The sequence below is a fragment of the Actinomycetota bacterium genome, from assembly GCA_014360645.1.
Lineage (GTDB): Bacteria > Actinomycetota > Geothermincolia > Geothermincolales > RBG-13-55-18 > Solincola_B.
Genome location: JACIXD010000005.1, coordinates 229757 through 275357, shown reverse-complemented (window position 1 = coordinate 275357; position 45601 = coordinate 229757). Strand labels below are relative to the sequence as shown.

The window sequence follows — 45601 nt, the reverse complement described above, 5'->3', positions numbered from 1 at the left end:
GAGCACGCGATCCGCAGCCTGGATCGTCTACAGGTGATCCCCTTGACCTGTGGGGACTACTCCTTCGAGCTTGCGGCGCGCCCCGATCCAGAGCAGAAGGAGATCCTGGATGCCTTGAAGCTATCCCCTCCCATCTCCATAGATGCAATCGGGGTTGCTAAGAAGGCGGGCTGAGTAAACGATCATGTCTCCGGCTCTTGCTGGAGTTTTACTGAACTCAGTTTAAAATCAGCTCGGAAGTTCCGATTCAACCTCGGGACCACCCCTCCGTGGGTCGCGGCCTAGAGCATGGATCCTCATAAAAAGAGGTGTTTGGATGGATCGTTTATAACCATTCGGGGGTCGCGGCTTGGAGCCTTAAATCCTCGCAACAATTTGATGATCTGTAGGTCATTCGTGGACCCGGGCGGCGAACCCCCGAGATGATGTCCCGGCATCTGACGCGACGATCGAATGTCGAAGACGCGACCCTACCTCCAAGACGTAAACCCGCATCGAAGATCGAAGATGTGACCCCACCTCGGGGTTGTGGGAATCTGTTATAATATCGCTACCTCTTGGTAACCATAGGAGGGCGGAAGTTGACCGGGGCTTGCGGAAAGCCCGGCAGTAAAGCGGAAAGCGAGGTAGATCAGACATGGCAGAGATCAAAGAAGCCGTCCTGGTCGATGGGGTAAGGACCCCCAACTTCAGGGCCCACGCGGAGAAGGGTTGGGCCAGGCACCTGCGTCCGGATGAGCTGCTCACCTACGTTTACAAGGCGCTCTTCGAGCGCAACCCCCAGGTGAAGCCCGAGGACGTGGAGGCGGTCTTCTGCGGCACCGCCAACCAGACCGGCATGCAGAACGACATAGCCCGCCTGGGGTGGCTAGCCTCAGGCCTGCCGGACAGCGTGCCCACCAACGGCGTGAACCAGCAGTGCCCTTCGGGGATGTCCTGCATCGAGCACGCCTGCCGCGCCATCATGGCCGGCGAGGGGGACATCTTCATCGCCTCCGGGGTGGAGGACATGATGAACGTGCCCATGGCCATGGGCATGGACTTCCCCCCGCGCATCGCCGAGTACTACAACCCGGCCGAGCTCCCCATGGGCCCCACGGCGGAGAAGATCGCCCAGGTCTATAACATCTCCCGTGAGGACGCCGAGCTCATGGCGTACCACAGCCACCTCAAGGCGGCGGCGGCCCGCGACGCCGGCAAGTTCAAGAACGAGATCGTGCCGGTGAAGGCGCTTGACGAGAGCGGCAACGAGTTCATGTGCGACCGCGACCAGTGGATAAGGGACAACCCCAGCCTGGAGCAGATGGCGCAGATGGCACCGGCCTTCCGCCCCGACGGCGTGGTCACCGCGGCCATCAGCTCCCCCCTCACCACCGGCGCCTGCGCCGCCCTTTTCATGAGCCGTGAGAAGGCCGACGAGCTGGGCCTCTCCTACACCATCAAGTACGCGGGCGGCGTGATGGCGGGCTGCGATCCCACCATCATGGGAATCGGGCCCGTGCCTGCGGTGCGGAAGCTGCTGGCGCGCAAGGGCCTCACGGTCAATGACATCGGGGTCTGGGAGCTCAACGAGGCCTTCGGAACCCAGTCCCTGGCGGTCATCCGAGAGCTGGGTATCGGCCACAACGCCCCCTTCGACAACATCAACGTGTGGGGCGGCGCGCTGGCGCTGGGTCATCCCCTGGGGGAGTCCGGATGCCGCATCGTCATCACCCTGAACAACATCATGAAGACGGATTTCGCCGACGCCAAGTACGGGGTAGCCACCCTCTGCGGCGGCTTCGGCAACGGTAACGCCACCCTGTGGGAGAGGGTGTAGTCACCGTCAAGACCGGGAAGTGAGTCGGGGGCGGGCATCGGCCCGCCCCCTTCGCTTTACTTTATCAACCGTCGCCAGGAGCGTGCGGTGAACCTCGGGGGGCACGCATCTGAGCCGTCATCTTCTCGATACAGGCATCTGTTCGTATACCGGGTTTCCCTATATTCGCCAGGATCCGAACCTGCACTCGGATGGGTCGCGCGTGCATCCGTGGGTTCCGAATACCATTTATTACCACAGCATATTCACTGAAAGCGGTTGGAATGATCAAGTAGTCATTCGCGGGATTCAAACACCGCGACCAGCAACAAGATTTTCTTCAAAGAACGGTTGGAGTGGTCACTTGTCGTCCGCGGGCTTCAGCTCCTCAAGGTCCCGGGCGTTCAACCCGAACCTCATTTTTCAGCCCTCGCGTCCTCACGCCCCGCCGGCGTCCGGCCATATGCGTCTGCGATGCCGGGGAGGCGATACCTCGCCACCGGAGGGTCGGGTATGTCGGCTAATAGAGCAAGATGTCCCATGTCCGGGGCTGACCCCATTACTGGAGGAGGCCTTTGCGGGCCATCCACATGAATAGCTTCTTGCCCCGCGGGTAGCGGTTGCCGAAGGCCACGGCTCCCTGGAAAACGCTCGGATTGAGGCGCTTCAAAAGCCAGTACAACCTGCCCGAGAGCTGGGGGATGCAGTACAGCTTTCCTCTCTCCACCGCCCTGATGGCCGCCTCCGCCACCTCGTCCGCGGTCATGCGCGCGTGCTCGAAGGTGGTGCGGGCGAACTCCGGCTCGAACTCGTCGGTGTAGCGCATGGTGCTGAGGAGGTTGGTGTTGAAGAACATGGGGCAGAGCACGGTCACCCCGATGCCCTCCGGAGACAGCTCTCCCTTGAGGGTCTCGGTGAGGGAGATGACCGCCGCCTTGGTGGCGTTGTAGGGCGACATCTCCAGGAGGTTGAAGATACCCGCCGCGGAGGCCACGTTGAGGATGTGGCCGTGGCCCTGCCTCTTCATGCGCGGCAGGAAGAAATGGCAGCCGTAGAGCATCCCCCAGAAGTTGACGGAGAAGATCCACTCCCAGTCCTCCAGGGGTATGTCGCCAACGTAACCCGTGCAGGCCACGCCCGCGTTGTTCACCAACAGGTCCACGCCTCCCCATGATGAGAAGAAGTGCTCGGCCATGGCCCCCCAGTCCACGGCCACCCGCACGTCCAGCTCGTAGACCTCGCCGCTGCCCCCGGCTTCGTTGACCTTCCTCAGGGTCTCCTCGGCCCCCTCCAGGTCGATGTCCACCACTCCCACGCGGCAGCCCCTCCGCCCCAGCGCCACCGCCATGGCGCGGCCCAGCCCCGATGCCGCCCCGGTGATCACCACCCTCTTGCCGTCCAGCCTTTTCATCCCTTCCTCCTATCTTCCCTCGAACCCCGCCGTGAAGCGTTCCTCGTACATGAGCTCCAGGAGCTCCCTCTCGTCCATGCGTCGCTCCGCCGGCACGTCCACCCTCTCCGAGAGCAGGCGCGCGTAATCCCCCATGGCCCTCTCCGCGTCGCGGGTGTCGAAGACACGCAGGCTCTGCAGCATCTCTATGATGATGCCGCGGGAGAGGAAGGTGTCCGCGCCGTCGTGTACGGCCCTCTTCACCGCGTGCACCGCCACGGGAGGCCGCCTGGCCATGAGGTCGCAGAACTCCTGCACCCGGGCCTCGAACTCCGCTTTGGGGAAGACGCCGGTGAGGACGCCCATCTCCCTGGCCTCCTCCGGCTCGAGCTGGCTGCCCTTGAGCATCCACTCCAGTGCCCTCGCCTTACCGATGAGGCGTGGCCACCTCTGGGAGCCGCCGCCGCCGGGGATGATGCCTATAAGCACCTCGGGCTGGCCGATGGTGAAGCCCTGGTCGCCGACCATGAAGCGGAAATCGAAGCAGGCGGCGAACTCCGTGCCCCCGCCGTTGCAGTAGCCGTTGATGGCCGCCACCGTCACCTTGTTCAGGCGCTCGACGGCGCGGTAGAGGCGCGTCATCTGCAGCCAGAGGATGAGGGTGAACATGCGCCCCTTGAGCGCCCTGGCGAACCGGAGGTTGGCCTCCTCCAGGAAGGGGAAGCGGTCCATAAGGACATTGTTGAGGGTGAGGAAGGCGTCCAGCGCCGCCCTACCCGGGGAAAAGCGGGCCATCCCGGCTATGGGTGATCTCTTGTTCTCCTCGCAGATGCGGGCCAGCTCGGGGATGGAGAAATGCATGACGAAGGTGTCTTCGATGCCGCCGGTGAGCACCAGCACCCGCACCGAGTCGTCCTTCTCCACCGCCTTCACCACGTCCCACAGCTCCTCCAGGATGTCCACGGTGAGGAAGTTGACGTGTGGGTTGACCATCTCCACCCACAGGGTGTACCCGACATGTCTCGTCTTCAGATATCTAAACGCCATGCTCACGCTCCTTTGCAACAGGTCACCCGGATCGAAGATCGAAGATGAGGCCCCATTCATTCACTTGAAGCGTGGGCGGTGAGAGACGCGACCGCGCGGCGCATGAGCCCGGGTAAGAGGCGGCGCAGGTAATAGAGGAGGTAAGCCTCGCGACCGAGGATGAGCAGGAAGCGGTCGGCGGCCACCGCCTCGACCACCTTTCTCCCCGCCTCTCCCGGATCCATGCCCTTCTCCGCGAGCATGCGCTCGAACCTCTCAGTCAACTCCCGCTGGCGCTCACAGCCCGGGTGGGCCCGCGTCCCCGCCGCGATGTTGGTGCTCACCGCCCCGGGGCATACCAGGGTCACCCCGATGCCGTGGCGACGGCACTCCGCCCACAATGCCTCGGAAAAGCCCGCCAGTCCGAACTTGGTGGTGGTATATGCGATATGGAAGGGGAGCACCACCAGGCTGGAGAGCGAGCCCACGTTGACCACGTGACCCTCCCCGCGCGCGATCATCCCGGGCAGGAAGAGGCGGGTGCCGTAGATACCGCCCATTAGGTTGATGCCGGTGATCCACTCGATATCGTCCAGAGGTATGTTCGCAAGCTCCCCTCCCACTCCCACCCCGGCGTTGTTCACCAGCACGTCAACGCGGCCGCACTCCGCGATGACCTCCTCTGCCAGCCTCTCCATCTGCGTGCGGGAGGAGACGTCCGCCTTTTTTATGAGGCAACTCCTCCCAACGCCCTCGATCAACGAGGCCGTCTCGCGCATACCTTCCTCGTTGATGTCCACCAGCACCAGGTCGCAGCCGGCGCGAGCCAGGGCCAGGGCGATGCCGCGTCCCAAGCCGGAGGCGCCCCCGGTCACCAGGGCGACCTTGCCGGCGAACCATTCCTCGCCCCTCGCTTTCGATACCGGACTCCTCTTCATCCCGCGACCTCCTTCTTTAACGGACGGCTCTTCATCGCGGGCGCCCCCGGGGGGTGCACACCGCGGCATCCCGCGGTGTCCGCATTTGGCCGTCAAGGGATTATAATAATATGGCTTGCTTGAAACGCTGGCCCGAACGCGATGGGTGACCGCCTGGTCCACGGATTCCGAAGGAGCGTGTGCAGCATGGGTGGGAGGAAGATATTCTTCACCGGCTATCCCGGATTCATCGGTCGCTGGCAGGTGCGCAGCATCCTCGCCGACGACCCCTCGGCCGAGTTCACCTTCCTGGTGCAGGAGAAGTTCCTCGCCCGGGCGAGGGAGGACATCGCCGCCCTGGAGGCGGAGGGCAAGGCGGCGCCCGGCAGCTTGACCACCGTGGTCGGCGACGTCACCGATCCGCGCCTCGGGTTGGCTGACGATACCTACGAAGCACTGGCCGCGCGCACCACCGAGGTGTGGCACCTGGCGGGGGCCTTCGACCTCTTCGTCCCCGAGGGGCTGGCCCGCAGGGTCAACTACTGGGGAGTGCGCCATATCGTGAGGTTCTGCAAGGCCTGTCCCAACCTCTCCCACCTCGTGCACTTCAGCTCGGTGGTGGTGCATGCCGAGCGCGAGGGCATCATCTACGAGGACGAGCTGGAGGCGGGACAGGAGCTCATCAACAACTATTTCGCCACCAAGTTCTGGGGCGAGGTGGAGGTGCGCCGCGCCATGGAGGAAGGGCTCCCGGCCATCATCATACGCCCCGCCGGGGTGTTGGGGGACTCCAAGACGGGGGAGACGGACAAGTTCGACAACATCTACCTCACCTTCGGGGTGCTGCGCATGCTCGGCAAGCTCAGGATCCCCCCAGTGTATCTTGGCGAGGGCAAGGTGCGCCCCAACTTCGTGCCCGTGGACTACATCGCCGACGCGGTGACCGCCATCACGCGCAATCCCGCCTCCATTGGCAGGTGTTTCCATGTCGTGGATCCGGACCCTCCCACCACGCGCGAGATGTTCGAGGCAATCTACGAGCTCACCGTGGGGAGAAAGCCGAAGGTGACCATCCCCACCCGCGTGGTGGATTTTCTGGCCACTCGGCTCGGCTTCATCTTCGCGCTGGTGAAGATCCCTCCCGACTCCATGACCTACGTGAACCACGTGGGGCTCTTCGACGCCAGCAACACCCTGGAGATGCTCGAGGGCACGGGCATCTCCTGCCCGCGCATCCGGGATTATTACCCGGTCCTCTACCGCTGGTGGCTGGCCAACCGGCACCGCCCCGACATGCAGCCCAAGATCTGAACAGAATGGGGTCACATCTTCGATCTTCGACCCACGGCTGCCTGGGATATCTGCCCCGGCTTGTGGGGAGCCCGCGAAGAAGAAAGGCCGAGGAAGCGGACGCCTCCGTCGTTCAGATGCCATGCCCCGCAATCCCAAGACATATGGTTGTTTTTTCACCGGCAATGTCTGACCCCCGATTTACGCCCCTCCGCCGCCCATGTACCGTGCTCCGCATCCCGTCAGCGCCTTGTCGAGAAACCGCTGTCGGGAACCTTGCTCCTCTTCCTGGCCCCCTCTCTGCGCCAAATCATTGCCGGAGATCCGGCATTCGTAGACCCGGGCTCCCTACCTAGAAGTTGCGCGGCGGGCACAGCTCTCCCCGGTGCAGCACCTTGTAGAACCCCCCGAAGTCATAGGTCACGCTGACCTTGATGGCGCCGCGCTTGCAGATGGCCATGCAGTCGTTGCAGGACAGGCAGTCGGGCACCGGCTTTTCGATCATGTAGGCCTTGCGGTCCTTTCCTACCCCCGCGACATAAAGGCTCGCTCCCGGGCATATCAGGGCGCAGTTGCCGCAGCCGTTGCACTTCTCGTGGTCGATGATCACCCTCCCCGAGGTGCACCGCGCGGGATCGTCGTAGGTCGGTATGGTCATCCTTTCCTTCAAGCTGAGAAAAGCCATTCTCCACCCCTCGCTTTCCTTAGAAGACGATTCGCTTGCGGCCGTCCTCCCACCAGTCGATCTCCTGCAGCTCTCGCTCGATCATGCCGTCGGGCTTTCCCACCGGGTATCCCAGGGCGATGCCCTCCACGAGCGCATATGGCCACTCGATACCCAGCTTCTTCTTCCACCTGGTTCCGAACTTGAACACCTCTACGAAGCCCACCCAGCAGGTACCCAGCCCTAGGCTGTGGGCGGCGAGCACCATGTTCTGCCCGCAGATGCCCACGTCCACCTGGGGCTTGGCCGCTCCCCTCTTGTCCATGAGGATGAGGATCACCGTGGGAGCGCCGTGGAAGAGCATGAGCTTGCCGTCGGCGATGAGGCTGATGGCACCGAAAGGTATGGGGTGCATGAGATTGGGGAGCAGGCGCGCCCCTATCTGGGAATTGAGCCACGCCAGCCTTCCCAGAGGGCTTTCCTGCCAGTTGAGGAGGAACTTGAGCACGCGGCAGCGCAAGCGTACGTACTTCTCCATCTCCTCGATCATCTCGCGGTCGCGGACCACCACGAAGCGCCACGGTTGCGAGTTCCCGGCGGTGGGGGCGAAGCGGCCCGCCTCCAGGATACGCCGCACCAACTTCTCCGGGACCTGTTTGTCCTTGTACTTGCGCACGCTGCGCCGCTCCAGGATGACCCGCTCCACGGGGTTCCAGGGCATTCCCTCGTGCCAGGTGTACATCTCCCCCAGCTTTCGCGGTTCAGCCGCCGCTTCGCTCTCCTTTCCGGTCTCCATCTGCATGTCCAGGGTATCCACCATCCTGCCCCCTTTCCTTTCATCGTCTTCATCCGGCTGTGCCTTCCATATCAAGCGACTTGCTTTTCATCATGAGGGTCTCCGTTGTCCTTTCCTCCTTCCGTCCACCGTCCGTCCGGTTGCCGGCTACAGGAAAACCCTCTCCTTCTCATCGGAAACCGGCCGTTCCGTGCGCATGCCGCTCTCCGCCGCCGCACCGCGCCGAGCCCTCGATATCGAAGCCCAGCCCTCTCCAGCCCCTTCAATCCTCGAACGCCCGCGCCTCGGGCACGGAGGGGGCGATGAGGCACTTGAAGAGGTTGAGGCGGTTGAGCTGGTTGGTCCCCTCGTAGATCTGCAGCAGCTTGGAGTCGCGCAGGAACTTCTCCGCCCAACCGTCGTGCCTTATCCCCGCCCGCCCCATGAACTCCACCGCCAGCTGGCAGTTCTTGATCCCCAGATCGGTGGCGGCGAATTTGGAGAGGGAGGCCCACCCCGAGGCTCGGCGCGCCTCCTCGTCCGTCTGTCCGTCCATGACTATTTTGCGGAAGATCCTGGTAGTTGCGTCGAGGCCGTTCAACGCGGGCATCACGCGGTCCAACACCGCCGTGGGCACGGCCCGCATGTAGTAATACAGAGGCTTGATGTTGAGGAGAGAGGCCATACCGTAGAGCCCGTTTATGTGGTTGCACTCCATGTAGGAGAGGCGCGCCAGGGCGGCGTTGGCGTACATCTCCGCCAGCAGGCACTGCGCCCACTCGTGATTGACCAGGGGCCTGCCGTCCACCACCGTCTCGCGGGCGAAACGCAACGCCGTCTCGTAGGCGCCGCGGGCAACTCCCGCCCCCATGGCCCCCACCCCGGGGCGGGTCAGGGAGACCACGAAATCGATGAGCTGCATGCCCGTGCCCCTGGGGCTGCGCTTCATGTCCTTCATCTGGGCGGCGCTTATGCACACGTCCTCGTCGGGTATAAAACAGTCCTCGAAGATCATCTCGCTGGCGGGGCACCCCTTCTGGCCCATCTTCTTCTCCATCCTGCCGAAGGAGAAGCCCCTGGTGCCGTTCCTCACCGCGAAAAGGATCATGGTCTCGTCCGGCCGCTCCAGGTCCTCGTAGGCGATGAGCATGTGCCAGGTGGACACGTGGCCGTTGGAGATGAAGACCTTGGTGCCGTTGACAACGTAACCACCCTCCACCCTGCGGGCATGACACCTGACTTTGGCCCTGGAAAGGAGTTCCACCTCCTCAGCGTCGGTGCCCGCACCCGGCTCAGTGACCAGTCCCGCCACCAGGCAGGGCTCTCCGGTGCGCTCCCCCTCCACCACCTCGCGGCATACCCTGTCGATGATGCGCATGTTCCAACCCGCGAAAAGGATGGAGATGCCGAAGTATTGCACCCCGATGAGGTTCCCGATGCCAGCGCATACCGAGCACAGCTCCTCCACCACCGGGGTGATGGAACCCAGGTTCCATCCCTTGCCGCCGAAGATCTTGGGGATCCATGCGGTGTAGAAACCCCAGCGGTTGATCTCCTTCACCAGGTCCCAGGGGATGTAGGCGGGGTCCTCCGTCATCTTCCGGTCCAGCTCCAAGGCATACGGCCTAGCCACGGTATCATTGAAACGGCGGGCCAAGGCCACCGCCTCCCTTATCTCCCCGGATATACCGGCGGGCATCCTGCCCACGCTGTCCAGGCTGCACATCACGTCCTCGAGGCGGGGATCCCGCTCCAACAGCGTCGAAGCCCTGCTTCCCTCGAACATCGCTCTACCCCCTTCTCCTTACCAGGCCGCTTCCCCGTCGATGACGCGCCGGATGTATTCCAGCCGCCGCAGGGGAGTGATGCCCAGCAACGACTGCGCCTGTTTGGCGTCCCGGAAGCGCTTCTCCTGCCCGTAATCCTTCATGTAGCCGTATCCTCCCAGGAGCTGGATGCCGTTGGAGGTCACCTCCGGGGCCAGGGACTGCACCTGCAGGGCGGCTGCGCGCGAGGCCAGCTCCCATCCGGGCTCGCCGCGGTCAACGGCGCGGGCGGCGCACTCCACCAGCATGTCCGCCGTCCTGCACGCCACCGCCATGGAAGAGAGGATCATCCTCACCTCGGACCAGCCCACGATGGTCCTGCCCCCCTGCTCGCGCTGCCGGCAGTATTCCAGTGCGTCGGCGAAGGAGCCCTTCATGATCCCCGCGCACACCGCCGCCGCGGCCACGCTCAGGCGGTCGGCCGCCGCCTCGAAATACTCCCCTCCCTTCCCCTCCTCCCCGACCAGCCGCGCGGAAGCGCCGGTGAGGGACAGGTCCACGGCGGGGCAGGCGTGCATGCCCAGGCTGAGCACGGGCTCGGAGGCGGAGACGCCCTCGCCGCCGGTGTCCACGATGAAATAGGAATATCCTTCCATGCCCTCCATGCGGGCCGGCAGAAGGGCGCGCGCGGCGAGGCCTCCCAGGGACACGTATTCAACCTTCCCTGACAGCTCGTATCCCTCTCCCGCGCGGGATGCCCGGGCGCTATTCCCCACCTCCGAGGGGTTGTCGTAGGAGGGGAAGGCGATGAGGGCGTGCGAGAGGTCCCCGTCCCCCTCCGCGTCCCGCGCCAAAAGGTCCGATGCCCCGGCCTGCCGCAGGACTTCCTGTGACAGGGCCTGGGTGAAGACCGCGCCTCCGAGACTGGCGTCGACGCGGCAGATCTCGTCCAGCACCAGGCATAGGGCGGTCACCGGCTCCGCCAGACCCCCCGCCTCCTCCGGCAGCATGATGGAAAAGAATCCCACCTCCAGGGACTTGGCCAGCACGTCCTCGTAGAGGGGCGCGTAGGGATAGCGGTCGTGTTCCTCTCTCTCCTCCGCCAGCTCCCTGGCCGCGAAGTCCCTGGCCATGCCGTCGAGCATCCTGAGCTCTTCGCTCACCTCAGCCTTCATGCCATCTACCCCCTTCTCCCGCGTACCTACACTATCTCGCCGTCAGCGTGCCGAGCACAAAACTCGCTGCGCTCACCACGGGCTCGCTCCATCTCCGCCCGGGCGCCGGGACATTGCTGCCCCTACGGCAAGGTCGCTTCCGCGATGCAGACTTCCGTCACGTTTGTCTAGATGCGTTCCAGGATGTGCACGCACATGGCGGCCTCGCCCATGCCGATGAAGCCGCCGCCGTTCTCGGCCAGGGCGATGCGCGCCCCCTCCACCTGGCGTGGCCCCGCCGCCCCCCTCAGCTGCAAGACCAGCTCGTATATCTGCGCCAGCCCGGATGCGCCGATGGGGTGCCCCCGGCACTCCAGGCCGCCGCTGGTGTTGACGGGCAGCTTCCCTCCCAGGGAGGTGGCCCCGGACTCCGCGAAGGGGCCGCCCTCGCCCTCGGGGCAGAACCCCATCTCCTCGTACTGCAGCAGCTCGCCGAAGGCGGTGGCGTCGTGCACCTCGGCCACGTCGATGTCCTCGGGTCCCAGGCCCGCCGCCTCGTAAGCCCGCCGGCTCGCGCGTTTTCCGATGCCCTCCAGCCCGCTGTCCGGCAGGGACCCCGAGACCAGCACCGAGGCGCGGATGCGCACCGGCTTCGTGTCGGGGTAGCGCTTGAGGGCGCGCTCGGAGCAGATGAGGGCCGCCGCCGCCCCGTCGCCGATGGGCGCGCACATGGCGCGCGTCAGGGGGTAGGCGACAAGGTAGTCCTCGAGCACCTCCTCCACGGTCATGTCCATCTGGTACTGGGCCATGGGGTTAAGGGAGCCGTTGTGGTGGTTCTTGGCGGCGATCACTGCCAGCTGGCGCTGTGTGGTGCCGTAGGCCTTCATGTGCATGCGCGCCCCCATGGCGTAGATGTCCATGAAGGCGGAATGCCCCTTGTCCTTCTTCTTGTCCGTGCCCTCCGCCCCCGCCTCCGCGGCCTTCCTGGCGGCGTCGGCCTGGAAGGCGGCGATGATCCCCTGCACGAACTCCACGTCCGCGCCCGAGGCGAAACCCTCGATCATCTTCTTGCGGTCCTCGGGGAAATAGACCTTCTCCGCCCCCACCGCCAGCACCAGGTCGTAGAGCCCCGCCCTCACCGCCGTCCAGGCGGCGTGCAGGGCGGTGGAAGCCCCGGCACAGGCGTTCTCCACGTTGGTGATGGGGATGCCCTGGATGCCCAAGGGCGAGAGCGCCACCTGGCCACGGATGCAGTGCTGCCCCTGGGACATGCCCCAGCCGGAGTTCGAGAACCACGCCGCCTCGATGTCCTTCGCATCCACCGCCACGTCCTCGAACAGCGCCCGCACCGCCTCCGCGGTCATCATCTTGATGGTCTTCTCCGGATAGCGGTTGAACCGGATCATGCCCGACCCGAGGATGTAGACATTGTCACCCATTATCTACCACCTTAACCTCTCCGCCTCTGCGTTCCGCCCGCCGGGCTCAGGCGCCGGCCCGCCCCTTTTCCCGGTCGTAAGTGTCCTCGGTGACCCCGAGTTCCTCCAGCTTCTTCTTGATCACGCGGTGCGTCTCCGTCTTGGGGAGCTCGGGCACTACGCGGTAATACCTGGGGATGGCGAACTTCGCCAGGTGCTCCGACAGGAATGCCGGCAGGGCGGCGGGGTCCACCGTCTTCCCCTCCACCGGCACCAAGGTGACCATGATCTCGTCCTCGGCCAGCTCGGAGGGGACGGCGTACACGGCGCACTCCAGGATGTCCGGGTGCTTGAGCACCGCCTGCTCCACCTCGTAGGCGGAGACGTTCTCGCCTTTGACGCGCATGGACTCGGTGTTGCGCCCCACGAAGTAGATGTAGCCCTTCTCGTCTTTGTAGACCAGGTCCCCGGTATAGAGCCAGCCGTCGCGCATCTTGTCGCTGGTGGCCACGGGGTTCTTGTAGTACTCCACGGAGCCCGGGCGTTGCCCCACGTAGGCGATGAGCTCGCCCGGGGTGTGCGGAGGCACGTCGTTCCCCTCGGGGTCGATGACCCGGCACTTCGCCCCCAGGGGCTTCCCCATAGACCCCACGGGAGCGGTGCCGAAGTTCACCAGCACCACGCCCCCTCCGTCCACCGCCCCGTAGCCCTCGAAGATGCGCACCCCGAAGCGGCGTTCGAAGTCGCGCCACATGTCCGCGGGGCAGCCCGCGGAGAGCACGAAGCGCACCCTGTTGTCGGAGTCATCCGGGCGCTCGGGCTGCTTCATGAGGATGGGCATCACCGCCCCCAGGCCGTTGAAGGTGGTGGCGCCATAGCGCCGCACCTCGTCCCAGAAGCGGCTGGCGCTGAACCGCTCGCCCAGGGCCACCGCGCCCTCGCAGTGCAGGGCGGGGGTGACGGTGAGGAAGAGGGCGTTGGCGTGGAAGAGGGGGTAGCAGGTATAGGCCACGTCCCTCCTGCCGGTGAGCATGTGCCCCATGAAGGAGATGGCCTTGACGTTGGTGGAATTGTAGCGGTAGACCACCCCCTTGGGGAGCCCGGTGGTGCCCGAGGTGTACATGATCACGCAGAGGTCATCGGGGTTGTAGCGCTCGGGCGGGGTTGAGGGGTCCGACCCCGGCCCGTATGACCTGGAAAGGTCTTCCATGTCGGCGGGGAGTTCGAAATCGGGCGGGGCTCCCTCGGCGTTCACCACCACCTTCTCGATCTTGGGCGTCCTCTCCGCCACCGCCAGGTACCAGGGCAGGAGGTCGTGGTCGATGACCAGGTAGGAGGCATCGGAGTTGTCCAGCACGTGCGCGAGCTGGTCGGCGCGCAGGGCCACGTTCACCGGCACCGCGTACATACCCAGTTTCTCCAGCCCGAAGAAGACGTCCAGCCAGCGCGGGGAATTCTTCATCATGATGGCCAGCCCCTTGCCCGGCCTCCCGCCCAGTCCGCGCAGGAAATTGGCCACGCGGTTGGCGTTGAGGTCCATGTCTCGGTAGCTAAACACCTGGTCCTTGAAGTAGAGAAAGGGGCGGTCGCGCAGCTTCGCCGCCTTCTCCTCCAGGAGCTCGGCGTGAGACATGTCCCGCGCCAGGGAGAGCGACCGAGCCTTTATGATGCTGCTGAGGTTCTCCTTGAGCGTCCCCCGCCTGCGCTCGTCGGCGATGAACATGGCCACGGAGCGCAGCATTCGCCAGCCCACCCACAGCCAGCGCAGGTACATGTTCCTCTCCTCGGCGTTCATGGCGTAACCCTTACCTCCTCGTTCCTTCTTCTCCCTCGGGCATCTCTTGCTCCTCCCGTCCTCGTTTCTCCCTCTTCCCGCCTCGCCACCCCGTCTTCCCGGCGTCCCTTCCCGGCTGCTCTCTCACGCTCACCGGGACGCCCGTCCACGTCCTCCCCCATGCAGGCGGTCATCCGGACAGGCGCTGCCCGCTTCCTCAGCGGTCATCTCTTTGCCCCGTCTCGCCGCCGTCCTTGAGCGACGCGAACAGCCCGCCCTCGCGGTCCCCGGACGCCTCGGTTTCCCGCCTCCCCTCCCTGGAAGCACCTCCCAGGTCTAGGATGTCCAGATACCTGTCCGCAAGGTCGGGGTCCTTGAATACCTCGGCCTCCATCTCCACCATGAGGATGATGGTGAAGTAGGCCCCCACGTAGAACCAGGCCACCACGTGAGGGTCCAGGTCGCCCCTGATCTCGCCCCTCTCCTGGCCCCTGCGCAGCATGAGCTCCGTAGCCCGGATGTTGAGGTCCATGAAATCGGTCAGCTCGCGCCGGAAGTCCTCGTCGAAGGAGTTGTTGAGCACGAAGGCGAGGAACTTGCGCATGCTGGGGTTGTCGCGCACGAACTCCACGTAGCTCTTCGATACCCGTTTCAGGTACTTGAGTGGGCTGTCGCCGCACTCGCGGTAGATGGCCTCGTAGCGCGCTATGAGCAGGTCCTCTACATAGCGGCAGCAGGCGAGGAAGAGCTCTTTCTTGCTTGGGAAATACTTGTAGAGGGTTCCCTCCGCCACCCCCGCTTCCCTGGCCAGCAGTGCCGTGGTGGCCTTCTCGTAGTTGGTGCGCGAGAAGGTCTCTATGGCGGAGAGGATGATCTCGTTGACGCGGTTGCCCCTGGAGGGCCTACCGGCATCCATCGCCGCTCCTTTGCCCATGACATCACCGCCGGGTATGCTCCAGCCCACGAACCGCACTACGCAACCATGAGAGTGAGTGCTCACTCGCCAAACAGCCTGAGAGATTTATAACTCAATCCGTGAACCGTGTCAATACACTAATGCTCTGATATGTACACCGAAACGCGCCGCCCGACCAGACCGGCTCAGGCAGGAAGACATCGAGGGCCGCCCTACACGGCGGATATGAGTTCTTCTCCGCCGCCTTCCGCGGCATGTTATTTCCTGGCTAACGCAGGCTTCGGCGATGAAGCCCGGCGCAACCCATGCTGTCTGGATGCACCGTCGTGCTTGACGGAACCTATCCAGGACATCGGCGACGGTCAAATGGTCTCGAAGACCGCCACCCAGCGGCCGTTCTCCTTGTGGGCCGAGATGGGGACGGTGACTGTGTTTCCGGCGTTCTCGGGATCGGTATGAGCCGTCTTCATGCCCACCATGGTGCCTCCCGCCTGCGTGCACGCATCATTCATCCAAAATCCATCGATACGCACCGGTTCCGCGTAAAACGGGGTGGTCACCATCTGGCGCCATGCGTAGTCGAACATGGCGTCCTTACAGGCGGCCATCTCGGCATCGCGGTTCGGCTGTTGCCCGCCACCGTCGGCCTGTTTCTGCTCCTTTTCCTTGCGAGCTTGCTCCTCTTCCCAGGCTGCCTTTCGGTTGGAGCACTCGGCGATTATCCCTTCGGCTTCCCTGTAAACCGCGTCTATCTCCCCCAGCGAAACGGCTTCTTTCAAGGCTGCGTTCGCGTCGATGAGCCTCTGGAGCAGGTCCTCCACGTCTATATCCGTGGAGGTGCCCAGCTCTATCACCGCGTCCTCCGCCTCGCTCAGCTTTCCCTCCGCCTTCTTGAGGGCCGCTTCCGCGTCCTCGTCCGAGATCTCGCCCTCCGCCACGTAGAACTCGAGTTCGTAGTCGTCGCTTTCTTTCTTATCTTCCTCTCTGACTTCGAGTTCCGCCAGCAACGTGAATCTCTCCCCCTCCGACCAGACGAAATAGAACTCGTCCTTGAACTCCTGCGCTTTCTCGCTGGAGCTGACTTTGAAGCGCGATCTCCTCTGTTCTTCGCCTGTTTCATCCCGGACCGTGATCAACAGTTGCGCGTCGCCCCTCTCGCCATATACGGCCTTCACCTTGACGGTAAGCGTGAGGTCCTCTCCGATGGGAACGTCCTCGAGGTTCACCTTCTTGCCTTTACCGGTGACCAATCCCACCTCTATGATCTCCGCCACCATACCGCCGCCTGCGGTAAGCCTCCAGGTCAGGACCCCGGCGACCGCGCCCGCGATGAGGAGGAAGCCGATCGCCAGTACGGCGACCAGCATCTTTCTCCGCCCGGGCTCTTTACCGCGGGAAGCGACTTCTCCTGAAGGCGGGAGCGTGCTAATGCCTGCGGCCGGGGGTGGAGGGGGACTGACGGGAAGATCGCGTGCGGGAGCACTTTCGCCGGATGGCATGCCTTTCTCCTCGGTGATCCCCGCCCCTGTTTCTCCTGCAACGTCGGTGGTTGCTTCCCCTGCGGCTATGGCTCCGCCTTCCTCCACCGGGCTGCCGCAGTAAACACAATACCTGCTGCCCTCCTTGAGTTCCTCTCCGCATGCACTGCACCTCACGGCCGTCACCCCCCTTATAACCCGACCGTTCCGAATGGCGATCCGACATGACGCCTTGCAGTCATATTATATCGAAATCATTACCGCGGCCCTCGACAAAACGGGCGGGACGCGGAAGAGCCCTTCCCGAAGGGAGGGGTACGACTTCTCACATGCCTGAGGGCAGCGATTCGTTTATGGACATGTGGACTCGAGCAGCACTCGGGCGATCAAGACACATTCTCCCAGAACCTTCCCGTGCCGGCGCTCTTACCGTCTTCTCAAAAAGACGGAAACGGGGATCAAAGCGTGGGCCTTCCATCCAGGGAGCGCTTTATCGGGTATCGACGGGGTCCGTCTCAAGTATCCACGCATGATTACCGAATATCCCAGCGGACCGAGGAGGGGGTTATAACGGAGGCTTCCATCTTGACGGGAGGAGTGTTGCCGATGCGCGAGAAGGGCCTTACGGAGCGTTTCAAGAAGAAGAAGTCCGGCATCCTCTACATGATCACCGCGCTGATCATCGTGGTGTTCATCGCCTACGGCCTGGTTACCATGTTCATCTTCCGCGATTCCCAGAACCAGCTCATCGACAAGAGCATCGACAGGATTTTGCAGACGGAGATGCAGAACCTGCTCTCGGCGAGCTCCTATATCGCGGAACTCCTCCTCCCCGTCTTCGAGGAGAAGATCGGGGAGGCCACCCCGCAGGAACTCATCGACGCCCTGCTCAACAAGAAACTCACCGAGGGGCAGCACTTCATCATCCAGGAGATGAAGAAGATGGTGCAGTCAGGCCTCTTCGAGCTGGAGTCCGTGTCCATAGTCATGCTGCCCTCCCCCTTCAATCCCCAACCCCTGGTCATCGCGGCCAGCGACGAAAGCCTCATCTACGGATGGGAGGTGCCGGAGGAGATCCTGGAGGTGATAGAGGGCGGGGGCGGCTTCGTCTATCGCGCGGAGGGTTTTCCCGACCTGGGCCTCTCGGGACCCTACGCGGTCATCGCCAACAAGACCATAAGCCCCACCTCGGGCACCGAGGTCGGCTATCTGTTCGTGAAGCCCATGGGCGACAAGGTGGCCGAGATAGAGTCCTTCTACTACCAGGAGAGGAACCGCACCAACGCGCTGCTTTGGCTGACGTTGGTGATCGCCGTACTGGTGGTGGTGGCCATCACCTTTTTCGTCCTCTCCCACCTCATCCGCAGGCGCATCACCGAGCCCATCGACGAGCTGGCCGCGGCGGCCGAGGAGGTCATGGAGGGCAACCTGGACGTGGAGATCGCCGTGCACGAGAGTGGCGAGTTCGCGGGCCTGGAGAGGGCCTTCAAGGAGATGGTGGAGAGCTTCCGCAAGTATATCGCCAGGTCGGTGGGCGAGGAGTAAGCGCCCGCGATAAGGGGTCGGGTCTCGCATCCCGGATCTCTTGCCATAATATGTTTGGAGAGTCGGGGTCGGATCCCGGCCCCTGTTATTTGCGCGATTCGAACACGTGATGGGAACGAAGGCTGATCCGGTTTTCGGTTTCGTTTTCGCATGCCTCCCTCCTGCGCCGCCCTGGACGCCCGGTCTCCCGTCCTCGCCGTACCGCCGAGGCGGCGCTGCTCCCGACCATGAGCACGCAAAGCGCTCCTGGGCATGAGCCCCGCGGCCCGGCGCGGAGGAGGGGCGGCCTTTGGCCATCAAGAACGCCGCGAGCACCGCACCCTGGCGCGAGCCCGGCAGCGGTCGGCGATCGGAGGCGTCGATCGTCGGAGATCCGGACTGTAGATCTTGGGCGGTCCGAGGCGTTGTAAGATCAGAGAAGGGCGGCGCGAAGCGGATGCGTTTCGTTCCCGGGGAGGCACGGCGCCCGGACGGCAGGCGCTCATGCGACCCGGCGGCAGGCGGCCAAAGCGCCCTGATGAAAGGTGCGCTTGCCTGCCGGGTTGCCGGAAAGGCCTGGTGGTATCATGGCCCTTTCTACATCGCAGGGGAAAAGACGGGGCTCGAGGCGGGCCCGCCTCGCGGCGATCTGCGCGCTGCCCGCGGCGGCGGTGCTGCTCTTCTCCCTGGTGCTGGCCTCGCGGGGACCGGGGGAGAGCCGGGTGGAGGTCCTGGGAGACACGGCCCGCGGCGGCGGGTCGGTGGGAACTGCTTCCAGCGAAGGTTTCGAGACCTGGGTGCTGGTGCAGAACCCGGGGCAGGAGCCGGTGCACGTCGACCTGGTGCTCAACACCGAGCAGGGGAGGACGGAGCTGCCGGAGCTCACCGACCTGGAGATACCCGCCGGGAGCAGGAGGACCTTCCCCCTGCACGCCTACGTCCACACCTACGAGGTCTCCACCCTGGTGCGGGCCAGGGACGGGGAGGTGGTGTGCGAGCGGGCCATGTACTGGAACGGGCGCCAGGGGGGACACGACTCGGTGGGGGTTACCTCCCCCGCCTCCACCTGGTACCTGGCGGAGGGGGCCACGGCGGGGGAGTTCGAGACCTGGGTGCTGGTGCAGAACCCGGGGCAGGAGCCGGTGCACGTCGACCTGGTGCTCAACACCGAGCAGGGGAGGACGGAGCTGCCGGAGCTCACCGACCTGGAGATACCCGCCGGGAGCAGGAGGACCTTCCCCCTGCACGCCTACGTCCACACCTACGAGGTCTCCACCCTGGTGCGGGCCAGGGACGGGGAGGTGGTGTGCGAGCGGGCCATGTACTGGAACGGGCGCCAGGGGGGACACGACTCGGTGGGGGTTACCTCCCCCGCCTCCACCTGGTACCTGGCGGAGGGGGCCACCTGTCCCGGCGGGGGTGCGGACGGGGTGGAATTGAGGGTCCGGGAGCGCGCGGGGGTGGCGCGGGAGGGGGAGATCGTCACCTCGGGGGTGCCACTGCCCTGCGACTTCGGCGTCTATTCTCCCCAAGAGCTGGCCCTTTTCGACGCTCAGGGATCGCCCGTCCCCTGCCAAAAAAAGGTAACCATGCGCTGGGGAGGCAGTCCGGACGACGTTTCCAGACCCGTGAAATGGGTGCTGCTGGATTTCCCCGCCTCCGTGAGCGCCGGCGGCGAGGCCGTGTTCTATCTGCGCCGCGCCCCCGACGGGTCATCGCCCCGAGCCGTGGTGCGCGTCCAGGACGACGGCACCGTCATCACCGTGGATACGGGGGCCGCCGTCTTCCGACTCCGCCGCGACGCCTTCGACCTCTTCCACGGCGTGGACCTGCCGGGGGTCGGACAGGTGCTGTACGCCTCGTCCCAGAACGGCTTCGCGATCTCCGCGGGAGGGAAGGAGTACCGTTCCAGCCTATCGCCCCCCGCGTCCATCCGGGTGGATGAGCCCGGCCCCCTGCGCCTGTCGCTCACCGTGCGGGGGAGCCACGCCGCCGGGGACGCGAGGCTCCTGGACTACACCGCGCGCATCCACTTCTTCGCCGGCTCCTCCGCCGCCCGGGTCTTCTATACCCTCGAGAACCACAACCCCACCCGGCCCGACGCCATGGGGCAGCCGCAGTGCTGGGACATCGGGTGCCCGGGGAGCGTGACCTTCTCCGGGCTCCATCTGGACCTGCGTCCCTCCGTGGGTTCCTCTCCCACCGCCATCCTAGACCCGGGGGAGGCCGGGAGCGGGGCCTTCACCTCCCGTGGGGGAGACCTCTCCCTCTACCAGGATTCCTCGGGCTCTTCCTGGTGGGACGTCCACCGCGGCCATCACCCGCGCCCCCAGTCCTACGTATCCTTCCGGGGCTGGAGGGCCTACGGGGGAGGCTCGCATATAGGCAGCGGGGAACGGGCCCGGGCCTGGCTGGACCTCTCCGGGGAAGGCCGGGGAGTGGCGGTGGGGCTGCGGGATTTCTGGCAGAACCATCCAAAGAAGGTCTCCTGCGTCGGGGGCGAGCTTCGCCTTTCCCTCTTTCCGGAGGAGTACGTGGGGGACTTCAACTTCCGCCCCGGTGAGCACAAGACCCACGAGATACTCCTCTACTTCCACCCCGGGAGCGCGGAAGAGGCCGGGGCGGCGCGGACCCTGGCGTCCCTAGGCTCCCCCCTCTTCGCCCTGGCCCCGCCCCGGTGGTACGCGGACAGCGGCGCCCTGGGGAGGATGGCCCCCTTCGGCGGGGACGGGCGCTTCTCGGCCTACGAGGACCAGAACCGCGCGGCCTTCGACCCCTCCATAGGGCCCACCGGCGATTCCCTGCTCGCGAGCATCGAGAGGAACGACTTCTACGGCTGGTGCGACTACGGCGACCTCCCCCTGGATTACGAGACGCCCTCCGGCCAGATGAACCTCAAGTACGACTTCGACTACGGCATGCTGCTGCAGTTCCTGCGCGGGGGAGACTACCGCTGGTGGGACCTGGCCGTCCCCGCCTGCCGCCATGTCGCCGACGAGGACATCCTGCATTACGAGGGCGCCATCGACCACTGGGCGGACGGGGGTTATTTCGGCCATTCCTACCACGACGAGCCGGGGGACTCCAACCCCCACCGCAACTACGGCGCGCCGCACCCGGACCTCTGCTTCGCGGTCTCCGGCGGGCTCCTCCACTACTACCTGACCGGGTATGAGGAGAGCCGGGAGTCCGCCTTCGAGGTCATAGAGAACATGCGCTACCGCTTCGAGAACAGCTACGGCAGGGGGAACGGCGAGGGGTGGGCGGAATGCTATAACGACTATGGCAGCGACTCCTTCCGGCCCTTCGCCAACGGCCTGCGCATCATGACCGAGGCCTACGAGGCCACCGGGGACGCCGGGTACCTGTCCACGGCGGAATGGATAATACGGTGCTCCCGCCGGGCGGGCGACCCCTTCCTGGCCGCGCCGCGGCCGGGGGCGGAGGGCGGTACCTCCATCTTCTCTCTCGACCTCTTCACCTTCTCCCTGGGGCGCTACCTGGACATGCTCGCCGCCGCGGGCTTGCCGGACAGACTGAACGCCGCAGGATACCTGGTTGACCTGGTGAGGCACGAAGCCGACAACTGCTGGCGGACCGGCTCCGAGGGATACCAGGGCTTTCCATACGGCTGGAGCTACTCCGGGGTCGCCGACGAGAGCTTCGGGAGGGTGAACCTCTGCAACTGGCACCTGCTGTCCGCCGACTGCCTGGCCTACGGTTGCCTCTACGGGGGCGGGGACCGCCTGCTGGAGCTTGCCGCCCAGGCCTTCCGCACGGGCTCCGAGCGGCCCAACGGCGAGGGGACGGCGCCGGGCTACTGGTCCACCAAGGAATCGGTCAACTCCGCCGTCTTCGGCCAGGTGTACATGCAGACGGCCAGATGATGCCCTTTCGCCCTCATCCCATCATGCATCTCAGGATGCGGGGCATCATGTAGGGCATGATCCTCTCCATGACCCGCGGCAGGATGTCCGGCATGAGCTCGCGCATGGATTCGGTCATGGTGGGCATCTTCGCCTCCATGAGGGGCATCATGCGCGGCAACATCCAGGGCATCATCACCGGGAGCATCCTCGGCATCAGCGGGGGCATGGCGCGGTCGGCCGCCGCGAACATCGCCCTCTTCAGCGGACCCGGCAGCTTCCGACCCAGGCGCATGGCCCTGACCAGTAGGGGAGAGATGGAATCCAGGAATTCCCACATGAAGTCGGCCATGCCCTGGGGGGTCATGAGCTGGATCATGACGTCGAAGACCGCCCAGGAGTCCTGCACCCGGGGGTCGGGGTCCTCCAGCTCCTCGCCCAGGGCCTCGGCGACCACCGCCGCGAAGTCCAGGACCTTCATGCCGTTACCCTCGGCGGCGTTCCACACCCTGAGCTGGAACTCGCAGCAGGGGCAGGTAGTGACGACGGCCTCGGCACCGCTGGCGCGCGCCTCCTCCAGGCGCGCGTGGGCGATGCGCCCCGAGGTGGGGCGGGTCTCCCCGATCAGGGTGAGCACGCTCCCGCAGCACAGGCCGTCCTCGCGGTTGTGCTCCATCTCCGTGAGCTCCAGGCCGGGGATGGCCTCGAGCACCTCGCGAGGCTCCTCGTAGATGCCGCCGTGGCGCCCGATGTGGCAGGGGTCGTGCCAGGTGACCTTCATGGGGATCTCCCGCTTGAAGTTGAGCTTGCCGTCCCTCACCAGCTCCGCCGCGACCTCGGTGATGTGCTTCACCTCCACGTCCCACTCCAGACCCAGCTTCTCCGCCCACTCCCGGTAGTGGTGGGCCAGGGTGACCCAGCACCCCGGGCATGAGGTGTAGATGGTCTTCACGCCCCGCTCCCTGATGTTGCGGATGTTCTTGCGCACCGCTTTCTCGAAGACGTCCCACTTGCCGCTCATGAGGAAGGGGACGCCGCAGCAAGTCTCGTCCTTGCCCAGGTAGGCGAAGTCTATACCCCCCTCCTTCAGGATGCGCGCCGCGCCGCGGGCGATGTCCTGCTCCACGTAGGAGGCGGTGCACCCCGCCCAGTAGAGGACGGGCCCGCTCGCGGCAGGCTTGATGTCCTCGGGCAGCCAGGCGTCGCGATCCTGCGCGAAGCCGGCCCAGATGTTGTTCTCCAGGTCGTAGGAGGCGCCCATCATCTCGAAGGGCGGAAAGGTGTTGAACTTGCCCTCGGCGATGAGCTCGCCCCGCATCTCCTCCCACACCGACTCGATGGGCAGGTCGGTCTGGCAGGCGAGATCGCACTTCTTGCAGGTGGTGCAGAGGAGGAAGGTGTCCGCCATCTCCTCGGTCAGCGGCACCTCGCCGCGCGCGTAGCCGCGCAGGTACTGCATCTTGCCCCGCGGGGAGGCGCTCTCCCATCCCCGCCCCGCGTAGAGGGTGCAGCCCTCCTTGCAGTAGCCGCACTGGGCGCAGGTGAAGGCGGCCTCCTCCACCTTCTCGGGCAGGCGGCGGCGCATGAGGCGCACGTGGGGGACCAGCCCGCGGGCGGGGGCGGCCAGGGGAAGGGTGAGCTCCGCCGCGGCCATCATGGCGCGCAGGGCGCGCAGGCGGGGGGAGTCGGCGCAGGTGTCCACGAGCTTGCCGGGGTTGAGGAGGCATGCGGGGTCGACCTCCCCCTTGGCTTCCCGCAGCCTGCGCCGCCTGGCCATCCCCATGCTCTTTCCCGCCTTGCCCACGAAATAGAGGCCGGTGCCGTAGGGGGCGCCGCCGTGCTTTTCCGCGAGGCGTAGGAACTCCAGGGAGGCGGTGTAATCGGTGGTGAAATCCGCCGCGCGCGAGTCGCAGGGGATGAAGCCCAGGAACACGGACATGCCGTCCCCTCCCACCACCACCTCCAGGGCCAGCTCCGGGAGGCGCCTGGCCACCTCGGCCAGGAGAGCGCCCGCCCTGGAGGTGGGGACCCTGGCCTCGGCGGGAACCAGGGACGGGCCGGCCTTCTTGATGCGCATGGGATAGAGCCTCTCCTCCCACTCGCGCTCCGCCGCGTGCTCCTCCACCCGCACGCCTCCCGCGGAGGCGGCCAGGCGCGCGAGCTCCTCGCCGTGGGGCGGGTTTTTGTCTTTTCCGTCCCCGTCCTCTTTGCCCTCTTTTCCCTTTTTCTCCTCTTTCTCCAGCACCGCCAACGCCAGGTACGAGTCCTCCGGGAGGTAGGGGGTATCGGACACGCTGTTCTTGAGGGAGGCGAGCCGGGGGGTGATCAACTGGAGGTGGTACACGGGGAGCTCTGTTCCCGCGAGGGAGGCGACGAAACGCTGCGCGGCCTCGGGGGAGGGGAAGGAAAAGAGATGGGGCTCGTCGGAAACCGCACGGCGCACCGCGACCCTCACCGCGGAGATGAACCCCAGGATGCCCTCGGAGCCCACGTAGAGGGAGAGCTCGTGGGGGTCGTTCACCGCGCGCGCGCCGGCATGGCTCACCACGCGCAGCTCACGCACGCTGTCCGCGATGCCCCCGTAACGGTAGGCGCCGATGCCGGAACCGCCCTCGGCCACCCATCCCCCCACCGTGGAGGATGGAGCGCTGGAGGGATAGGAGCGCAGCGCGAAACCGCGTCCGCGCAGCCGCCTTTCCAGGTCCCACCATACCACGCCGGGCTCCACCAGCACCGAGGGCTCCTCCTCGTCGATGGCCAGGACATGGTTCATACGCGTGAGGTCCACCACCACCCCGCCGTTCACGGGGATGGCGCCCCCGTAACCGCTGGTGGCGGCGGCGCGGGGGGTGAGGGGGATGCCGTGCCGCGAGGAGAACCCGCATAGCCACGCCAGCTCCTCTTCGCTCTCGGCCTGGACCACTGCCCTGGCAACGCCGCCCACCAGCCTGCCCACCAGGGTGGGAAATTCTCCCATGTCGCGGGAATAGATGTAGCGCTCCACGGGGTCGGCGCTGAAGCGCTCGCCGAAGCGGCGCTCGAGCTCGTCCAGGGCGTCGCGGGGAAGACCGCCCCTTGACGGCGCCGCTTCGGTCGACGCCTTACCGCCGCCGTTTCCCTTTCCCTTCAGGACGCCGGCGAGCGCGGCAAAGGCCGCCGGCCGCACGCGCGTACGCGAGCCTGTTCCCGCGGGAGCAAACCCGCTGTCGCCGGTGCCTCCCCCGTTTCCGGGAGCGGAGAGCCCTCCACCTGCCTCGCCGTAAGCGCCGATGGGCCCCTCCCGTCGGATACCTTCCGCCCCGCGGCCCGAGCTCGCCACGCTCACATCGACCGTACCGGCCGTCCTGGTATCACGCTCATCCGACGCGCCGCTCATCGCCCACCTCCGGAAACGGGATAACAACCTTCCTCGCTTTGTCGTGATGATATTTTATACCCCTATGGGTATAGGGGACCTAATCTATATCATATGCGTTTTACACGCGTTCCCGCGCGCGGGGGGTCAGACTCCATGGTCGGGGCGGGGGACTCGAACCCCCGGTCCGATTCCGCGCGCGGGGGGGCGGGAGGTAGTGTCAAGTCAGTGTCGGCTTCGCACATGAAATGTGCTCCCGCGCGCGGGGGGCGGGAGGGAAGACCAAAGGGGATGTGGGCATGCCGGCAAAGCAATGGCGGGCCAGGCTCAGTACTGCAGGCGAATAGCGTCGCGAGGCAAACGGGTCAATCCGGGGGGACGGGCCCGAGGCTGGAGCTGAAGCGGCGGAAGATGTCGATGGCGTCGCTCACCGCCTCCTCGAGGGATTCCGGCGGGTTGTCCTTCAGGCACTCCTTCATACGGTGAGTGATGATGTGGATGCCCACGCGGTCCATGGCCGAGCGCGCCGCCGCCACCTGGGTGAGCACCTCCTCGCAGTCCTTGCCCTCCTCCACCATGCGGATTATCCCACGCACCTGGCCCTCCACGCGGTGCAGCCTGCGCAGGATGGCCTCCCTGGTGTCGTCATTTTTCGGCATGATACCTCCTCGCCCGCTCCGCCATCATTATAATATCTTTTCGCCTTTTCCCGCCGTTTTTGTTCTCACCGTAAGGTCAGATCGATCCCGCAGGTGCGAGCAGTTTAACACGCGGGCGATCGGGGTATGGATATGGACGAAAGGCATACAGGGGATCGCGGCCGGTTGCTTTGTGGGTGGGGAAGCGCCCCGTACGCGGCGGGGCCTCAAGCGGGGAAGGCAGGGAGCGGAGAGAGCCCGGACCGGGGAGGCGGGGAAGCCGCGGCGCGCTCATAAGAGGCACATCTTTCGCAGCGCCCCGGAAGCGCGTCCTTGGACGAGAGGTGGTGAAATATGGAAAAGCAGGTCGGCAGGGTCACCCACTATTTCGGCAAGATCGGGGTTGCCGCCATCGAGCTGGAAGACGAGCTCAAGGTGGGGGACACCATCCACGTGCGGGGTCACACCTCGGACTGGAAACAGCGGGTGGATTCCATGCAGGTGGAGCACGACGCGGTGGAAAAGGCCGGTCCCGGGACGGTGGTCGGCATCAAGGTGGAGGGCCACGCCCGCGAGCACGACGTGGTCTACAAGATCATCGAAGAGTAACCCCACTGGCGCATAACCATCGATGAGAGGACGGCGCGCCTGACGCGGTGCCGTCGCAGCGGGCATGTATAATATCCCTGTGGTGTCCCCGAGGGCAGCGGGCACGTTGCCGCGGCGGGAAAGACAGCCCGCCTGTAAAATAATGACCGTACTGGGGGGTCGGATGCAGGAAGCAGTGGCCGGCGCGGAAGACAGGGTGGAGTTCGAGATCCGAGGCGGAGCCTGGGAAGGCGTACACGCCGTGGTCTTCTACGTCGCGTTGACCATGGCGGTGCTGGCAACGGCGGGCGTCTTGCGGGTCTATTTGGGCATCGCCTGCATCGTCCTCCTCTTCTACAGCATGCTCGCCATCTTCTCCAGCCCCCGTTTCATCGTCATCGACAAAGGCGGCATAAGTCTGCTGAAGTACCATTTCTTTCTCCCCCGCCGCGTAGCGCTTCCCCGCGACGCGTTGGAGGGCGTCGAGGTCGTGGAATCCCCTCGGCTTCCCGCCCCCGAGGGAGAAAGGGGATCGCGCCACGATCTTTCCTACTACGTACGCGTCTACTTGACATTTTCCGGGGGGAAGCGGCTGAAGGTGTTCCGTTCCGGCATGACCGGCGCGCCCGCCGACAACCGCCGCGCCGCTTTCCTCGTCGCGCAGGCCCTGGCGGAGGCCGCGGACCTCCCGGTCTCCTACACGCGCCGCGGCATCAAGAACGGGACGGAGGCCGGGGAGACCGGCGGACGGTGAGAGGGAATATGCTCCCGTTCACCTGGGGATCACGGACGTTGGCCGTGACGCTTTTGGCCGTCGCTCTTGCTCTCTCCGCGGCGGCGTGCGGGAAGGGGGGGCAGGACCTCGCGTCCTGGGAACGCGACCCCATAGTGCCGGGATATTCCCTGGCGGAGATAGAGATCGGCGCCAGCTTCTCTTCCGTCCAGGACGTGCACGGCGACCCCGACGATAAGCGCAAGGAAGGCGGCTACCTCTATGCCTATTACGGCCGCACCCGGGAAGGCGGGCATATAGATGATCCCGCCTCTTGGCGGCTGGTGGTGACCCTTTACGACAACGGCAACGGCTACCTCGACGCGGAGGACGAGGTGGGCGGGGTGGAGGTGTCCGCCCCTTACTACGGCAGGACCGCGGGCGGGATGGGGATCGGGAGTACGCCCCAGGACATCGAGGGGGAGTTCGGCAAAGCCGAGAGCGTGACCTCCTCGCGTGGCCCTGAGGGGAAGGTCCTGGAACTTTATTCTTACCTGCAGAGGGGGGTGGAGTTCCTCGCCTCGCCCGAGGAGGGGGTGATCACCGTGCTGGTGACCTCCTACGGGGGCCTGCGTCCGGCGGAGAGCGGGGGACAGGACGGCGGCAAGGCCGGCGGGGTCTTCGGGTCCTACGCCTCCGCCCCCATCGTGCCCGGGCAGACGGCGGCGGGGATCAACGTGGGCGACGATTTCAGGGCGGCCAAAGAGCTATATGGGTCTCCCGACAGCTCCGGCTTCACCACCGAGGGGTACGTCTTCGCCACCTACACGGGGGGTTACGGCACCTGGAAGCTCAACCTCTACCTCGAGGACCAGGACAAGAACGAGGCGCTGGGCGAATTCGACACCGTGGTCTCCATCAGCGTGCGCAGCCCCTACCAGGGAAAGACCCCCAAGGGGGTGGGCATAGGGTCCTCCTCGAACGACGTGATAAAGGAGTTCGGAAGCCCTGAGAGGCAGAGCACCGTCAGCCACCAGGGCGAGGAGATGACCATTATGGAATATAATTCCAAGGGAATCGTCTTCGCCGTGCGCGCGGGCAGCGGCGAGGTGGTGGAGATAGACGTCAACCGCCCCTTGAGCTGAGGCGACCGGGAGGGGTTGTCTCCACAGACTTCGACTTGTGTGGAAAGCGGTAGCGCGGGTTCGTATCTTTCATCTTCGATTGCGTCGAGAGGCCTGGGGTAAACACTCTGTCGTATGTATTCGAAGATTGGATAAGTGACCTCTATTACTCCTATTGCCGGAATATCATGATTGAAGATCGAAGATACGACCCCACCCGGTTATAATCCCTACAGGAGGTGGTTGGGGCCTGCCGTAAGGGGAGGGAGATGGAGATGGGAGTGTACAGGAAAGTCAAAAGGGCTGTGGTCCTCGGCATGGTCGCTTACGGGGCGGCGGCTTGGTCCCTGCATCCGAAGCCCGCGGAACTCCTGGATCCCTCCTGGCACCGCGAGGTGCCCATGCGCATCACCATGCGCAGCCTGGCGTGGCTGCTGCCCGAGCTCCACGCCCGCTTTGGGGAACGCGGGGTGCGTGCCCTGCAGTACGTCTTCTACCGTATCGGCGAGGACCGTGCGCCCATCCTGCGCGAGGCCCTGGATATCGATCCCTACGACGCGCGCAGCCTGGGGCGCGTACTCGACTACGAGGACGGGCTGGTGGGGGTGAGGGGGATCTGGACCGAGGAGACCCGGGGGCGCGCGGTGAAGGAGGAGCGCTACTGTCCCGCCGCGCGGGAGCTCGAGCGCTGCCCCGAGGTCTGCTCCGAGCTCATGGTGGCCATGGAGGCGGGGACTTTCTCCGCGCTCAACCCAGACCTCAAGATTCCGGAGATAACCGAGCTGCTTTCGCGAGGCGACCCCTGTTGCCGGGCGGTGATCGAGCTGCCCCTCGCACGCCGCGAGGCGAGCAAGCCTTCCCCGCAGGCCACGCCGGGAGAATTCCCCCCACGCCTCGAGGTGCCGGGGCTGCGGGAAAAGCTGGCCATGCAGGCCCTCAAGAGTGTCGCGGGAGCGATCTGGACGTTGGTGACCAGGGGCCCCGACCAGCTAGGTGGGGTCACATCTTCGATCTTCGATGGAGTCGGGATGCAAGGGAAAGGCGCTGGGTTCTGTCGTGACCGAAGATCGAAGATCTGACCCCATTAAAATCGCGGCGGGCGTTCTTCCCTGAGGAGAGGGAGGAGGTGTCGAGTTCGCCAACCAGCCCGCCTAGTTTCTTGCGCTGGCCGGCCTCCCTCTCCAGGATCCCCCGCATGCGGTAGCGGTAGCGCACGTGGGGAGTGATGCGCTCCCCCGCGCTCTCCACCAGGGATTCCGCCGCCACACGGCCGCTCTCCAGGGCCAGCCTGATGCCGAACCCCCAGGGATCCAGCAGCCCGGCCGCCTCCCCCGCCAGCAACGCGCATCCCGCGCCCAGGTTGTAGTGGCCCGCCGACCCCATACGGTTGGAGGCCGCCGTCCTGCGCACCATCTCCCCCTCCATACGCAGGCCCACCCGCTCGCGCAGGAAGACCATGAGTCGGTCCAGCTCCACTTTCCATTCCCTGCCAGGCATGATGTTCACCGCCAACACCACCAGGTCGCCGCGCCTGAAGAAGCGTGCCAGGCCGCTGCCCCTGCGCAGCAAGGCCAGCCCCATCCAGCGCGGGTCCCAGTCCAGATCCCCCTCGCCGCTCACCAGCATGCCGTACCCCAGGGCGGGGACGGCGTACAGGCGGTGAAACTCCGGACGCAGCAGGCGCAGGGAAAGGGAATCGGCGCCGTCCGCCGCCACCAGGTAGGTGGACGACAGTTCCTCGCGCCCCTCCTCCCCCACGGCCACCAGGTGCACGTTGAACCGCAGGGCGGTGAACTCCTCGACCTCCCTGCCATCCCTGAGCTCGGCGCCGCACTCCTCGGCCAGAAAGGCGTCGAAACGGCGGCGGTCCACCGCGAGCCCGGGAGAGGGGAAAGGCAGCTCGTATTCCCCTCCTCCCTCGCACAGCAGGCGGGCACCCAGCATCTCCGGATCCTGCGCTAGGCAGTCGGCGGGTATGGGGCCGAAGGATTCCTCCACCATCCGAACCGCGCCGGGGGGCAGGAACCCACCGCAGGCCTTGTCCCTGGGTATCCTCTCCTTCTCCAGCAGCAGCACCTTAAAGCCCGCCCGCGTCAAGGTGCGGGCCGCCATGCAGCCGGCTGGACCCGCCCCGATGACCATCGCGTCGTAGTGCAAGACCTTCCTCCCTTGCCCAGCATTCCCTGTGCCCGGTCCCCACGCCGCTCTACCTCCACCGGGACCGGGCCCCGTTCCTTTTCACCATACCAGGTGAGCTTTGGGGTCGCATCTTCGATCTTTGATGGAGGGAGGCCGGGGGAAGACATTCGGTCATGTCATGATCGAAGATCGAAGATCTGACCCCATTAGGGCCTCCGCCTCCAGGGCTTTGCGGTATATCTCGAGATAGCTGTCGGCCATGGCGCGCGGGCTGAAGCGCTCCTCCGCCGCGCGCCGGCAGGCCGCCGGGTCTATCTCGTCAATACGTTCCAGGTAGGGCTCTAGCTCCTCGGGGGTATCGGCGAGGAACCCGGTCACCCCGTGTTCCACCACCTCGGGCACCGCCCCCCAGCGCGTGGCCAGCACCGGCGTACCGCACGCCAGGGCTTCGGCCATCACCAGGCCGAAGGGCTCCTCCCACTGGATGGGGAAGATGAAGGCGCGGGCTCGCGATACCAGCCGCACCTTCTCCTCCTGGGACACCTCCCCCAGGTAGACGGCGCGCTCGCCGTCCAGGAGCGGCTTCACGCGCGTCTCGAAATATTCCCGGTCCGCCCCGGGGTCGATCTTTCCCGCCAGGAGGATGCGGTGGCCCGTCTTAAGGGCCAGGCGCACGGCGTTCTCCGTACCCTTGGCTTCGCATATGCGGCTCACGCAGACCAGGTAGTCATCCTTCTCCCCCTGGAGGCGGTACTCCTCGACGTCCACCCCGTTGGGCACCACTCCCAAGTAGTTCAGGCCCGGGCACCCGTCCATCTGCTTGCGGCTGATGGCCACGTACCAGCAGTCGTTCTTGAAGTTCTCGTAAAAGAGCCGCGTGTCGCGGGTGAAGGGCCCGTGGAGGGTATGGACCACGGGCAGCGGCAGCAGGCCGGCGAAGGCCGGGCCCAGGAAGCCGGAATGGTCGTGGACGATGTCGAAACCGCCGGCGCTGATCTCCCGGTAGGCCTGCCCCACGTGGAGGGCGTCGAAAAGGGTCTCGCCCATATGCTGCGTGGGAGCATGTTCGAGCACGATGCGCTGCCGGGCGCGGGTCCTGCAATCGCCCGCCGCGAAAAGGGTCACCTCCTCGCCCCGATCCACCAGTTCGTCGACCAGCAGCTTGAGCACTCTCTCTATCCCCCCGTATCCATCGGGGGGGATGGGTATCCATACCGGCGCCACCATGGCGATACGCAATCCGATCGACCTCCTTTTACGCGTTCTATATGCCCATCAGGTAAACTCACTTCCGCCAACATGGTTACCCCATCGTCATTCCGTTTCCGGATTCCGTTTCCCTATCCGTTTCCCGATTCCACGGGCATCATCGGAATCCATAGAAACGGCACCGCCGCGTTTGTAACCTGGAAGCTCTCGGAGAACCCGATTGAATCCCGTTCAAATACCATTCTTTCCACGGGACGCTTTCGTTAAACTCCGACGGCGAGGAGTCCTCCCAAGTTCCCAGACGGGGAAAGGGCGGGGTTTGCCGGTGCGAAAAACCGGGAATGATGGCGTTATCGTGCCGTGGAAAGAGAGGGCTCCGGGCCGGGCAGACCACCTTGACCGCGGCCGCGTTCTGTGTATCCCTGTAGATATCGCGTATTCTTCGGGGGCGGGAGTCCCGCTAGGAGTGTGACGACAGGTTATGGATGTTACTGCGGGAGCGGGGGCAGAGTTCGTTGTACCGGTCCTCCCGCCCGCGCAGGGGGGTTACGGCGGGTTATGAAGGAGATGGTCCCGGGAGGGTCGCGAGCGGCGACACCATGCGGGCCACTTGCTCGAGGCAGGTGATGGAGGAGATGGTCCCGGGTGAAGGTTCCCTGTGTCTCGAGAGCAGCGGCGGGTTACCCTTCATCGTCAGCGAGGTGCCCCGGCAGTCCCTGATCATCAAGGAGGGAGAGTACTTCCTCTACACCTATGAGAACGGGGACATGTCCCACGGCAACCGGGCCGGACTGGGCCTCTATTACCGCGACACCCGTTTCCTCTCCAGCCTGGAGACGCGGGTGGAGGGCATGCCCCCGCTGTTCCTCTCCTCCTCCGTGGAGCGCGGGTATATGGCCAACATCCACCTCTCCAACCCCGACATCATCTCCGACGGCGAGGCGGTGATCCCGCAGGACTCCGTGAGCATCCGGCGCAGCCGGCTCATCCGCAACGGGCTCATCGAACGGCTCTATATCCGCAACTATCATATAGCCCCCGTGCACCTCAGCTTCAGCCTCGCCTTCACCTCCGACTTCGCGGACATCTTCGAGGTGCGCGGCATGCGCCGGGAGAAACGCGGCCGCCTGCACCGCCCCCGGGTGGAGAACGGCGCCTTCGTGCTCTCCTACACCGGCACCGACCGCATGCGGCGCAGCACGCGCATCGTCTTCTCGCGCCGGCCCGACGGATGGCGGCTGGGACGGGCGGGGGTAGAGGTGACCTTCCATTTCCTCCTCAACCAGTACGAGTTGGAGCTCCTCGAGCTTCACGTGATCCCCCTGGAGGAAGGGGAGGAAAAGGAGCTGGTCGGTTTCAGCGAAGCCCGCGCCGATCTCCGCCGTTCCTACGAGGAATGGGTGGAGCCGGCCACCCGCATCGATACCGACAATAACGTCTTCGACCTCATCATCCAGCGCAGCGTGCGCGATCTCAGGGCCCTGCACACCCGCACCCGCTACGGGGATATCATCGTGGGGGGAGTGCCGTGGTACTCGGCGCCTTTCGGGCGAGACGCCCTCATCACCTGCTATGAGGCCCTCATGCTCAAGCCGGACCTGGCGCGCGACAGCCTCCACTTCCTCGCCGCCTTCCAGGGCAGAGAGGTGGACGACTGGCGGGACGAGGAGCCGGGTAAGATCCTGCACGAGATCAGGCAGGGCGAGATGGCGCGGAGAGGGGAGATCCCCCATACCCCCTACTACGGCTCCGTTGATTCCACGCCCCTTTTCCTCCTCCTGCTCACCGAGTACCTGAAATGGACCGACGACATGGACACCTTCAACGCCCTGGAGGATAACGTGGAAGCGGCGCTGCGGTGGATCGACGAGTACGGAGACCTGGACGGCGACGGCCTGGTGGAATACAGCCGCCGCAGCGAGAGGGGTCTCACCAACCAGTTCTGGAAAGATTCCGGGGACTCCATTCTCCTGCCCGGGGGTAGGCTCCCCTGCCCGCCCGTGGCCACGGTGGAGACCCAGGGATACGTCTATTACGCCAAGCGCCGACTGGGAGAACTCTACATCTTCCAGGGTGATCTGGAGAAGGGGAAGCGGCTGGTGGGGGAGGCGGAGGAGCTGCGCCGCCGCGTGGAGGAGCTCTTCTGGGACGAGGAGCTTGGGTTCTACGTCATCGCGCTGGACGGGGAGAAAAGGCCCGTGCGCGCGGTGTCCTCCAACGGGGGGCACTTGCTCTTCACCGGCCTGCCGGCGCCGGAGCGTGCGCACCGGGTCATCGCGCGCCTCACCGACAACGACATGTTCTCGGGCTGGGGCATCCGCACCCTGAGCACGCGCGAGTTCTACTACAATCCCATAAGTTACCATAACGGCAGCATCTGGCCGCACGACAACGCCATCATCCTCAAGGGCGTCAAGCGCTACGGCGAGCGCGACGCCCTCCTGGGGGTGGTGGAGGGGATCTATCGAGCCGCCGTGAGCATGAACGACCTGCGCCTGCCGGAGCTCTTTTGCGGCTTCAGGCGGGGGCGTTTCGCCGAACCCGTTCCCTACCCCGTGGCGTGCAGCCCCCAGGCATGGGCATCCGGCGCCATATTCCTCATCCTGCAGTCGCTGCTGGGGCTCTCCCCTGACGCCGCCAAGGGTGTGCTCTACGTCAACAACCCCTGCCTCCCTCCCTGGCTGGAGAAGGTCACCCTGCGCAACCTGCGCGTAGGTCAGGCTAGGCTGTCTTTACTCTTCCGCCGCGAGGAAGAGGTCACCGTCTTCAGCGTCATCGACAAGCAGGGCGACGTGCGCGTGGTCATGGAGGAATAGGCAGGAGGGATATGTGCCGACACTGGCCGGCCTTACCCACGATTGCATGGCCCCGTGCCTCATCACAACAAGTCGTATGTCGTATAATCTTTCATGATGGAGAGGAGATGGGATGGCCGGTATAAAATCCGATTCTAGAGACAAGAAGAGGAAGAAGATAATCGAAACGGCGGCCAAAGAATTCGTAAAAAAAGGCTACCAGAGAGCGAACATCAACCACATCGCCGAAATGAGCGGTATCGGTAAGGGCACCATATATCTCTATTTCAAGAACAAAGAAGACCTCTATATTCAGGCCCTGCGCGAAAGCAATGACGCATGGATGGAAAAGGCGAAGGCAATAGTCGAGTCGGAAGGAGATAGCCTGGAAGCGCTCGTCGAGCTGCTTAAACTCGATGTTCTCCTGGGAGTCAGGCATAAAGAACTGGCCCAGCTCTGGATCACCTCGTTTTTCGGCGACAACCGTCATTTCGCAGGTACCGCGGCTTCGGTCCTGCAGGAGTATTACCAGCTCGTAGAGGACCTGGTTAAGAAGTGCATTGAGGAGGGTGTGTTCCGTGATGTCGACCCCGTCGTAACCTCATATATGTTGCTCGGGTTCAGCGAGTTGACCATTGCTTTCTACGACACTCTCTTCAGACAACTCGGAGATGTCGAGCTCGTCTTCGCCAAGATAGCCGATGTCATGCTCAATGGCTTGAAAGCGAGGCAGGATCGCGAGGTGAAACCGGCTTCTTCGAAAAAGAACGTTTCAAAAAAAGCCCGGGGGAAACCCCCGGCAAATACCTGATCCCATCCTGATCAGGATATGGTCGAAAGCTTCCAGTTATATATACGGATAGCCCGGGCAAGTATCAGCTATCCCATGCATTTCTGCATCGAACATCATGTCGCGGTGAGCCTCCTCCTCCTTTCTTCGGGCGCAAGATAACCTTTCCTGGCGTTCCAAGCGAAATAAGTGATGATCATCACCAAGATGATAACCCCTGTAGCCAGCCATTCACCCCAGCTCAGGCCGCCCGGGCTTATAGGCGTATATACCAGGATATACGCAGCGGCAAAAATGGTTGCCACCCATCCTATAAACTTCCCTGCAGGCACTCGATAGGGCCTTTCCAGATCGGGCCTCCTCGACCGCAGCCTGAGAAAAGATATCGAGACCAACATCCAAGTCACCACCAGGAACAGGGAAAAGATATTCACAATCCCTACATAGATGGCCTTGCTGGTGCCGAGCAGACAGAAGGCGGTACTGAAAAGGAAGAGCATGGTGATGATGCGCGAGGGAGTCCTGTGTTTCGGGTGTATCACCGCTATCCTCTCCGGGATGAACTTCGCGCGCGCAAGTCCCAGGATGAGCCTGCTGCCGGCCATATAGGCCGCGTTCCACGTCGTCAGCATGCCCATCAAGGCTGCAAAGGTGACGAAAATCCTTGCGACATCTGAACCGCCGAAAAGCTGATCGATGGCATCCAGGACCACCAGCCCTTCGCCAGACCTCAGCGTGAGGTCGGCAGCAAAGCCAAGACCGAGGATTATGAGCACGTAGAAGAGGACGGATCCCCAAACGGTGTAGACCACCAGTCTCCCCATGCTTCTGCTGCTCACCGCCGTTTCCTCGGATGCTTGCGGTATGGCGTTGAAACCGGATAAAAACCCGGGCACCATGAGAAACACCAAGGCCAGCCCATCCAGTTCTCCAAAGAGAGGTTTGGCGTTCTGAGGCGAGCCCTTGATGACGCCGCTGCCCGCAAAGAACAGGGCGGCAATCAGGAGCACGGCAACGGCGAATGTCTGAAAGACACCTGATATCTTAGCACCACGGAAATTCAAGCATGCAAAAACAGCGTTGCCCAACAACGAAACCAGCAGATAACTCAAATAGACAGGGGAGCCTCCTATGCTGTACAGTTCGCCGAACTTGGGGACATTAATGCCAAAGCCTTCCAGTATTACGGGAAACATCAATGTTTCTATGACTATCAGTCCTCCCCACAGAAGGATCATGCCCCAGGACACCGCAATGGCAGCCCTTTCACCTATGCCCTCAAAAGCGAAAATGACTTCCCCTCCAGCGCGAGGAAATGCGGATGTGAGCTCGGCGTATACCAGGCCTACAAAACTGCAGAGCAGGCCGCAGGCCACAAAAGCGAGGATGCCTCCGAGCGTTCCCCCGTCCGAGCTCCATATCCCCGAATAGATGACCCAGGACCATCCGATCACCGCCCCCAACCCGATGGCCAACAGCTCCCACCTGGAAAGCGTTTTTGCGAGATGGCCGTCTATGCGCGCTGTTTCCTCCATCGAACCCCTCCCTCTCGAGACCTTCAGGCCCAGACGACGCCCTTTTCCCTGAGGTTGCTTATCTCCTCTTCCGAGATGCCGAGCTCTTTCGCAAGGATGGCTTTGGTGTCATTGCCCAGGGCTTTGTCGTGCAGCTTTACTGCTTCATCGACACCTCGATCATCGAGAAACCTGATGGGCTGGTTGAAAGTCTTGACTTTTCCCAGGCTTGGATGGTCATGCTCGAGAATCATCCTACGAGCATAAAGATGGGGATCGTCGAGTAGTTCAACAACGTCCTTTACAATCCCACACGGGATACTCATCTCGAGCAGGAAATCAAGCAACGCTGATGATTCCTGTGTTTTCACCCACTCGGCGAAAGCGGAGTTAAGGTAAGCGAGGTCGCGTGATCTCGCCTCGATCGCTTGCTCCGAGTCGCCCTTATATTTATCCGCTATGTCGTCCCTGCCGATATGCCGGTAGATCCTGTCGAACTTGTCACTGCCGACACAACAAACCATCACCCATTTACCATCCCTGGTCTGAAAAGCATCCCAAGGCGCCCCTAAGGGATCGGTATTTCCCCTGGCGGGTAGGGAATCGCCCGTCATGCTCGCTCTTATCACGCTCTCCTCGAGAACCGAGAATACGGCGTCCATCATTGCGACCTCGATCCTCTGCCCGTGACCCGTGACGTCTCTTTTCCGCAGCGCTGCGAGGATGCCGACGGCAAGGAATAGTCCCGTCAGCGAATCCGCGACGGCGGGTCCCGTCTTGAGTGGCGGCATCCCAGGGTATCCCGTCATGCTCATCAACCCGCCCATAGCTTGTGCGACGGGATCGACGCAGGGCATCTTGGAATAGGGGCCGTAACTACCGAACCCGCTTATAGCCGCGTAAATCATGGAAGGGTTCACTTTTTTAACGGTTTCATATCCGAGGCCTAGCCTATCCATGGTTCCGGCCACGAAATTCTCCGTGATCACATCAAATCTCTTGCACAGGTCGAGGAAGATCTTTTTCCCTTCCTCCATTTTTAAGTTCAAAGCTATGGACTTTTTGCCGCGATTCAACATGTAGTAATACCCGCTCCACCCGTTCCTCATAGGGGGAAAGACCCTCGTATAGTCGCCCACCGGCGGCCCTTCCAATTTGATCACTTCCGCCCCTAGGTCGCTGAGCACGAGTGTCGCGAAAGGCCCGGCGTATACCCAGGTGAGATCGAGAATCCTTACTCCTTCAAGAGGTTTTTTTAACTCGGACATTTTGCACACCTCCCGCTCTCGCCATCCGGCAAGATGAACTCCCATTCACACATGACGTTCTCCTTCGGGGGATCGGGGTGAGCATGAAGACAATTCACGACAAAACCCTCGTTGACCGCATGGGCCATTGCGATATACAGGGGCGGGGAGCCGATCTTGCAGGGAAACAACGGTAGATTCAACTCTTTTCTATATTTGCCCATGGGGCATTCATTGACTCTGAATGCCAGACGCTTTTCCTCGACGCATAGGAATTCCCACCTGAAGCCAGCGTTGACCCATTGTGCAGCGGAAAACTTCAGGATAGTGGCAAGGCTCTGTATGTCATCCCCCAGCTCGAGGATCCTTTTTAACCGATATGCTTGAGCGCGTGCGGTCCTTTCCCAGATCTCCCCGTCAAGCCTCGCAGCGGCCTCCTCGCCGAAATCCCTCTCCGTAAAGACTATCCAGTAATTCTGGTTCGTCCAGTAGTTCCTCACCCACATGTCGATAAGATCGACCAGTTTTTCCTTAGGAAGTCCGAGTAACTCGAGGCGCAATTCCTCCCAAGTCACCCTGCCCTCTTTTGTGTCTCCCATTACCACTCTCCTTTGTCAAGTCTTCGCGAAACCAATACTCTGCCACATCTCGGTATCGACCGTTATCGCAACGGCGAAAACGGATCACTCATGCGCTAACGCTCACATCGAGGCAAACCTGACAAGGACTCCGACGACCGGACCAACATCCGTACCCACGGTTCGAAGGACTTGCCCTCCATTTTCTCTGTGCCTGCCGCTCAAGCTGACTCTTCACTGGAATGGGCAGGCGACAATAGCGACGCCGTGAGATCCAACCGGACTCTTTTCTCGAGATCCGGGACACCGGAAGCGCGCTCCGAGAAACACCATGATCGACCGATTTCCTTTCATGTCTCTCATATGCATGAATATGGGTGACCGGTCACCCATATTTAAGCATAGATGGTTCATGGCGTCAACATCTCGAAAGGACCAATAACGCCGGAAAAAGACGGCAAAAGCGGATTGTCGATATGAGCAGGGCATGAGGTCTCGATTGCAAACCCTAAGGCTAAGGTATTGTCTTGGCCCACGTAAATTGAGCTGGCGGCGGACTTTAATCCAGACGGGGCGACCAATGGTTATGAGGCATGGCACTATACAGGGTTCAGGACCCTGATCGAGGGGCCGCGCTCGATGGTGAGGGCGTAGGGCTCCTCCAGCTCGAAGACCTCCCCGTCCAGGCTGTAGCCCTCGCGACATTCCATGCGGATGCGGGAGGCGCGCTGGTTGAAGAACTCCTCCCTGGGGTAGGGGGGCTCGCTCCCCCTCGCCCACAGCAGCCGGTGCAGCCTGCGGGCGAGGCGGAAGATGGGGACGCTGGTGGCGATGACGTAGAAATCGCCCTCGCCCTCGTCACGGAAGGCGTCGAAGGTTATCACCACCACCTGAAAGACGACCGCCAGCACCACCGTCACCTCTTCCGCCGGGAGCTCGAAGTCGTCGATGGCCACCCGCGCCGGGGTGAGGCCGAAGACGTCCCGGTAGCGGGTGCGGCGGGTTGCGCCGCCGAAGGCGCACTTGGCGAAGAGCTTGGCGGCGGCCACCGGCCCCCCTTTGGTCTCGCGGTAATAGACGCGGTGAAAACGGTAGAGGGCGCCGTTGCCGAAAAAGAACCCGTATACCCTTTCCTCCCTCTCGCCCGTGCGGCGAGTCACCCGCAGGGTGGGAACATCCACGCAGGGCAGCTCGTCAAGAGAGCGCTCGGTGTCCAGGGCGCGGCGCAGCAGTTCGGGCGGCGTGCCCTTGATGCCGAGGTGGTCCGCCAATAGGTTCATGGTTCCCCCGCGCAGGGGGAAGATCACCGGTATGCGGTCGGAGCCCTCCCCGTATTTGTTCACCATGTGGGTGACGGTCCGCTGCACGGTGCCGTCCCCGCCGTTGAGGCACAGGAGGCGCTCACCGCGGGCGAGCATGCGCTCCACTGCGCCGTCGATCTCCTCCATGGTCTCCGTCTCCATGACCAGGCCCCGGTTCCCCACCATCTCCGGGATGCCGTAGCGCTTGTAGCGCCCGAAGCGGTTCCTGCCCGCCTCCACGTTGGTGAGCACGGCTATGCCAAGTAGAGGAAGGGAAAGCACTGCGTGCGGCGATCTCCCGTGCCCGCCGCCGGTGAGGGCTAAAGCCAGCGACAGGAGCGCCAGCATGAGGAGTGCGGCATGAAATGAGGACCCGGGCCGCGCGGGCCTGCGTCGCAATCCCATCTCGCCGTTTTCGGGCCTCAAGACATCTCCTTTATCGTCCGGATTCTCCGTCGCCCCGCGGCAAACCCCGGCCGGCCGCGGCATCTGATGCCGAGATCCCGCGTCTAATCGTGCCGGATGCCGCTCACTTAATACCATTTCCTGCCATGGTATCGGTAAGGGCAGGGCCATGACCGCCCGGGGTCCGGAACAAAGCCGGCTCGAAACCCGGATTGCGCTGCGGGTCACCCGGCCTGTCCGATCCATGTCCGTGCGTCCATGCCTGCGTGGCCGTATCCTCCGACGGTGACGCCGGCCGCCTCCTCCGTCAGCCGGACATAGCCATGCCTCCCCCCACCAGTCCCAGGAAAGAGAAGGCGATGAAGATGACCGTCCCCACCCCCATGGAGATCCCCTCGCTGCGCAGTATGGTGGTGAGGTTGGTGATGGCCATGCCCAGGGCGAAGATGGAGAAGAGTATGGCCACCCCTCCCAGGCCCCTGCTCTGGAAGATGAGCATGAGCAGGGCGATGAGGGCCCCGAGGATGAGGGAACATAGGCCGGTGAAGACAGGGCGTCCCTCGGAATAGATGAAAAAGGCGTTCACCACCTCGCCTTCCTCGCGCTCCGCCGCCACCGGTCACCCCGATTATAAACTCATTCACCAGGGCCGTGCGCGCCAGTTTTCCTATCCCTGTCATCCGAGCCCTGTTAACCCCGCCTCATGCGCTCGCATCCGTGGAGCCGTGCCCGTGATTCACAGCGCTTCCACCAGCCAGCCGTCCTCCTCTCCCCGGCACTTAACCTTTCCCTCCGCCTCCAGCTTGTCCAGGTGGCACTGGAGGATCTGGGGTCCGGGGAAGAAGGCGATGAGGGGGTTTCTGAACACGCGGGATGCCAGCTCGGGAAAGGGGACCGGCCCCGCCGCCAGCTCCCCCAGTATCTTCTCCTCGCGGCGCAGGAGGCGTTCCCTGGTCCTGGCGATCTCGCGCGCCGGCGCGCCGCTCGTCTTCCCATGTGAGGGGACGAGGAAGGACGCGGGGACGGCCGCCAGGCGGTCCAGCCCCTCCAGAAAGCCGGTGAGTCCGCCCGAGGAAGGCGAGTACCAGGCGACCACGTCCCCCACCGCGTCTGCGGTGAAGAGCGCGCCGCTCTCCGGCTCGAAGAGGGAAACGAGGCCGTTGGCGTGGCCGGGGGTGACGATGACCCGGAACCTGAACCGTCCCAGCTCCAGCTCGCCGTCGGGGTCGATGAGATCGGTGGCGTCGGCACGTGCCATGGGACAGAGGTTGCTGAAGTATTCCAGGATGTCCGGCCTCTCCAGGTTGAAGGGGTTGATGCCGTAGCGCAACGGCAGGGCCATGTCGAAGGTCCCGTTGAGGCGGGATGGCTCCGCCGCCAGGGGCACCTCTACCGGGTGCAGGAACACCCGCGGCGATGTCTCCTCCAGGAGGTAGCGCATGGCGCCCATGTGGTCGGGGTGGGCGTGGGTGAGCACCACGGTGTGCACGTCGCCCATGGAGAGGCCGTGCGAGGAGACAAACCCCTTCAGCCGGGCGTACACCTCCTCCTTTCCGCAGCCCACGTCCACCAGGATCGCGCCGTCGGCGTCCCGGATCATGAGCGTATTGGCCGAGGCCGGCCAGATGGTCTCCTCGTCCCGGTGCAGGAAGATACCTTCGGGCAACATGCCTCAATGATATTTCATCCCGCGCGCCCGCGCAATCCCGACGACACGGCGGTATTCGCCGTCTGCTTTGGCCCCGGATACTTGAGCTGGCTGCTGAAGGGAACCGTATCTGTATCTTTGGTCTTCAGTCGCCAGGGATCAAGGCGAACTCGCCGGGTTTTCAAACACCGTCGAAGATCGAAGATGTGACCCCATTATTGGAACTTCTTTCCTTTGACCTTCTCGGAGTATCCGGCGTAGTCCAGGTACCTGGTCAGGCCGCCCATATAGAAGGGGTAACCGGCGCCGAAGATCATGCAGATGTCGATCTCCTGCGGCGCCCCTACCACGCCCTCTTCCAGCATCCTCCAGCACTCGTCGGCCAGCGCCTCGCTCACGCGGTCGCGCATCTCCTGGGGGCTGAGCTTGTTCGGAGGATCGGCCTGCTTCCAGAACTCGCGCACCTCCGGGTCCACCTCTCCGTCGGGACCGTACACGCCGGGCTTCTTGCGCGCCACCAGCTCCTTGAAGTTCTCGCTCACCGTATAGCGGTCCGGGAAGGCGGCGGCGAGGGTCTCGTTGGTGTGCAGGGCTATGGCCGGTCCCACCAAGGCCAGCAGCCCGAAGGGAGGCATGGGGGTTCCCAGCGCCCACAGCGCCTGGTCCACTTCCTTGAAGTCGTTGCCCTCGTCCACCAGCTTCACCGTCTCCACCATGGAGCGCAGCAGGAGGCGGTTGACGATGAAGGCTGGGGCGTCCTTGCACAGCACGCAGCGCTTCCCCAGCTTCTTTCCCACGTCGAAGGCGGTGATGAGGGTGGGGTCGTCGGTCTTCTCCGCCTTGATGATCTCCAGCAGGGGCATGGCCGCCACGGGGTTGAAGAAGTGGAAGCCCACCACCCGGCCAGGGTGCTTGAGGTCGGAGGCCATCTCCGTCACCGACAGCGAGGAGGTGTTGGTGGCCAGGATGCAGGTCTCGGAGACGTGCTCCTCCAGCTCCCCGAAGACCTGCTTCTTGATGGGCATCTCCTCCAGCACCGCCTCGATGACGAAGTCGCAGTCGGCCATGTCCTTGTAGTCCAGGGTGGGCTCCACCAGGCTCAGCAGCCACGCCACCTTGTCCTTGTCGATGCGGCCCTTCTCGGCCTGGCGGCTGATCTCCTGGGTGATGTAGCCCATCCCCTTGTCCACGAACTCCTGCTTGATGTCCTTGATCACCACGGGTATCCTCATGCGCCGCAGGAAGAGCACCGCCAGCTGGCTGCCCATGAGCCCCGCTCCCAGGATGCCCACCTTGCGCACCGGCAGAGGAGCCCCCTCGGGCACGCCCACCGGCTTCTTGGCGCGGCGCTGGGTGAGGTCGAAGGCGTAGGCCCCCGCTTGCATCTGGGGCGAGGGGATGAGCTCCGCCAGGGCCTCGTCCTCCATGGCGAACCCTTCATCCACCGAGATGTCTTTGGCCTTGGCGATGATGTCGATGGCCATGTAGGGGGCTTTGGAGTTGCCATGCACCTTGGAGTCGGCCACCGCCCTGGCCTGCTCGACGAGGGCATCGAGGTTGGACCAGTCGGGCTCCGGCCTCTCCACCTCTTCCGTGCCCTCGAGCAGGCCCACGGTGAAGGCGATGGTCTTGTCCATGAGGTCCACGGGCTCGTAGATACGGTCGGCGATGCCCAGCTCGAAGGCGGTCTTGCCGTTGATCATTCGGTTGTTGTTGAGGGCGTTGTGGATGATGATCTGCAGCGCCTTCTCGGGGCCGATGAGCTTGGGCAACAAGGTGGTCCCGCCCCATCCCGGGATGAGCCCCAGGAAGCACTCGGGGAAGCCGATGGCGGTGACGCCGCTGGATACGGTGCGGTAATCGCATGCCAGGGCGATCTCCAGCCCCCCGCCCAGGGCCACGCCGTTGACGGCCGCCACGGTGGGGAAGGGCAGGTCCATGATGCGCTTGAAGGCGGCGTGTCCCGTGCGGGCGATCTCCAGCGCCTGCTCGCGGGTCTTGATCAGGGGCACCTGGGTGAGGTCGGCCCCCGCCCCGAAGATAAAGGGCTTGCCGGTGAGGATCATGGCCTTGACGTCGGGCTCAGCCAGCACGCAATCCAGGCAGGCGTTGAGGCTGGCCATGCCCCCCATCCCGAAGCTGTTGGGCTTGCGGTAGTCCTCGCCGTTGTCCATGGTGACGATGGCGATCTTTCCCGCCGGCGACTCGAAATAGGTATCCTTAAACTGGGTTACCAGCTCGTCGGGCATCTCTTTCCTCCTTTCCTTCTCCTCATCCTAGCTCTGGACGTTCTCCCAGACCACCGAGCCGCCCTGTCCCAGCCCCACGCACATGGTGGCCAGGCCGTACTTCGCCTCGGGGTGCTCCGCGAAGTAAAAGGCGAGCTGGGCCATGAGGCGGCCTCCGGAAGAGGCAAGGGGATGCCCGAAGGCGATGGCCCCTCCCCAGGGGTTGAGGCGCGGATCATCGTACTTCTCGATGCCGAACTCCTTCATGAAGGCGATGACCTGCACCGCGAAGGCCTCGTTGATCTCGATGACGTCCAAGTCCTCGAACTTCATGCCCGCCCTCTCCAGCACCTTGTGGGTGGCGGGGACGGGGCCCAGGCCCATGATCTCGGGCTTCACCGCCGCGAAGGCGTACTGCACCAGGCGCATCTTGGGCTTGAGGCCGTATTCCTTGACCGCCCTCTCCGAGGCCAGGATGGCTCCCGCGGCGCCGTCGTTGAGACCGGAGGCGTTGCCGGGGGTGACCCTGCCCTTGACCCGGAAGGGGGTGCGCAGGCCTTTCATGCCCTCCAGGGTGGCGTCCGGCCGCGGCTGCTCGTCCCTGTCCGCGACCTTCCAGCCGTTGCCCGTCCACACCGTCATGGGCACGATGATCTTCTCGAACTTGCCCTCGTCCAGAGCCTTCTTGGCCTTCTGCTGGCAGACCACGGCGTACTCGTCGCACATCTCCTTGGTGATGTCAGGGTACATGTCGTGCAGGTTCTCGGCGGTCATGCCCATGTTCAGCGCGCTCTGGTCCACCAGCTTCTCCGCCAAGAAGCGGGGGTTGGGGTCGGCGCCCTGTCCCATGGGGTGATTGCCCATGTGCTCCACGCCCCCGGCGATGACGATGTCCGCGGCGCCCACCTGGATCTCGGAGGCGCCGAAGCAGATGGCGGTCATGCCCCCCGCGCACATGCGGTCCACGGCGCATCCCGGCGTGGAGACGGGCAGGCCCGCCAGCAACGCGGTGGTGCGTCCGATGGTCAGGCCCTGGTCGCCCCACTGTGTGGAGGCCGCCCACACGTTGTCGTCCACCCTGTCTTTGGGGACCTCCGGGTTGCGGTCCAGCAGGCTGCGGATCACCTTTACCACCATGTCATCGGCGCGCGTCTGAGCGAAGATGCCGTCGGGCCGGGCTTTGCCGAAGGCGGTGCGGCAGGCGTCGATGAGATAGACTTCCTGCAGTTCCCTGGCCATAACTTCCCCTCCTTCAAGTCGCCAAGGTCGGCATCTTGCGATGCCCGGGTTATCTCGGAACGGGTTGTATGTGAAGGGGCGCGAAACCCCGCTTTTCCTTGAGGGATGAAACGCTTGAGACTATGAGAAGACCGGCTGCGAACATTGCTGTGACCGTTCCTTCCGCCCTTACCGTCCGACGTTAATTATACGTTCGGCGACGGCTTGAAGGCAACCGTGTGTCAGCTCCCGGCCCGTGCGAAATCGCAGATTAACGGCTCTCCCCCCCCGCGCAATGGGGCTTGCCCGTGTCACAAATGTCTATCTTTTTCTCCATGAGCGATCTCCCCCGCGCG

The 45601-nt window shown here is 64.1% G+C and carries 33 protein-coding genes; 10 read left to right on the top strand and 23 right to left on the bottom strand.

Translation table 11 applies throughout. The annotated features are described in order from the left end of the window. Window positions 1-646 precede the first annotated feature (646 nt). A complete protein-coding gene (locus tag H5T74_06580; GenBank protein ID MBC7230040.1) occupies window positions 647-1819 on the top strand; it encodes a thiolase family protein in 1173 nt (390 codons plus the stop codon). 538 nt (window positions 1820-2357) lie between these two features. Here H5T74_06580 and H5T74_06575 read toward each other — a convergent pair. Genes H5T74_06575 through H5T74_06565 form a run of 3 tightly spaced genes read right to left on the bottom strand, consistent with a single transcriptional unit; the run spans window position 2358 to window position 5152 of the window. Next, window positions 2358-3209, bottom strand: coding sequence for an SDR family NAD(P)-dependent oxidoreductase (locus H5T74_06575; protein ID MBC7230039.1), 852 nt, complete (start codon window positions 3207-3209; stop codon window positions 2358-2360). A 9-nt stretch (window positions 3210-3218) separates the two neighbouring features. Next, window positions 3219-4235: an enoyl-CoA hydratase/isomerase family protein gene (locus tag H5T74_06570; protein ID MBC7230038.1), complete on the bottom strand. Its 1017-nt coding sequence runs from the start codon at window positions 4233-4235 to the stop codon at window positions 3219-3221. 56 nt (window positions 4236-4291) lie between these two features. Next, window positions 4292-5152 carry an SDR family NAD(P)-dependent oxidoreductase gene (locus H5T74_06565; protein MBC7230037.1) on the bottom strand — a complete coding sequence of 287 codons (861 nt, stop codon included), beginning with the start codon at window positions 5150-5152 and terminating at the stop codon, window positions 4292-4294. Window positions 5153-5338: 186 nt separating this feature from the next. Between H5T74_06565 and H5T74_06560 the strand changes: the two genes are divergently transcribed. Then, window positions 5339-6442, top strand: coding sequence for an SDR family oxidoreductase (locus H5T74_06560; protein ID MBC7230036.1), 1104 nt, complete (start codon window positions 5339-5341; stop codon window positions 6440-6442). A gap of 331 nt (window positions 6443-6773) precedes the next feature. Here H5T74_06560 and H5T74_06555 read toward each other — a convergent pair whose 3' ends face one another. The 8 genes from H5T74_06555 to H5T74_06520 all read right to left on the bottom strand — a co-directional run bounded on the left by H5T74_06555 (window position 6774) and on the right by H5T74_06520 (window position 16543). After that, complete coding sequence (locus tag H5T74_06555) at window positions 6774-7106, bottom strand: 4Fe-4S binding protein (GenBank protein MBC7230035.1); 333 nt, start codon at window positions 7104-7106, stop codon at window positions 6774-6776. 19 nt (window positions 7107-7125) lie between these two features. Beyond that, window positions 7126-7827 carry a nitroreductase gene (locus H5T74_06550; GenBank protein MBC7230034.1) on the bottom strand — a complete coding sequence of 234 codons (702 nt, stop codon included), beginning with the start codon at window positions 7825-7827 and terminating at the stop codon, window positions 7126-7128. A 316-nt stretch (window positions 7828-8143) separates the two neighbouring features. Then, a complete protein-coding gene (locus H5T74_06545; GenBank protein ID MBC7230033.1) occupies window positions 8144-9646 on the bottom strand; it encodes an acyl-CoA/acyl-ACP dehydrogenase in 1503 nt (500 codons plus the stop codon). Window positions 9647-9664: 18 nt separating this feature from the next. After that, window positions 9665-10801 carry an acyl-CoA/acyl-ACP dehydrogenase gene (locus tag H5T74_06540; GenBank protein MBC7230032.1) on the bottom strand — a complete coding sequence of 379 codons (1137 nt, stop codon included), beginning with the start codon at window positions 10799-10801 and terminating at the stop codon, window positions 9665-9667. A 167-nt stretch (window positions 10802-10968) separates the two neighbouring features. After that, a complete protein-coding gene (locus H5T74_06535; GenBank protein MBC7230031.1) occupies window positions 10969-12219 on the bottom strand; it encodes a thiolase family protein in 1251 nt (416 codons plus the stop codon). Window positions 12220-12265: 46 nt separating this feature from the next. After that, window positions 12266-13939, bottom strand: coding sequence for an AMP-binding protein (locus H5T74_06530; protein MBC7230030.1), 1674 nt, complete (start codon window positions 13937-13939; stop codon window positions 12266-12268). Window positions 13940-14189: 250 nt separating this feature from the next. Further along, window positions 14190-14888: a TetR/AcrR family transcriptional regulator gene (locus H5T74_06525; protein MBC7230029.1), complete on the bottom strand. Its 699-nt coding sequence runs from the start codon at window positions 14886-14888 to the stop codon at window positions 14190-14192. Window positions 14889-15250: 362 nt separating this feature from the next. Continuing rightward, window positions 15251-16543, bottom strand: a complete 1293-nt coding sequence (locus H5T74_06520; protein ID MBC7230028.1) for a zinc-ribbon domain-containing protein — start codon at window positions 16541-16543, stop codon at window positions 15251-15253. Between the two features lie 429 nt (window positions 16544-16972). Between H5T74_06520 and H5T74_06515 the strand changes: the two genes are divergently transcribed. Continuing rightward, a complete protein-coding gene (locus H5T74_06515; protein MBC7230027.1) occupies window positions 16973-17911 on the top strand; it encodes a HAMP domain-containing protein in 939 nt (312 codons plus the stop codon). A 566-nt stretch (window positions 17912-18477) separates the two neighbouring features. Then, the gene (locus H5T74_06510) at window positions 18478-21777 is read left to right on the top strand and encodes a hypothetical protein (protein ID MBC7230026.1); all 3300 of its coding nucleotides are present in this window, start codon (window positions 18478-18480) and stop codon (window positions 21775-21777) included. A 13-nt stretch (window positions 21778-21790) separates the two neighbouring features. Here H5T74_06510 and H5T74_06505 read toward each other — a convergent pair whose 3' ends face one another. Next, window positions 21791-25132, bottom strand: coding sequence for an FAD-binding oxidoreductase (locus tag H5T74_06505; protein MBC7230025.1), 3342 nt, complete (start codon window positions 25130-25132; stop codon window positions 21791-21793). A 344-nt stretch (window positions 25133-25476) separates the two neighbouring features. Continuing rightward, entirely contained in the window at window positions 25477-25770 is a 294-nt protein-coding gene (locus H5T74_06500; protein MBC7230024.1) for a metal-sensitive transcriptional regulator, read from the bottom strand. 333 nt (window positions 25771-26103) lie between these two features. On the opposite strand from H5T74_06500, the gene H5T74_06495 reads away from it, so the two are divergent. The 4 genes from H5T74_06495 to H5T74_06480 all read left to right on the top strand — a co-directional run bounded on the left by H5T74_06495 (window position 26104) and on the right by H5T74_06480 (window position 29252). Then, complete coding sequence (locus H5T74_06495; protein MBC7230023.1) at window positions 26104-26358, top strand: hypothetical protein; 255 nt, start codon at window positions 26104-26106, stop codon at window positions 26356-26358. Window positions 26359-26521: 163 nt separating this feature from the next. Beyond that, window positions 26522-27091, top strand: coding sequence for a hypothetical protein (locus tag H5T74_06490; GenBank protein ID MBC7230022.1), 570 nt, complete (start codon window positions 26522-26524; stop codon window positions 27089-27091). 38 nt (window positions 27092-27129) lie between these two features. Further along, window positions 27130-28194 carry a hypothetical protein gene (locus H5T74_06485; GenBank protein ID MBC7230021.1) on the top strand — a complete coding sequence of 355 codons (1065 nt, stop codon included), beginning with the start codon at window positions 27130-27132 and terminating at the stop codon, window positions 28192-28194. 248 nt (window positions 28195-28442) lie between these two features. Next, complete coding sequence (locus tag H5T74_06480; GenBank protein ID MBC7230020.1) at window positions 28443-29252, top strand: hypothetical protein; 810 nt, start codon at window positions 28443-28445, stop codon at window positions 29250-29252. On the opposite strand, the gene H5T74_06475 is transcribed toward H5T74_06480, so the two are convergent. Together H5T74_06475 and H5T74_06470 are read right to left on the bottom strand one after the other, a co-directional pair. Next, the gene (locus tag H5T74_06475) at window positions 29173-30330 is read right to left on the bottom strand and encodes an FAD-dependent monooxygenase (GenBank protein ID MBC7230019.1); all 1158 of its coding nucleotides are present in this window, start codon (window positions 30328-30330) and stop codon (window positions 29173-29175) included. The two genes, H5T74_06480 and H5T74_06475, sit on opposite strands and share 80 nt — an antisense overlap. A 153-nt stretch (window positions 30331-30483) precedes the next feature. Further along, window positions 30484-31551 carry a glycosyltransferase family 4 protein gene (locus H5T74_06470; protein MBC7230018.1) on the bottom strand — a complete coding sequence of 356 codons (1068 nt, stop codon included), beginning with the start codon at window positions 31549-31551 and terminating at the stop codon, window positions 30484-30486. A gap of 596 nt (window positions 31552-32147) precedes the next feature. On the opposite strand from H5T74_06470, the gene H5T74_06465 reads away from it, so the two are divergent. Further along, complete coding sequence (locus H5T74_06465) at window positions 32148-34337, top strand: amylo-alpha-1,6-glucosidase (GenBank protein MBC7230017.1); 2190 nt, start codon at window positions 32148-32150, stop codon at window positions 34335-34337. Between the two features lie 112 nt (window positions 34338-34449). Further along, window positions 34450-35127, top strand: a complete 678-nt coding sequence (locus H5T74_06460) for a TetR/AcrR family transcriptional regulator (protein ID MBC7230016.1) — start codon at window positions 34450-34452, stop codon at window positions 35125-35127. 95 nt (window positions 35128-35222) lie between these two features. Here H5T74_06460 and H5T74_06455 read toward each other — a convergent pair whose 3' ends face one another. The 8 genes from H5T74_06455 to H5T74_06420 form a co-directional block, all read right to left on the bottom strand. Then, window positions 35223-36641 carry an amino acid permease gene (locus H5T74_06455; protein ID MBC7230015.1) on the bottom strand — a complete coding sequence of 473 codons (1419 nt, stop codon included), beginning with the start codon at window positions 36639-36641 and terminating at the stop codon, window positions 35223-35225. Window positions 36642-36664: 23 nt separating this feature from the next. Further along, window positions 36665-37888, bottom strand: a complete 1224-nt coding sequence (locus H5T74_06450) for a CoA transferase (protein ID MBC7230014.1) — start codon at window positions 37886-37888, stop codon at window positions 36665-36667. After that, window positions 37876-38466, bottom strand: coding sequence for a hypothetical protein (locus H5T74_06445; protein ID MBC7230013.1), 591 nt, complete (start codon window positions 38464-38466; stop codon window positions 37876-37878). Before H5T74_06445 ends, H5T74_06450 begins: the two co-directional genes overlap by 13 nt. A gap of 578 nt (window positions 38467-39044) precedes the next feature. After that, window positions 39045-40172: a hypothetical protein gene (locus tag H5T74_06440; GenBank protein MBC7230012.1), complete on the bottom strand. Its 1128-nt coding sequence runs from the start codon at window positions 40170-40172 to the stop codon at window positions 39045-39047. A 286-nt stretch (window positions 40173-40458) separates the two neighbouring features. Beyond that, complete coding sequence (locus H5T74_06435; protein MBC7230011.1) at window positions 40459-40767, bottom strand: hypothetical protein; 309 nt, start codon at window positions 40765-40767, stop codon at window positions 40459-40461. 120 nt (window positions 40768-40887) lie between these two features. Continuing rightward, entirely contained in the window at window positions 40888-41820 is a 933-nt protein-coding gene (locus H5T74_06430) for an MBL fold metallo-hydrolase (GenBank protein ID MBC7230010.1), read from the bottom strand. A 194-nt stretch (window positions 41821-42014) separates the two neighbouring features. Further along, entirely contained in the window at window positions 42015-44048 is a 2034-nt protein-coding gene (locus H5T74_06425; GenBank protein ID MBC7230009.1) for an enoyl-CoA hydratase/isomerase family protein, read from the bottom strand. A gap of 27 nt (window positions 44049-44075) precedes the next feature. After that, window positions 44076-45266 carry a thiolase family protein gene (locus H5T74_06420; protein ID MBC7230008.1) on the bottom strand — a complete coding sequence of 397 codons (1191 nt, stop codon included), beginning with the start codon at window positions 45264-45266 and terminating at the stop codon, window positions 44076-44078. Between the last annotated feature and the right edge of the window lie 335 nt (window positions 45267-45601).

Coding starts and splice junctions, on each gene's coding strand:
- H5T74_06570 (MBC7230038.1), bottom strand. CDS start 4,235: ATGGCGTTTAGATATCTGAAGACGAGACATGTCGGGTACACCCTGTGG.
- H5T74_06535 (MBC7230031.1), bottom strand. CDS start 12,219: ATGGGTGACAATGTCTACATCCTCGGGTCGGGCATGATCCGGTTCAAC.
- H5T74_06555 (MBC7230035.1), bottom strand. CDS start 7,106: ATGGCTTTTCTCAGCTTGAAGGAAAGGATGACCATACCGACCTACGAC.
- H5T74_06420 (MBC7230008.1), bottom strand. CDS start 45,266: ATGGCCAGGGAACTGCAGGAAGTCTATCTCATCGACGCCTGCCGCACC.
- H5T74_06530 (MBC7230030.1), bottom strand. CDS start 13,939: ATGCTGCGCTCCGTGGCCATGTTCATCGCCGACGAGCGCAGGCGGGGG.
- H5T74_06480 (MBC7230020.1), top strand. CDS start 28,443: ATGGAGATGGGAGTGTACAGGAAAGTCAAAAGGGCTGTGGTCCTCGGC.
- H5T74_06460 (MBC7230016.1), top strand. CDS start 34,450: ATGGCCGGTATAAAATCCGATTCTAGAGACAAGAAGAGGAAGAAGATA.
- H5T74_06505 (MBC7230025.1), bottom strand. CDS start 25,132: ATGAGCGGCGCGTCGGATGAGCGTGATACCAGGACGGCCGGTACGGTC.
- H5T74_06445 (MBC7230013.1), bottom strand. CDS start 38,466: ATGGGAGACACAAAAGAGGGCAGGGTGACTTGGGAGGAATTGCGCCTC.
- H5T74_06540 (MBC7230032.1), bottom strand. CDS start 10,801: ATGAAGGCTGAGGTGAGCGAAGAGCTCAGGATGCTCGACGGCATGGCC.
- H5T74_06465 (MBC7230017.1), top strand. CDS start 32,148: ATGGAGGAGATGGTCCCGGGTGAAGGTTCCCTGTGTCTCGAGAGCAGC.
- H5T74_06550 (MBC7230034.1), bottom strand. CDS start 7,827: ATGTACACCTGGCACGAGGGAATGCCCTGGAACCCCGTGGAGCGGGTC.
- H5T74_06525 (MBC7230029.1), bottom strand. CDS start 14,888: ATGGATGCCGGTAGGCCCTCCAGGGGCAACCGCGTCAACGAGATCATC.
- H5T74_06565 (MBC7230037.1), bottom strand. CDS start 5,152: ATGAAGAGGAGTCCGGTATCGAAAGCGAGGGGCGAGGAATGGTTCGCC.
- H5T74_06430 (MBC7230010.1), bottom strand. CDS start 41,820: ATGTTGCCCGAAGGTATCTTCCTGCACCGGGACGAGGAGACCATCTGG.
- H5T74_06425 (MBC7230009.1), bottom strand. CDS start 44,048: ATGCCCGACGAGCTGGTAACCCAGTTTAAGGATACCTATTTCGAGTCG.
- H5T74_06545 (MBC7230033.1), bottom strand. CDS start 9,646: ATGTTCGAGGGAAGCAGGGCTTCGACGCTGTTGGAGCGGGATCCCCGC.
- H5T74_06500 (MBC7230024.1), bottom strand. CDS start 25,770: ATGCCGAAAAATGACGACACCAGGGAGGCCATCCTGCGCAGGCTGCAC.
- H5T74_06510 (MBC7230026.1), top strand. CDS start 18,478: ATGGCCCTTTCTACATCGCAGGGGAAAAGACGGGGCTCGAGGCGGGCC.
- H5T74_06560 (MBC7230036.1), top strand. CDS start 5,339: ATGGGTGGGAGGAAGATATTCTTCACCGGCTATCCCGGATTCATCGGT.
- H5T74_06495 (MBC7230023.1), top strand. CDS start 26,104: ATGGAAAAGCAGGTCGGCAGGGTCACCCACTATTTCGGCAAGATCGGG.
- H5T74_06575 (MBC7230039.1), bottom strand. CDS start 3,209: ATGAAAAGGCTGGACGGCAAGAGGGTGGTGATCACCGGGGCGGCATCG.
- H5T74_06450 (MBC7230014.1), bottom strand. CDS start 37,888: ATGTCCGAGTTAAAAAAACCTCTTGAAGGAGTAAGGATTCTCGATCTC.
- H5T74_06515 (MBC7230027.1), top strand. CDS start 16,973: ATGCGCGAGAAGGGCCTTACGGAGCGTTTCAAGAAGAAGAAGTCCGGC.
- H5T74_06490 (MBC7230022.1), top strand. CDS start 26,522: ATGCAGGAAGCAGTGGCCGGCGCGGAAGACAGGGTGGAGTTCGAGATC.
- H5T74_06455 (MBC7230015.1), bottom strand. CDS start 36,641: ATGGAGGAAACAGCGCGCATAGACGGCCATCTCGCAAAAACGCTTTCC.